The sequence below is a fragment of the Bacteroidia bacterium genome (assembly GCA_026932145.1).
Lineage (GTDB): Bacteria > Bacteroidota > Bacteroidia > J057 > JAIXKT01 > JAIXKT01.
Genome location: JAIXKT010000019.1, coordinates 1 through 53,052, shown reverse-complemented (window position 1 = coordinate 53,052; position 53,052 = coordinate 1). Strand labels below are relative to the sequence as shown.

General features: G+C 49.2%; 44 protein-coding genes, 1 other RNA gene and 1 pseudogene. 17 read left to right on the top strand and 29 right to left on the bottom strand.

Annotated elements, in window-relative coordinates; all coding sequences use genetic code 11:
* The first annotated feature begins 316 nt into the window (after positions 1-316).
* A complete protein-coding gene (locus LC115_05180; protein ID MCZ2356073.1) occupies positions 317-799 on the top strand; it encodes a GAF domain-containing protein in 483 nt (160 codons plus the stop codon).
* Positions 800-1,574: 775 nt separating this feature from the next.
* Here the strand turns inward: LC115_05180 and LC115_05175 are convergent.
* A complete protein-coding gene (locus tag LC115_05175; GenBank protein ID MCZ2356072.1) occupies positions 1,575-1,796 on the bottom strand; it encodes a hypothetical protein in 222 nt (73 codons plus the stop codon).
* A 106-nt stretch (positions 1,797-1,902) separates the two neighbouring features.
* Here LC115_05175 and LC115_05170 point away from each other — a divergent pair, with 106 nt between their 5' ends.
* Positions 1,903-3,228 (top strand): MBOAT family protein, encoded by a 1,326-nt coding sequence (locus tag LC115_05170; GenBank protein ID MCZ2356071.1) that lies wholly within the window; start codon positions 1,903-1,905, stop codon positions 3,226-3,228.
* A gap of 5 nt (positions 3,229-3,233) precedes the next feature.
* Positions 3,234-4,262, top strand: coding sequence for a hypothetical protein (locus tag LC115_05165; protein ID MCZ2356070.1), 1,029 nt, complete (start codon positions 3,234-3,236; stop codon positions 4,260-4,262).
* Positions 4,263-4,338: 76 nt separating this feature from the next.
* Here the strand turns inward: LC115_05165 and rnpB are convergent.
* The 4 genes and pseudogenes from rnpB to LC115_05145 form a co-directional block, all read right to left on the bottom strand.
* Positions 4,339-4,738, bottom strand: an RNA gene (rnpB, locus tag LC115_05160) — RNase P RNA component class A.
* A gap of 106 nt (positions 4,739-4,844) precedes the next feature.
* A pseudogene (locus LC115_05155) lies at positions 4,845-5,090 on the bottom strand (Txe/YoeB family addiction module toxin).
* Positions 5,091-5,110: 20 nt separating this feature from the next.
* Positions 5,111-5,344 carry a type II toxin-antitoxin system Phd/YefM family antitoxin gene (locus LC115_05150; GenBank protein MCZ2356069.1) on the bottom strand — a complete coding sequence of 78 codons (234 nt, stop codon included), beginning with the start codon at positions 5,342-5,344 and terminating at the stop codon, positions 5,111-5,113.
* A 148-nt stretch (positions 5,345-5,492) separates the two neighbouring features.
* Complete coding sequence (locus LC115_05145; GenBank protein MCZ2356068.1) at positions 5,493-6,890, bottom strand: phosphoglucomutase/phosphomannomutase family protein; 1,398 nt, start codon at positions 6,888-6,890, stop codon at positions 5,493-5,495.
* Between the two features lie 92 nt (positions 6,891-6,982).
* On the opposite strand from LC115_05145, the gene LC115_05140 reads away from it, so the two are divergent.
* Positions 6,983-8,287 (top strand): DNA photolyase family protein, encoded by a 1,305-nt coding sequence (locus LC115_05140; GenBank protein MCZ2356067.1) that lies wholly within the window; start codon positions 6,983-6,985, stop codon positions 8,285-8,287.
* A gap of 32 nt (positions 8,288-8,319) precedes the next feature.
* Complete coding sequence (locus tag LC115_05135; GenBank protein ID MCZ2356066.1) at positions 8,320-8,748, top strand: hypothetical protein; 429 nt, start codon at positions 8,320-8,322, stop codon at positions 8,746-8,748.
* A gap of 402 nt (positions 8,749-9,150) precedes the next feature.
* Here the strand turns inward: LC115_05135 and ftcD are convergent, their stop codons facing one another.
* On the bottom strand, positions 9,151-10,833 hold the full coding sequence (ftcD, locus tag LC115_05130) for a glutamate formimidoyltransferase (GenBank protein MCZ2356065.1): 1,683 nt from the start codon (positions 10,831-10,833) through the stop codon (positions 9,151-9,153).
* Between the two features lie 139 nt (positions 10,834-10,972).
* Here ftcD and LC115_05125 point away from each other — a divergent pair, with 139 nt between their 5' ends.
* On the top strand, positions 10,973-11,608 hold the full coding sequence (locus tag LC115_05125) for a DUF47 family protein (protein MCZ2356064.1): 636 nt from the start codon (positions 10,973-10,975) through the stop codon (positions 11,606-11,608).
* 16 nt (positions 11,609-11,624) lie between these two features.
* Positions 11,625-12,827, top strand: coding sequence for an inorganic phosphate transporter (locus LC115_05120; protein ID MCZ2356063.1), 1,203 nt, complete (start codon positions 11,625-11,627; stop codon positions 12,825-12,827).
* 47 nt (positions 12,828-12,874) lie between these two features.
* Here LC115_05120 and LC115_05115 read toward each other — a convergent pair whose 3' ends face one another.
* From LC115_05115 to LC115_05045, 15 genes are all read right to left on the bottom strand, one after another.
* Positions 12,875-14,017: a porin gene (locus tag LC115_05115; GenBank protein MCZ2356062.1), complete on the bottom strand. Its 1,143-nt coding sequence runs from the start codon at positions 14,015-14,017 to the stop codon at positions 12,875-12,877.
* Between the two features lie 40 nt (positions 14,018-14,057).
* Positions 14,058-15,710, bottom strand: a complete 1,653-nt coding sequence (locus tag LC115_05110; GenBank protein ID MCZ2356061.1) for a tetratricopeptide repeat protein — start codon at positions 15,708-15,710, stop codon at positions 14,058-14,060.
* Positions 15,711-15,743: 33 nt separating this feature from the next.
* Positions 15,744-16,529, bottom strand: coding sequence for a DUF4625 domain-containing protein (locus tag LC115_05105; GenBank protein ID MCZ2356060.1), 786 nt, complete (start codon positions 16,527-16,529; stop codon positions 15,744-15,746).
* Between the two features lie 134 nt (positions 16,530-16,663).
* The gene (locus LC115_05100) at positions 16,664-17,419 is read right to left on the bottom strand and encodes a menaquinone biosynthesis protein (GenBank protein MCZ2356059.1); all 756 of its coding nucleotides are present in this window, start codon (positions 17,417-17,419) and stop codon (positions 16,664-16,666) included.
* Entirely contained in the window at positions 17,416-18,036 is a 621-nt protein-coding gene (locus tag LC115_05095; protein ID MCZ2356058.1) for a histidine phosphatase family protein, read from the bottom strand. The genes LC115_05100 and LC115_05095 overlap by 4 nt, the downstream gene beginning before the upstream one ends.
* On the bottom strand, positions 18,036-19,208 hold the full coding sequence (gene mqnE, locus LC115_05090) for an aminofutalosine synthase MqnE (GenBank protein MCZ2356057.1): 1,173 nt from the start codon (positions 19,206-19,208) through the stop codon (positions 18,036-18,038). Before mqnE ends, LC115_05095 begins: the two co-directional genes overlap by 1 nt.
* 62 nt (positions 19,209-19,270) lie before the next feature.
* Positions 19,271-20,386: a DegT/DnrJ/EryC1/StrS family aminotransferase gene (locus tag LC115_05085; GenBank protein ID MCZ2356056.1), complete on the bottom strand. Its 1,116-nt coding sequence runs from the start codon at positions 20,384-20,386 to the stop codon at positions 19,271-19,273.
* Positions 20,383-21,348, bottom strand: a complete 966-nt coding sequence (locus LC115_05080) for a glycosyltransferase family 2 protein (GenBank protein MCZ2356055.1) — start codon at positions 21,346-21,348, stop codon at positions 20,383-20,385. Before LC115_05080 ends, LC115_05085 begins: the two co-directional genes overlap by 4 nt.
* Positions 21,345-22,076 carry a class I SAM-dependent methyltransferase gene (locus tag LC115_05075; protein ID MCZ2356054.1) on the bottom strand — a complete coding sequence of 244 codons (732 nt, stop codon included), beginning with the start codon at positions 22,074-22,076 and terminating at the stop codon, positions 21,345-21,347. Before LC115_05075 ends, LC115_05080 begins: the two co-directional genes overlap by 4 nt.
* Positions 22,073-23,443, bottom strand: a complete 1,371-nt coding sequence (locus LC115_05070) for a hypothetical protein (protein ID MCZ2356053.1) — start codon at positions 23,441-23,443, stop codon at positions 22,073-22,075. The genes LC115_05075 and LC115_05070 overlap by 4 nt, the downstream gene beginning before the upstream one ends.
* A 34-nt stretch (positions 23,444-23,477) precedes the next feature.
* A complete protein-coding gene (locus tag LC115_05065) occupies positions 23,478-24,230 on the bottom strand; it encodes a class I SAM-dependent methyltransferase (GenBank protein MCZ2356052.1) in 753 nt (250 codons plus the stop codon).
* On the bottom strand, positions 24,220-25,101 hold the full coding sequence (locus tag LC115_05060; GenBank protein ID MCZ2356051.1) for a GNAT family N-acetyltransferase: 882 nt from the start codon (positions 25,099-25,101) through the stop codon (positions 24,220-24,222). Before LC115_05060 ends, LC115_05065 begins: the two co-directional genes overlap by 11 nt.
* A 107-nt stretch (positions 25,102-25,208) precedes the next feature.
* On the bottom strand, positions 25,209-25,691 hold the full coding sequence (nuoB, locus tag LC115_05055) for an NADH-quinone oxidoreductase subunit NuoB (protein ID MCZ2356050.1): 483 nt from the start codon (positions 25,689-25,691) through the stop codon (positions 25,209-25,211).
* 48 nt (positions 25,692-25,739) lie between these two features.
* Positions 25,740-26,093 carry an NADH-quinone oxidoreductase subunit A gene (locus LC115_05050; GenBank protein ID MCZ2356049.1) on the bottom strand — a complete coding sequence of 118 codons (354 nt, stop codon included), beginning with the start codon at positions 26,091-26,093 and terminating at the stop codon, positions 25,740-25,742.
* Between the two features lie 36 nt (positions 26,094-26,129).
* Entirely contained in the window at positions 26,130-26,783 is a 654-nt protein-coding gene (locus tag LC115_05045; GenBank protein MCZ2356048.1) for a 16S rRNA (guanine(527)-N(7))-methyltransferase RsmG, read from the bottom strand.
* Between the two features lie 168 nt (positions 26,784-26,951).
* On the opposite strand from LC115_05045, the gene LC115_05040 reads away from it, so the two are divergent.
* On the top strand, positions 26,952-30,836 hold the full coding sequence (locus LC115_05040; protein ID MCZ2356047.1) for a GEVED domain-containing protein: 3,885 nt from the start codon (positions 26,952-26,954) through the stop codon (positions 30,834-30,836).
* A gap of 198 nt (positions 30,837-31,034) precedes the next feature.
* On the opposite strand, the gene def is transcribed toward LC115_05040, so the two are convergent.
* Genes def through LC115_05025 form a run of 3 tightly spaced genes read right to left on the bottom strand, consistent with a single transcriptional unit; the run spans position 31,035 to position 33,232 of the window.
* Positions 31,035-31,604, bottom strand: coding sequence for a peptide deformylase (gene def, locus LC115_05035; GenBank protein MCZ2356046.1), 570 nt, complete (start codon positions 31,602-31,604; stop codon positions 31,035-31,037).
* On the bottom strand, positions 31,601-32,014 hold the full coding sequence (gene ruvX / locus LC115_05030) for a Holliday junction resolvase RuvX (protein ID MCZ2356045.1): 414 nt from the start codon (positions 32,012-32,014) through the stop codon (positions 31,601-31,603). The genes def and ruvX overlap by 4 nt, the downstream gene beginning before the upstream one ends.
* 9 nt (positions 32,015-32,023) lie before the next feature.
* Positions 32,024-33,232 carry a HAMP domain-containing histidine kinase gene (locus LC115_05025; GenBank protein ID MCZ2356044.1) on the bottom strand — a complete coding sequence of 403 codons (1,209 nt, stop codon included), beginning with the start codon at positions 33,230-33,232 and terminating at the stop codon, positions 32,024-32,026.
* Between the two features lie 126 nt (positions 33,233-33,358).
* Here LC115_05025 and hemA point away from each other — a divergent pair, with 126 nt between their 5' ends.
* On the top strand, positions 33,359-34,675 hold the full coding sequence (gene hemA, locus LC115_05020; protein ID MCZ2356043.1) for a glutamyl-tRNA reductase: 1,317 nt from the start codon (positions 33,359-33,361) through the stop codon (positions 34,673-34,675).
* A 45-nt stretch (positions 34,676-34,720) separates the two neighbouring features.
* On the opposite strand, the gene bioD is transcribed toward hemA, so the two are convergent.
* Both bioD and LC115_05010 read right to left on the bottom strand, forming a co-directional pair.
* A complete protein-coding gene (gene bioD, locus LC115_05015; GenBank protein ID MCZ2356042.1) occupies positions 34,721-35,347 on the bottom strand; it encodes a dethiobiotin synthase in 627 nt (208 codons plus the stop codon).
* A 26-nt stretch (positions 35,348-35,373) separates the two neighbouring features.
* On the bottom strand, positions 35,374-36,189 hold the full coding sequence (locus tag LC115_05010; protein ID MCZ2356041.1) for a hypothetical protein: 816 nt from the start codon (positions 36,187-36,189) through the stop codon (positions 35,374-35,376).
* Between the two features lie 112 nt (positions 36,190-36,301).
* Between LC115_05010 and LC115_05005 the strand changes: the two genes are divergently transcribed.
* The 3 genes from LC115_05005 to LC115_04995 all read left to right on the top strand — a co-directional run bounded on the left by LC115_05005 (position 36,302) and on the right by LC115_04995 (position 41,023).
* Complete coding sequence (locus LC115_05005) at positions 36,302-37,570, top strand: competence/damage-inducible protein A (GenBank protein ID MCZ2356040.1); 1,269 nt, start codon at positions 36,302-36,304, stop codon at positions 37,568-37,570.
* A 58-nt stretch (positions 37,571-37,628) separates the two neighbouring features.
* A complete protein-coding gene (locus LC115_05000; protein MCZ2356039.1) occupies positions 37,629-38,990 on the top strand; it encodes a 2-oxo acid dehydrogenase subunit E2 in 1,362 nt (453 codons plus the stop codon).
* A 128-nt stretch (positions 38,991-39,118) separates the two neighbouring features.
* Complete coding sequence (locus tag LC115_04995) at positions 39,119-41,023, top strand: T9SS type A sorting domain-containing protein (protein ID MCZ2356038.1); 1,905 nt, start codon at positions 39,119-39,121, stop codon at positions 41,021-41,023.
* A 134-nt stretch (positions 41,024-41,157) separates the two neighbouring features.
* Here the strand turns inward: LC115_04995 and LC115_04990 are convergent, their stop codons facing one another.
* Positions 41,158-43,107 carry a hypothetical protein gene (locus LC115_04990; GenBank protein ID MCZ2356037.1) on the bottom strand — a complete coding sequence of 650 codons (1,950 nt, stop codon included), beginning with the start codon at positions 43,105-43,107 and terminating at the stop codon, positions 41,158-41,160.
* A gap of 297 nt (positions 43,108-43,404) precedes the next feature.
* Here LC115_04990 and LC115_04985 point away from each other — a divergent pair, with 297 nt between their 5' ends.
* The gene (locus LC115_04985) at positions 43,405-43,863 is read left to right on the top strand and encodes a hypothetical protein (GenBank protein MCZ2356036.1); all 459 of its coding nucleotides are present in this window, start codon (positions 43,405-43,407) and stop codon (positions 43,861-43,863) included.
* Positions 43,864-43,878: 15 nt separating this feature from the next.
* On the opposite strand, the gene LC115_04980 is transcribed toward LC115_04985, so the two are convergent.
* Together LC115_04980 and LC115_04975 are read right to left on the bottom strand one after the other, a co-directional pair.
* Positions 43,879-44,721: an MBL fold metallo-hydrolase gene (locus LC115_04980; GenBank protein ID MCZ2356035.1), complete on the bottom strand. Its 843-nt coding sequence runs from the start codon at positions 44,719-44,721 to the stop codon at positions 43,879-43,881.
* Positions 44,722-44,792: 71 nt separating this feature from the next.
* On the bottom strand, positions 44,793-46,625 hold the full coding sequence (locus tag LC115_04975) for a tetratricopeptide repeat protein (GenBank protein MCZ2356034.1): 1,833 nt from the start codon (positions 46,623-46,625) through the stop codon (positions 44,793-44,795).
* Positions 46,626-46,701: 76 nt separating this feature from the next.
* Between LC115_04975 and LC115_04970 the strand changes: the two genes are divergently transcribed.
* The 4 genes from LC115_04970 to LC115_04955 form a co-directional block, all read left to right on the top strand.
* Entirely contained in the window at positions 46,702-48,129 is a 1,428-nt protein-coding gene (locus LC115_04970; protein MCZ2356033.1) for a Mur ligase domain-containing protein, read from the top strand.
* Positions 48,130-48,194: 65 nt separating this feature from the next.
* On the top strand, positions 48,195-48,380 hold the full coding sequence (gene rpmG, locus LC115_04965; protein ID MCZ2356032.1) for a 50S ribosomal protein L33: 186 nt from the start codon (positions 48,195-48,197) through the stop codon (positions 48,378-48,380).
* A gap of 9 nt (positions 48,381-48,389) precedes the next feature.
* On the top strand, positions 48,390-48,557 hold the full coding sequence (locus LC115_04960) for a DUF4295 domain-containing protein (protein MCZ2356031.1): 168 nt from the start codon (positions 48,390-48,392) through the stop codon (positions 48,555-48,557).
* A 3,020-nt stretch (positions 48,558-51,577) separates the two neighbouring features.
* Positions 51,578-53,052 (top strand): hypothetical protein (locus tag LC115_04955; protein ID MCZ2356030.1); only part of this gene is annotated, 1,475 nt, incomplete at its 3' end.

Genomic DNA, 53,052 nt, shown 5'->3' with positions numbered 1-53,052 from the left:
CCCCGGATTGGATATACGTCATACCACAGTTTCAGTATGCGTCATACCCCGGATTGGGTATGCGTCATACCCCGATTTCGGTATGCGTCATACCCCGGATTGGATAAACGTCATACCACAGTTTCAGTATGCGTCATACCCCGGATTTGGTATGCGTCATACCCCGATTTCGGTATGCGTCATACCCCGATTTCGGTATGCGTCATACCCCGGATTGGGTATGCGTCATACCCCGGATTTTGTATGCGTCATACCCCGATTTCGGTATGCGTCATACCCCGTTTTCCGTATGCGTCATACTTCTTAACTTTACAACATGTCAGAAGAAATTCGAATCAACCAGTCAGCCACACGCGAAGAAATTTACCGGGAATTGCTCCCTCAGGCAAAGGCCTTATTATCCCCTGAACCGGATGAAATTGCCCGGATGGCCAACCTGACCGCAATCCTGCATGAGATTCCCGGATTTTTCTGGGTCGGGTTTTACTTCGTGAAAGGGAATGAGCTGGTGCTCGGACCATTCCAGGGGCCGGTAGCCTGTTCCCGGTTTAGCATAGAAAAAGGTGTGTGCGGGGCAGCCGTACGGGAAAACCGAACTCAGATTGTGCCGGATGTGGATGCATTTCCCGGTCATATCGCCTGCAGCAGTTTATCCCGGTCGGAGATTGTCCTGCCCATAAGGGATGCATCTGGAAAAGTGCGGGCGGTATTGGATATTGACAGTATCAGGCTGGATGATTTTTCAGAGGTGGATGAGCAGTATTTGATGCATTTTTTGGAATTAGTGAAGCTGAATTGAGACTCAGGTGAAAGGATTTGAAATATTCATCTGTACCTTACCTGGCCGGGCTCCCATTTTAATTCTTTTTTGAAAAATATCCTTCAGCAACCCGGCTGAATTTGAAGTGAATTTTCGTTCGGAAGTTATGAGTGCAAAATGGGTGGATTCGATTACAAATCACGAATTTTAAAATTCCTTTCTATCCCACTCTGATAAAATTCCAAATTTGACTATTTGGAGTTTGGACAACCGCGGAGGCCCAAGCACACACACACCAGACCATTGACTTTCCCAATATTTATGAGTGGAGGTTACTGGTAATTTATCGAATCAGGATATAATTAAAAAAATTAATTTCATGGTTATGTCGATTGCCGCGTTGGAAAGAGTTGACCCTGGTACCGAGCCATGCACCATTACTGCGTTAAGTACCAGAGCGTAACCTCAGAATATCCCGTCGAAACAAACGAACCCCGGGTACATGTCAAATGGAAGGGTCAGGAAAATCATCTGTTAAGCCAGACAAATCATTCGCCTATTGGATACTTATCCTAAAATCGAGTAGGTTACCCCGCTCATTTGGGAGTTTCAGCTTGCAGCGCATCGCCAACCTGAAGCCTGGTCAAAGAGTAGAGATTGGTTCGGAACCAGTCATTGAGTGCATACCCTCTTCCTCCCAGGCATATAACCCATCTTAAATGTCAACATCCAAAGGCGTTAGTGCATAAATTGTTATATTTGTTGGCAGGAGGAAGCTAGCCCCCCCAATCAGGTTTCAATAAAAGTAGAAGTTTTATTCAGGAAATCGGAATGAGATTGCTGAATGGAATGAACCGGTTAGGGGAGCAAATGATTCTGACCTTTCGGAAATTGCCTGTTCGGGTAAATATTCGGATCCATTGAGGATGGAATGAATGCTCCAACCTTCCCGATGAGAATGGGTCGTGTGCCTTCCATCCCCTGAAGAAGTGAGAAGTACTTCAGTTGGTTGAAAAGAAATTATTATGCTGTTCAATTCGTTACAGTTTTTATTCTACTTTGTACTGGTCACCGTACTGTACTATGGTTTGCCTCATCGTTTTCGATGGGCCATGCTATTAGTAGCCAGCTGCTATTTTTATATGGCATTTGTTCCGGAATATATTCTGATATTGGCCGGGACAATCGTGATTGATTATTTTGCTGCTTTCTGGATACAGGGAACTACCGGGAAGCATAAAAAGATAGCACTTGCAACCAGCATTGTAGCCAATGTGGGCATTCTGGGAGTTTTTAAATATTACAATTTTGGACTGGAAAACCTGAACGAATTATTAGGGTTTTTGAATATTCAAAGTGATATTCCCTATCTGGAAATGATCTTACCCATTGGGTTATCCTTCCATACCTTTCAGGCCATGAGCTATACCATTGAGGTATATTATGGGCGACAAAAGCCTGAGCGACATTTTGGATTGTATGCTCTGTATGTCATGTTTTACCCGCAGCTGGTTGCTGGCCCGATTGAACGCCCTCAGAATATTCTGCCCCAATTACACGAAAAGAAGGCATTAATAAACTCGAATGTAACCAGTGGCCTGAAATTAATGGCCTGGGGATTATTTAAAAAAGTCGTTGTCAGTGATCGGCTGGATTCTGTTACCTCATTGGTATTTAATTCACCTCAGAATTTCTCCAATTGGGAAATGGTTGTGGCAGCCATTTTTTTTACCTATCAACTGTATTGCGATTTTTCAGGGTATTCAGACATTGCCCGAGGGTCTGCCCGGGTGATGGGTTTTGACCTGATGGTGAATTTTAATTTTCCTTTTTATTCCCAGTCAGTAAAAGAATTATGGACACGCTGGCATATTTCCCTCAATACCTGGTTTCGCGATTATGTCTACATTCCATTGGGAGGTAATCGGGTTTCTCAATCCAGAGCCTATTTTAATATACTGTTTGTTTTTATACTTTCCGGAATTTGGCATGGGGCCGGATGGGGATTTATCTTTTTTGGTCTGATCAATGGCATTGCCATCATGTTGTCCCGATTCGTTCGGCCGATTTTCACGAAAATTCTTGAATTTGTACCCTTACCCGGAAATCTAAGATCCAATTTTGCATCTGGCTTTTTCATGTTGGGAACCTTTCTGATTCTGACACTTTCCTTCATACCCTTTCGGTGTGTGGAATTGGGCAGAACGATGGTTTTTATGAATAGTATGTTGGATTGGAATGATTCCTCCGGTACGATTCGAATGACGGGGTATACCGGATTGGTTGCCTGTTTTTTCGCAATTCTTGTGTTGGACGTTTTGCAGATAGCCTATGTCCGCAAGGTTTATCACAATACATTCATGAAACTTCCCTTCTGGGCTCGTGCCATTGCCTATAATTTATTTATTCTGGTAATTATTGGCTTTGGTGTTTTTGAGGAAGTGCCGTTTTATTATTTTCAGTTTTAAATAGTATGAAGCAGCAATCGCCTCTACTTACACTTTTTAGTAAAATATTAATCGCAGGTAGTCTGATGATTATTATTTTACTTTCTTTTTTGGTTTCTGATCCCTTTCGCATCCTGAGAAAATATGATTCCTATTCCTATTCTCCTGTTGTGCTCAACCGGGATTATGTATCGGTAGAATATTTCCTGGATAATTATCAGGAGAATTCCTATAATTCCTTTATTCTCGGAAATTCCCAGACGCTGGGTATTCTAACCACAGACTGGAAACCGCATCTTCCTGCCAATGCAAAACCTTATCATTTTGATGCATCCGGTGAGAGTCTGTATGGCATTTATGCAAAATTGAAATTATTAAATGATAAGGGCGTAGATATTAACAATGCTATTTTGTTTATCCGGGAGGATAATTTGTATGAGACCGGGGAATCCGGAGAGGGTCACATTTTTATCAAACATCCTGCGATTTCCCAAAGACCTTCCTATAGGTTTTACCTTCCATTTTTCAGGGTTTATTTTCAGAAGTTTTTCTTTTTAAAATATCTGGACAGGGTTATCAGTGGGGTCTATAAGCCCTATATGAAAGGCTTTCTGGAGAATCGAAAGGTAGTGTACACGCCGGTGAATAATGATTTAATTCTGGAGGATATGGAATATTACATTACCCATTCCCCCGATTCTTTTTATGCGGCGAATCAGGCATTGTTTTCGAAACGCGACACTTTACGACCAGATACAGGATATAAGCTGACTGGCTACGCGCAAATCACCCAGCTGATGGATATTCGTAAAATTCTGGATCAGCATGCCACTGATTACCGGATTGTCATTCCTCCCTCTTATAATTGTCTTGTCGTGAATCCGGAGAACCTGCGCATGTTGCAGGCGATTTTTGGCAGGGACAGGGTGTATGATTTTTCCGGGTTAAATGATTTTTCCAGAGACCAGACCGGGTTTTATGATTTGGTTCATTTTCGCCCGGAAGTAGGAAAACGAATGCTGGAAAAGATGTACCCGCCTGAGAGGCAGGAATAGTCTGGCTCTCAGGCAGGAAGATTTTTTTCGCTACGATTTATTTTTAGATAGTCCTTTTGGGACTAATCGAATTCAAAAAAGCAACAGGCCTGTAAGCCGGGTTCTGTCTGCACAAGTGCAGGGTCATCATTTATCTGGGCCGACTGTTGCCAGGCGGCTCTAGCGGCCTACCCTTCCCGGCGCACTTCCGAAGAAGATTGTATAACGAGCCGCTATACGGGTTGCCCCGCCGGGATTTATTTGGCCTTTCAACGCCTGAGGTTTACCTGCCCGCCGGTCGCCCGGACAAGCCGTGAGCTCTTACCTCACGATTTCACCCTTACCCCACCCGAAAGCAGGGCGGTATCCTTTCTGTGGCACTTTCTGTTCCCTGGTTTTTACAAACCAAAGACCTTCCCGTTAGGAAGCAGGCTGCTCTGTGTTGCCCGGACTTTCCTCCCCCGCCCGAGAGCGGCAGCGATGACCCGGCCTGTTGCGATTACAAAGGTAGGGAATTATGTTTGTGGAGGTATGAGTTATGAATTATGAGTTAGGGTCTCACCACTAAATGTTACCCAAGCGGAGATGGCGTCAATCGTAATGTTAACGACGGCTATAGATGTATAATTCATGTCCAGGCATCTGATAGACCAGTTTATGGTCTCTGTTAATTCGGTGGGACCAAAGTCCTGAGAGTTCATATTTCAATGGTTCAGGTTAACCTATTACTGAATATGGATTTCTTTGAATGTCCGGAATAAGAGAATGGATTTTTCTAACTTTTTGCTTGTCCTCTTTTTGCCATGAGAGGTAATCTTTCCCTGCGATATCCAAGGAAATAATTTTCAATCTGAATCTGGAAGTTTATACTATGAGAATTTACGCGATTTCATTTGCCTGATGGATTCATACAATCGGTCAGCATTGGATTTGGATTTCAACAGGTGCAGGGTTTCGGGGATAGAATTATACTCTTCCAATGAAATCAGCACGGGCCCTTTCCCTGAACCTCTTTTGATGATGAATGTTTCATGATTTTCTTCCACTTCATCGAAGTATTGTTTTAAGTGAGTGTGAAATTCGGTAAAATTGACAACCTGCATAAAGAATGATTTATTGAGTACAATGAAAAGTACTTAAAGGCATTATTTCCCAACTGGGTATTGTTGAGTCCTTTAGGTTTGCCATTTCCCCAAAAGCACAACAGCACCCTGAGTGGGGTGCTGTTGCGATTTGAAATTTGTGTCGTGTTTAATTTAAGATGGCCGCTTTGGTAGCATCCAGAATGGCAAAACTTTCTTCCCGCGTGGGCGCCTCGGCATATACCCGTAACACGGGCTCAGTGCCAGATGCACGAATCATTACCCAGGAGTTCTCATCAAAAATGAATTTGTGCCCGTCCAGGTCCCGCACTTCTTTCACCGTATATTTACCAAACTGTTTGTACTGTCCTTCCTGGCATGCTTTCACAATGGCTTCTTTCTGATCCTGACGGATGTGCAGGTCATACCGTTGCACAGAGAAAGCTCCAACGAGGGCATATACCTCCTCAATCAGCTGAGTCAGTGTTTTTCCGGTTTTGGCCATGAATTCAAACAGCATCAGACCGATAAATATTCCATCCCGTTCCGGAACATGACCGGTAACGGATATGCCACCTGATTCTTCTCCTCCGGCCAGTACATTCTCATTCACCATGATTTCACAAATGTATTTGAAACCGATTTTGGTGCGCTCAAAGGGGAGATTATACAGGGCGCAAATCTTTTCCAGTTTGGCACAGGCCGAAAAGGATACCACCACTTTGCCACTCAGTTTTTTATAATGGTGCAGATAATGAACCAGCAGTAATAGAATATGGTGTGAATCCACGAAGTTGCCATTCTCATCATACAGACCTATACGGTCGGCATCTCCGTCTGTTACCAGACCTACTGACAGTTTTTCCGCCTTGATCAGAGCAGCAAACTCTCCCAGGTTTTTCTCAATCGGCTCCGGGGGAACACCATGGAAGGTGGGGTTTACCTCACAATGCAACAGGCTTGCATCCGGAAACAATTTCCGCATTACATTCTGCCCGGCTCCATACATAGCATCATATCCAATCTTCATCCCACTATTGCGAATGGCATTCAGATCAAACGATTCCTTCATGTGGTTGATGTACAATGCTTCGGCATCGTAGTATTCGATTTTCTTTTCCGCTACCAGTTCTGCAAAGCGGTTTTCCAATTTTACAGAATGATCCGGAATGAGGGCTTCCACTTCAGCCACCATGGAAGGAAAGGAAGGGCCTCCAAAGTGACCTTTCAGTTTAAAGCCGGAATATTCCGGTGGGTTATGCGAAGCGGTGATGATGATACCAGCGCTCAGCTGTTTGCGCACGGTAGCGAGGGATATCATCGGGGTGCTGGAAAATCCGGGGGTGATGAATACTTTTACCCCGTTCTGAGCCAGAATATTGGCTGTGGTTTCGGCAAATAATTTCCCATTAAAGCGACAATCATAGCCAACGATGGCAGATGGGTTGGGGTATTTTTGCTTCAGCCATTCTGCAGTGGCAAATGCCACGCGGCTCAGATTTTCGATGGTGAATGAATCAGCGATAATGGCTCTCCAGCCGTCGGTTCCGAATTTAATTTTTTCCATTTCTCTAGATTAACTAGCGAAATTAAGAAAAGATTGGCTGTAGGGGAGGGTTTTTGGGGCAACTTTTCCATCCCGGATTTTGTTTGTCTGGCATGTCTGTAAACTGTTTTTGGTTTCGCCGGGATTTGCGTTTGGCGGACAACAAGGGCCTTGAGGCCGCCCTGCGCTCCGGAGGAGAGGTGCTCCCGGTGTTCATTTTCGATACCACCATTCTCAAAAAACTCCGGGACAAGTCGGATCGGCGGGTTTGGTTTATTTACCAGGCTCTGGTTTCTCTGGATGCACAACTGAAATCCTGGGGTTCTGGTCTGTTGGTAGAATACGGAGAGCCAGAAGCGGTATGGAAAAAGATTGTCCAACAATATCGCCCGGAAGCCGTGTACACCAACCGGGATTATGAACCGTATGCCCGGGAACGGGATGAGCGGGTAGGGAAATGGCTGGCATCCAAAGGGATTGCCTTTCATGATTTCAAAGACCAGGTGATTTTGGAGCCTTCGGAGGTGCTTAAGGACAATGGTACACCTTATACAGTATTTACACCCTACAAAAAGCGATGGCTGAGTGCATTTTCAAAGTCCATGCTGGCCCCTGCCCAATCGGATAAACCGGAAGGCCCGTGGTATTCCGGCGATATTCCCGAACTGATGCCCTATTCCCGACTGGGTTTTTCGCCTCCGCAGGACCAGGATTTTCCCGAAAGAAAAATTCCCCTGAAAATCATTGAGCGATATGACCAGACCCGGGATTTTCCGGCTGTTGCTGGTACCTCCCGACTGAGCGTGCACCTTCGTTTTGGCACGCTGAGCATTCGGAAAGCGGTGGAAATGGCACTACGGCTGAACGACACCTGGCTGAGTGAGCTCATCTGGCGGGAATTCTACATGATGATTCTCTGGCATTTTCCCCGGGTGGTAGGTCACGCTTTCCGACCGGAATATGACCGGATTGCGTGGAGAAATTCTGAAGCCGATTTCAAGGCCTGGTGCGAAGGGCGTACCGGATATCCGATTGTTGATGCCGGGATGCGGGAACTGGCCCGGACGGGATTTATGCATAACCGGGTGCGCATGATTACTGCCTCCTTTCTCACCAAACATTTGCTGATTGACTGGAGGTGGGGCGAGGCCTGGTTTGCCGAAAAATTGCTTGATTTCGACCTTTCTGCCAATAATGGAGGCTGGCAGTGGTCGGCAGGATGCGGTTGTGATGCGGCTCCGTATTTTCGGGTATTCAGTCCCGATGCCCAAACGGCCAAATTCGACGCCAAAGCCGAATATATCCGGAAATGGGTGCCTGAATGGGGTACTGCGGCTTACCCTCCGCCCATCGTGGACCATGCCCTGGCACGGAAAAGGGCCATAGAAGTTTATCAGGCTGCGTTGAAAAATGAATGAAATCCCCTACATTTACGGTATATTGGGTATCTATGAAAAATTTTGACGAGAAGTTGCTTAAAATAATCGAAAAGCGAAATCAGCTGGCCGAGTTGAGCTACAACGACAAAAAATACGATAAAATAGAGGATCAATTGCATGACCTCGAAGACGAGTTTTCCGATGAATACGGTGAGCAGATGGAGGACATTATCCGCCAGATTCAGCATAAATACAATGCCTGGGCGGAAGTGTTGCACCCAACTGCCTACATTGCCCGGAAATATGTGGAGAAGGTAGATGCCAATGGCAACAAAATCTACTCAGTTACGCGGCACGACGGGGTAGGGATTGAAAACTCGGAAACCGGGGAACTCAAACTGGTCTATGTACCTTTGCCTGCCCGCCTGGTTCTTACCGGCCGCCACGGCGTGCATGAAGTCTGGAACATCCAGAATCCGGAGCAGATTACCCTGATGTGAAAACCCCGCTCTTCCTGATTTGCCTCCTATTGGGTCTGTTACCAATTTTCAATGGGTGCAAAAGCAGCAATCAGGATTGCGATACCCCTGCACAGGTTCGGCACCGCTCCCGCAGCAATGTTAGTCAGGGTGGGGGATCCCGGTTTCGATACGGTCACCGATACAGCAGACGGAAAGGGCCGGAATACCGCCGCTACATACATAAACACTGGTGATACGCACCTTCGGGATTATAGGGATACTGTTAATCTGCAACCTGTTCTTCTCCTGCGGGCCGGGGCCATCGGCCTGTCCGGGTGTGATGAGCACGGGAAACCGAATTCCGAGAAAAGCAGGCCGTCCCAAATACGGCCTGTTTCCTCAAAAGATGCAAAAAGGATTAAAGCCTTCCCGATAAACAGGTCAGCGTAATCCGGATTCTATTTTTTCAATTCCTGCCTGTTTTCTCTCCCTTACCGACTGCATCAGCTGAAGCGCTTTCTCTTTGAGTTCGGCCTTAATGATTTCATCGGAAATGCCACCCAGGTTGATTAATACATTCAGTCCTGCGCCTTCCATGGCTGTACAGGCACACAGCAACCCTACTCCGGCATCGGTAATGGAGTTGGGGTTTCCTTTTTCTATCATGGTTTCGAGCAGGGGGACCGACTGGTAAACGGTTTCCATCACCTGAAGAGGAATCTGAGCAGCGTAAACATTGGCCTGTTCAATTGCCTGTTTCCGCACAGCTTTTTCGGAATCAGTAGATTTAGGCAGGGCAAATGCTTCCATGACTTTGTTGAATGCCCGGGTGTCTTCGTCCATCAGGAAAATGAGTTTTTCACGCAGACGCTGGCATTGGTCGGCTATTTCACTGAAAAAGGCAGTCTGTTCTTCCCATCCCCTTTTTCCGGCAGACAGGTTGGCCGTCATTGCCCCGAGTGCTGCAGCCAATCCTCCACACAATGCGGCTACTGAGCCTCCACCCGGTGCAGGAGATTCAGAGGCAAGCTCTTCTGAAAATGAAGCAACGGTAAGGTCTTTTAATTCTCTTCCCTCTTCCCGCAATTTGTATTCAATGATTTTTTCTTCCGGCACAAAAGGTTTCAGGTCATGCAGGCCCATGCTTTGTACTGCGATTTTAATGAGTTCCTTTTCGGACACACCGAGGGACCGGTTTTGTTTTTGAAGGAAATAGCGTCCGGCTTCGGTAAGGGCAGAGAGGGGAATCAGCCCCACAATTTCAGTTCCGCTCACCCGAAGTCCCCGAGACTGTGCCGACAGACATACTTCTTCAAATGCCTGGTAGAGTGGGGTAACGGAGAGGTTGGTCAGGTTCATGGAAACCTGGGCAAATCCATATTCCGGAATATACCAGCCCACCGCTTTGCATTCTTTCAGTTTTCCCGGGATGCGCACGGGTTCACCGCTTTCATCCAATACCGGTTTTCCGGTGGGTTTTCCATTATCGGTTTTGATTCTTCCGTTTTCCCGCACATCAAAGGCTACAGAATTAGCCAGGCGGACGGAGGCTGTATTGAGGTTGAAATTAACGGCGGCCAGAAATTCCCGAACCCCGATGACGGTTTGCCCGGAGCGGGGATTGAATTCTGCCTTTCCGTAATCCGGCTTCCATTCCGGTTGAAGGATTTTTTTGGGAAAACCCTCGTATTCACCTGAGCGAATGACCGAAAGGCTTTTGCGCTGAGGAGAGGTAGCGGCGTATTCGTAGAGATAAACGGGGATATTTAGTTCCCGGCCTACTCTTTCTGCCAGTTTGTGGGCCAGGGCTACCGCTTCTTCGACCGAAATGCCGGATACCGGAATTAGCGGGCATACATCGGTTGCGCCCATACGGGGATGTGCGCCCTGATGCCGGGTCATGTCAATCAGGCGACCGGCAACCTGAATGGCCTTAAAGGCAGCTTCAATTACCGCCTCCGGTTCTCCGGCAAAAGTGACCACTGTCCGGTGGGTGCTTGCACCCGGGTCAATGTCCAGCAATTTTACCCCGGCAGTCTGACGAATGGGCTCGCAGATCGCTTCTATGATTTTCATGTCCCTGCCTTCTGAGAAGTTGGGAACACATTCCAAAATGCGCTTCATGCCTCAAAATTAGCAGGTTCGGGGAATTGCCAATGCACTGAGTGGAGATGCCCACATCTTAGGGAACACATTCATAATATTTTCTTAACACATCAGATGACTGAATCCGATAATTTTAACCCGGCTTATATTTTTTATCATGGGAATTCTCCAGTTTTTCAATAGCAAAGACAAAACATTTGTGCCGCTGTTTGTTTCAGTAACTCTGAATTTGATTGAGTTATCCGAGTTGCTGAAAAAGATTATTGAAGCGCCTCCGGGTGAGCGGGAAGAACTGGCCCGCCAGGCTCAGACCCTGGATGCCAAGGGTGAAAAAATGTTGCGGTCTATTATCAAGGAGCTGGGAAAGAATTTCATTACGCCATTTGACCGGGAGGATATTCACGATCTGGAAACAGCCATTGGCTCTTCCCAGGATTTTATTCATGGATCTCTGAAGCGTATTTACCTGTATCAGGTCATGGCCATGGACAGTCATTTCGTCGAGCTATGTGACCAGATTATTCTGGGCGTGGCTGAATTGCAAAAAGCCTGTGAACTGCTCATCAGTATGAGCAATGCAGCAGCCATCAAAGCGATTTGTCAGAATATTAAAAAAATCGAACTGGAAGCCGATGGTATTTATGACCGGGCAACGACTTCTTTGTTTCAGCAGGAAAAGGATCCGATTGAGTTGATGAAGAAGAAGGATATATTGGAATCTCTGGAAACAGCTACCGACAAGATTGACGAAGCTGCCAATATCATCCGCTCCATTTTGATCAAATACGCCTGATCCGGTATTCCCTTTTATGTCCCTGCTCCTCGTCATTATATTCCTGGCCCTTGTGTTTGATTACATCAATGGGTTCCACGATGCTGCCAATTCCATAGCAACCATCGTATCTACCAAGGTGCTGACCCCAACGCAGGCCGTGCTGTGGGCTGCGTTCTTCAATTTTATGGCTTTCTTTATTTTTAAGGACCACGGAGTAGCCAATACAATAGCCAAAACGGTTCAGGAGAATTTTATTACCCTGCCCGTGATTTTTTCCGGACTGGTGGCGGCCATTATCTGGAATCTGATGACCTGGGGGTATGGCATTCCCTCTTCTTCTTCTCACACCCTGATCGGAGGATTTGCCGGAGCCGCCCTAACGCATGCCGGGTTTAATTTCGATGCCATTAACGCAGAGCCTGTAATTCGCACAGTCAGTTTCATTGTGCTGGCACCACTCATTGGTATGCTGGTCGCTTATCTGATTTCGGTGTGGTTTATCTTCTCTTTCCGGAAGTCGGTATGGCCCAGCCTGCTTTCCTCTTTTCTGATGGTAGGCGTGACCATTGTGCTCTTCTTGTTTATGGAGACCAATCCGGCCGTCATCGAATCTCATTTTGAAAGCCCCTTTCTACAGGTGCTCTTTTACGAGAAGAATTTTAAGTGGGTATTGCTGGCAATCATTCTGTACACCCTGGGTATTTTTACGCTGTTCCTAAATCGGATGAATCATGCCCGTGCCAACGAATGGTTCCGGAAATTGCAGCTCGTTTCCTCCGCTGCCTTTAGTCTGGGTCATGGGGGAAATGATGCCCAAAAAGTGATGGGAATTATTACGGTTGCCCTGATTGCAGCCGGAGATATCAGCAGTTTTGAGGAAATGCCCGTCTGGGTACCCCTTGCCTGTTATGGGGCCATTGCAGCCGGAACCATGAGTGGCGGGTGGAAAATCGTGAAAACGATGGGTACCAAAATTACCAAGGTAACTCCGTTTGAAGGGGTGGCCGCGGAGGCCGCAGGAGCCGTTACCCTGTTTCTTTCCGAGAATTTAAAGATCCCCGTCAGCACCACCCACACCATTACTGGTTCCATTATAGGGGTAGGAGCTACGAAAAGGCTGAGTGCTGTTCGCTGGGGGGTTACCACCCAGTTGTTTTGGGCCTGGGTAATGACCATCCCCATTTCAGCTTTGCTCGCTGCAGGTACTTTTTTCCTGGTCTCTTTATTTCTGGGTTAATCCCGGGCTTTCTCCAGGCGGGAATTTACTCCAGGCATGGTGAATGACTAAAGGCGGCAGCAAAAGCTGAAGGTCAGGCGATTTCGCGTGAGGATAGATTCCGGGCGGTAATGGCTCTGGGCATACAAAAACGGTCTGTATTCCAGACGGAAAAGAATCCCTCGCTGATATTCATAATCCCAGTTGGCAGAGAAACTGACAATTCGGGTGCCGGAAGGATTCACCCACACGATCTGAGAAGGGTCATGATACCCTTCAGCCCTCACAGCCACCCGCATATTCTCCCGAAAAGCATACCGTGAAATGACAACGGGTGCATAAAAGGATCTCCAGCCGGTCCCGGTTATGCGGTGAATGCCATAATCCACCCCGGATATTAGTTGCCAACGCCCGGAGCCATGCCATTGAACATACAGATTATGGTACACGCGTTCTTCCCGGGCCCAGGTGGCAGTTGAATTGCCTGAGACAGGTCTTGGCGCAAGCCCGACATACGAACTGCTATTGATCAGCCAACCTTTTCCCGGGGCATAAGTCACTTGGTGCCCTCCCCCTTCCAGGGCAGGTTGTGGATTGTCCTTCACCATTTTTTGCCATCCATTCAGCGCAAGCAGGGAAAGCACCCATTTTTTATCCGGATTTTGCCAGGTCAGTTTTACGCCCTGTTCATAGTAGGGAGAGTTGTCCGCCACAATGGAGCGGGAGAGGTTTAAGTTGTCGGCTCCGATCGGGGTTTCAAATCCAATGTGGGAAGGGAAGAGTCCCACCTCTGCCCACCAGTGCCGCCGAGGGGAAAGGCGCAGGGCAACGCTTGCTTCATACAGGTTTCGAAGTCCAACGGGTTCTCCGGCCAGATTGGCCATGGGGTAATTTCCAGCCATGATTCCGAATCGGGCCCGGAGGCCGGGTTTATTCCAGGCAGCCTGTAGAAGGGCTAAGTTCAGCGCGAATTCCTGGTTTCGGTAATGGGAAACCAGGTGAGACGGCCAGGAACCATTGGTCGAAATCGACTTGTTTTCCCAGGCATAATATGTTTCAAGAAAGCCAGAAAGAGCCAGGCCTTTGGGCAACGAGTCCTGTTGACCTGGGAGAATGGCGGGCGTCAGCAGCAGAAAGGAAAAGCACCATCCTGCGATGATGTTTTGGATGCTTTTTCCGGAGGGGATGTTCATGCCGATGCGAATATACACAATCCTGTACAGGCATTTGTCCGGAGCATCTCCGGACAAATCAAGGGCAACCCTTAATCACGATCTGCTGAATCATGGAGATGTAATACGAGGCATTGGGTGCCTTCTTGGGCTCGTTGAGTACATCCAGGGTTAAAGCCTTCCGGAATACTGTGAGGGCATCGCAAAATTTCTCCATCCGATACAGGGTAATGCCCAGGTATTCGGCCAGTTCCGCATTGGTGGGATCCAGTTGAAATGCTTTCTCCAGATCCTGACGCGCTTTCACCATTTCTCTTTTTTTCAACCAGACTTTTCCGCGCACAAAATACGCAGTCCTTGTGGCAGCCTCTGAACCTCCGGGTACCGTCAGTGCCTTATTCAGGTACACCAGGGCCTGGTCATACTGGTCCAGCAAATAGTAATACTCGGAAAGGGAAACGAGGGGCATCATTTCTTCCGGGCAAAGCGAGATGGCTCTTTCAATATCGGCCAGGGCTTTGTCCATGGTCCGTATGTTCAGATAGGTAAATCCCCGGTTATTGTAAAGCAGACAATTGGATGAGTCACGCGCAATACCTTTGGAAAAGGTGATGATGGCTTCCTTGTATTTGCCCAGCTGGTCGTAGCAGTACCCGTAATTGAGCCAGCCTTCCTTCAAGGTTGGATTCAGGCGCATGGTTTGTTCATAGGCCGTAATGGCATCCCGGTAATTTCCCTGCAGGGTCTGCAGTTCCCCGATACACAAAAAAGTACGGTAATCTCTGGGGTTAATCGTGGCTGCCCGGGTGTAATCGGTTAGGGCATCCCGGTACTTTTTCATGTCCACACGCACCATGCCCCGGTACAGGTAGTTTTCGTGAATGACTTTTTGGTTGCGCGTGGCATAGGACAGGTCCTGGGAAATCTGATATTCGTAATACTGAATGGCACGGGAATACAACCTGTCTGCTTCCTCGAATGCCCCATGCACAAACATCAGATCTGCCAGTGCAGAATTATGAATAGGGTCGCTCAGGTTGAGGTTTTTTAATCGGGGAATGAGGCTTGCGGATTCCGCATCCTTGCCGAGTTGATACAGGCACCAGGCTTTTCTGGCAAGATATTCAACCCGGTCAGGTTCAAGTTTCAGGAGCAACTGCAAATCGGTAAGGCAGGTATTCCAGTCTTCTTTTGCCAGGGAGATGCCGGACCTTTCCCATAAATTATCCGGATTGGCCGGGTCAAACCGAATGGCCTGTTGCAGGTCTTCGTATGCTGCCTCCGTTTGCCCCAGCGCTAGGTGGGCTCTGGCGCGTATCCTCCAGGCAAGGGACAAACTGTCGAAAGCCTGAATGGACTGACCTGCGAGGCGCACCGACATTTTGTACTCCGCCACGAGATAGGCCTTTTGAGCGAGCATGGCATAAGGCCAGGCCGGATTGATGGTGCGCTTGGGGAAATTCAGGGCTGCATGGAAATCAGTTTCTGCCTGCATGAAATGCCCCTTGCTCAGGTATGCCTGTCCCCGGAAATAATGCGCCCAGTCATCCTCCAGACTGTCAATCTGGCGGGTGTATAATTGTATCCGGATTTCAGGGTCTTTGACCGAAGCTTCCCACTTACGATACAGGGTATTCCGCGATGTATCGGGCAAAATGCCCTGGGCATGCAATGTCACTGCCATCAGCCCTGCCCATAACCCAATAATGATTCGAACGAAAATCCTCAGCACTCAGTCCCGGAAAAAAATGATAGACTGCAGCTGTCAGGGAACAATGTTGAACCGGATGACTTTCAATCCGGTATTATTCATTAAATCCCTGGCAATGAGTTTGAACGTGTATTTCCCGGTGTCGGGGAAAAACAGGGTCTGCTCATAGTAGTACCGGTTGGTAGAACCCTGTGCCATTAAATTTACTTCGGTAGGCAGCAGGGGTAATTTTTTCTCTGTACGATTGTTGTAGGCATCGGACCGAATGAGGGTAAGGCGGTCGTTATCCTCAATGGTGTCCAATACCGTAAAGGCATTATTGGCAAGGGCACTCAGGCTGAGGGTACGGTCAGCATCCGGACCGGTATTGTTATCGGTGAAGGTGGGGTCCAGCATGTCGTTGGTATTGTAGATGTTAATATCAACGGTTACGGAATCGGCCTCCTGGTCTTTGGCATCGGTACAGAAGATGGTCATACGGTAAGGGCCAGCCAGTGCATTCTGGGCAACAGGAATAATCTGGGTTACTTCCGCACTGCGGGTTCCGTCAGCTTTATAGCTTTGAATAAAATACCAGGGAGTCGCATGAACATTCGATTCGTTCCGCTTCTGGTCAAATTCAATTTTTACCCGATAAGATTTCACACTCCGGTTATCCGTCAGGGTTGCCTTGAATTGAATCTGCTGCCCATTGGAATAAGTGGCATTGGAACTCACCGGTGATACGGCATTGATGACCGGTTTTTCCTTGTCCTCTTTGAGATTGAGTCCCGGGTTGTCCTTTTTACAGGAAACCAAAGCCCAGGAGAAAAGGCTCAGCATTACAATGGCGTATTTCATTATCTGATTCATGTGAAGAATGCATTCCAATACAGATATAAAGTTAGGAATTTTAGTCTGTATGGCCAAAAAATCCCATACAATGGAGCCATGGGCGGTAAAAAGCAGGGTTTGGCCGGAAGGGATACGCCCCTTTACAAAACAGGGAGGGCAATCCGGGCGCCTTCGGTCAGGTATCGTTGAATGGCTTCCTGCTTGGCGCTGTCGAGGGTATAACTCAGGGACTGCGTGTAGTAATGGTACGCCTGTTCCGGAGTCATGCCAAATTCCGGCCCGGAAAGATCTGCCACCTGTCGGAGCGCCTGCATCCCCAATCCAAATGCCCGGTCAATCCGGTTGATCTGATCTTGGCTTAACCCTTTGTACACCCACACGGCGAACACAAACGGCAACCCGCTGTAGGCTTTCCATTCTGCTGCCAGGTCATATACATATCGGAAGGATTTCCTTGCCTGTACAGCCTTGTCCCCAATAATCACATAGGCAGTGCCAGCCTCCGGGTTTTCCCAGGCACCATCCCGGGCGGGAATAATGCGGGCCTTATTTTTCCAGTGGTTTTGGAGCAGCACGGCAGAGAGCAGATTAGAGGTGCGGGAATGCTGGTCCTGAACGAGCGTGTGTATCTGATGAATTTCCTCCTGGGCACAGATAAAAACGGAATCCACCTGCCCATCAGCCCCGATGCACCAGTTGGGTAGAATACCGTCGTACTTCAGTTCCGGAAGGGTGGCTACCGGTACGAGGGCGAGGTCAGCCTCCTCCCGGGCAAAGGCGGTAGCACAGGCTGAGGGAACACGGGTTTCAATTTCCATATCTCCCGGCTGAAATATCTGCTCCAGGCCAAACAGAAAAGGACGGGTGTTGAGGTAGGAAACAGCACAGATTCTCATGCCGGAATGGGGGTTAAATGGTTCAGGCAGTTGATTCGGTCAAAAAACCAGGCAGTGCCCGGACTTCTCAAAATATTCAGGCCGGTATTGTCATGGGGAAACCAGTTCATTCGGGTAATGCCATATCCCGAAAAGCCGCTGAGCAAAATGCGCAGGGTGCGCCCGTGGGTGCAAATCAGGATGTTTCCATCGGGGTGCGCATTCAGTATATCCTGAATCGCTGAAGCCGCACGGTTCCATACCTGAAGCGGGCTTTCCCCACCCGGAAATGCCAGGTGAATCTGACCCTCTGACCATAAATCATTCATTTCCATAAACCGGGCATGGCTTTCTTCATTAAAGGGTTTGCCCTCCAATTCCCCCCAGCCCATTTCATTCAGGCCGGGATGGGCCACAATGTTTCTTCCGGCATCTTCAAATGCAGAAAGGGTTTGGCGGGTACGCTGCAGCCCACTGCAATACACAGCGTCGAAAGGCTGATGCTTCCAGGCTTCGTAAAAACGACGGCCCTGTTCATATCCGGTGGCATTCAGGCTGGAGTCAATGCCCCCGCCCTGCACTACTTTGTTTAAATTAAAATCGGTTTCGCCGTGCCTGATTAAAAACAATGTGGCCATCAGCTGAGAACCGGAATGTCCACAGTAGCGGTGAAATCTTTATCCCCGTAATCGTTGATAATGTTGTAGAGGGTGTCCCGCTCAATGGGTCTGAATCCCGCATCCCGCACGAGCTGAATCAACTCAGGCGTACTCATGGCAGGATTTTTTTCTTCGGAACCGGCCATGGAGTAGATTTTGGTGGAATCATCGATCGTTCCGTCAATATCATCCACACCAAAGGATAGGGAAATTTGCGTGGTGTCCCGGCCTATCATGGGCCAGTAAGCCTTGAGGTGTGCAATATTGTCCAGGTATATGCGGGAAACAGCGTAATTCTTGAGGTCTTCAATCATATTGACCTCCCGGATATGGGAGAGGTCGCTGTTTTCATTGCGGAATTTGAGTGGGATAAAAGTATTGAATCCTCCGGTGCGGTCCTGCAGGTTGCGCAGCTGTTCCATGTGGTGAACCCGATGATCATACTGCTCGATGTGCCCATACAGAATGGTGCAATTGGAGGGTATGCCCAGGTTGTGAGCCGCCTCGTGAATTTGCAGCCAGTTATCCGTGGATGCCTTGGTATCACAAATCTGAGTGCGGATATCGGGATGGAAAATTTCTGCTCCGCCACCCGGCAAAGAATCCAGTCCGTATTCCCTCAGGGCTTTCAGGCCTTCCTCTATGCTCATGCGGCTTCGGGCAAACATTACTTTCAGCTCGACCGCAGTAAAGCCTTTTACATGAATATCCGGGCGAATGGCCTTGATGCGCCGAATCATTTCTCCGTAATAGTCCACGCCCCGCTTCGGGTGAACGCCTCCCACAATGTGCACCTCAGTGATGGGCTGACCATCATACCGGCGAACCTGTTCTTCTATTTCCTCCAGCGTGAATTCCCAGCCTCCCTCTTCATCGGGGCGACGGGCAAAAGCACAGAAGGAACAGGTGTAAATGCAAATATTGGTGGGTTCAATATGGAAGTTGCGGTTGAAATAAGTATTCAGACCATGACGACGAATGCGTACCGAATGAGCCAGCTCTCCCAGAAATCCAAGATTGTTGCACTCGAAAAGGGTTAACGCTTCCTCGTTGGTAATGCGCTCCTGCTGGTACACCTTATCCGCAATCCGGATGAGTTCGGGGGATAGGGAATTCCGGAAACTGCCGGAAAGGCCTTTGAATTCTGTCATGCCACAAATTTAAGCAATAACTTTCAGCCGAAATTGAAAGTTCCCCGGGAGGTAAACGGAAATCAGGAAACAAACCGGTTCATAACCTCCATCACCCGGTCCTGAGCGGCATCAGATAAGCCCGGATACAGGGGGATGCTCAGGGTTTCCCGATGAATCTGCTCGCTCACCGGATAGGATTTTTTGGGGAAAAGGGACGAATAAGCAGGCTGCAGGTGTGGTGGTACCGGGTAATGAATGACTGTGCCAATTTCATTTTCCTTCATGAATCGGATCAGTGCGTCCCGCTCAGGAGTCTGGATCTGGAAAATATGCCAAACATGCATTTCGGGGCTTACCGGCCGGTTGGGAAGTTTAATCAGGGGATTTCGGATTCCGTCGAGGTAGCGATTGGCCAGTCTTTGTCTTTCCCGGGTCCAGGATTCGAGCCAGGGCAGTTTGACCAGGAGAAGTGCGGCCTGAAGTTCATCCAGGCGGGAATTGAAGCCTGGGTACAGATTGTGGTATTTTTCTTCGGAGCCATAATTGCCCAGGGTCCGGATGAGGTGAATCAGTTCGATATCCGGGGAGCAGACAGCGCCGGCATCTCCAAGGGCTCCCAGATTTTTTCCGGGGTAGAAGCTGAATGCAGTGGCATCTCCCCAGGCTCCACAGGGAATCCCATCCAAAATGGCTCCGTGGGACTGGGCAGCATCTGCCAGTACGAGTATCTGATTTTCCCGGGCAAATGATATCAGGTCCTGCATGGGTGCCATCTGACCATACAGGTGAACCGGAATCATGGCTTTCACTGCAGGGCTCAGGTATTTGCGGCAGCCTTCTGCTGTTAGCAGGCAGGTAATCGGGTCGGGCTCTACCGGAATGATTTCCAATCCGGCCTGTGTAACAGCCAGCCAGGTAGCAATGTAGGTATTGGATGGCACCAGCACCTGATCTCCGGGTTTGAGTTTTCCCTGAATTTTCCAGGCATCCAGGGTGAGGCGCAGCGCATCCAGTCCGTTGGCTACCCCAACTGTGGCGGCCACCTGGTTGACTTCAGACCATGCCCGCTCGAATTGGGTTACCTGTTTCCCCAGAATAAACCATCCCGAATGCAATACCTCCCGAAAAGCGCTTTCAATGGCTTCCTGCACAGGCAGGTGCATGCCCTTTAAATCCAGATAAGGAATGGGTTTCATGAATGGTTCTCGGAGCGCTTTGGGGATTGAATGGTTTCTGCAATAATGTAGTTGGGCCGGCTGCGGGATGCGTCCAGCGTTCTCCAGATATATTCTCCCAAAATACCAATGCCAATCATTTGGAAACTGGATACGAGCAGGAGAATAACCATCATACTGGTCCATCCGTCAATGGGTATCCATCCCATATATTTGCCCACCAGTACCACCAGGGCATATAACAGGGCTATGGCGCCGAGCGTGAGGCCCAGGATGGAAATCAGGCGAACGGGGAAAAAGGAAAAAGCCACAAAGGAATCCACGAGAGATTTTATCTTTTTGCCCAGGGTATAAGAACTTTTTCCGATCTCCCTTTTTTTCCGGACATAGGGGATGCTTACAAAATCATAACCCAGCCAGATGAGTAAATAGGGGAGGAAAGAATTTTTGTCCTGTATTTGCACGATGTGCTCCCGCACCTTCCGGTCAAAGAGCACAAAGTCAAATCCTCCGTGTGGCAATTTGGAAAGGGCAAACCTCCGAATCAGGGAGTGGGAAATGCCGGAGATGAATTTCTGCAGCCAGGGTTCCTCCCGGTTGGACCGGTTGGCCACCACGAGGGGGAGCCCTTTCTGCCAGTAATCAAACATTTTGGGGAATAGCTCAATCGGGTCCTGCAGGTCAGCTGATATGATAATGGAGCAGTCGCCCTGGGCAATTTCCATTCCCGCATAGGTTGCATTGGTGGACCCGAAGTTGCGGGTAAAACGGATGATTTTTACTTTTTCCGGATATTGTGCCTGAAAGGTTTTGAGGGCTTCCCAGGTTTGATCCGGAGAGCCATCATCAATCAGGATATATTCAAACTGCGCCCTGCCTTCCAGCAGTTTTTCATTTTCAATCAGCCTGGCCCCGGTTACGGGAATATTGGCTTCGTTGCGGAAGCAGGGGATGATGACGGAAATAAGCGGGAGTGAATTCATTCGGGCAGGGAGGCAATAATGCCGATATTGGCCAGCCATTCTGCGGGCATTTCGGCGGATATTTCATTGAGTGCCCGAATGAGTTCGGCGCTGTAGGTTTTCATCATGGAGTTGGGCAGCACCTTCAGGAAAAAACCAGTTTGTTCCTGAGGCAAAAGACCTGCAGCGCGTATGTCGGCTTTCAGTGTGTCCAGACTATACACACGCTGATGCCCTACCAGCAGATCCCGGCTACCCAATGTATCCAGGGCGGGTTGCAACCCCATGCGTACCGCCAGCCTCCGGTGAATGGATTCTTTATTCGGAACAATGAGGATAATTTTTCCCCGGGGGGTGAGCCAGGTTTTCATCCTGCCGAGCAGCGCTACCGGGTCATCCACATGCTCCAGCACATGGGTTGCCAGTATCACATCTACAGGCTCCGCCGGCTGGAAGTCCTCAAATAATTCATGATGCACACCGGCTTCCGGAAATAAGCGCTTCGCTGCTTCCACCAGTGTCAGGGCTCCTTCCACAATGGAGAAGCGCAGGCTACGGCGGTGCAGTTCGGCGCTGAACAGTCCATCCCCATAGCCCATTTCCAGCACGCGGTCTTCCGGTTGAATGTGGCGAAATACCCATTGGAAGGAATACTCCTGACAGGCGCCCTCGATGTGTTTGTCTTCCAGCACATCGGTCTGGTGGTATTCCCGGGCTGTTTTGTCGAGTTCGGATTTGGAAAGGCTCATAAGCGATACGGCATTTGTAATCCCTGAATGATCTGATCATTCAAAGATACGGAAGTAATTTCGGCTGCGCTTCCGGCAAGCAGAATTCCTGGAAAAAGGGCCTCTGCTTCCTGCTTTAATTTTCGGAACAGCGCCAGGTTGTCAAACACAGGCTCCACAAAGGCTGGTACAGGCCCCAGATTCCCCAGCCATTCCATTTCTCCTCCGGGCCGAAGCCATCCCATTCGCTCCAGCAGGCTTCGCATCTCACTTTCATTTGGGGGACTCCCGGACCATTCTCCTGTTATCAGATGCGGACCTCCCGAACTTCCGGCGCAACAGGTCTGATCGGTCAGGCGGAACAGGCTCACCGCCGGATCGGGAATATTCACAACCGATACTTCCCTGATCAATGCGGTTTCCGGAATGCGCACTCCGGTGAATCCGATTTTTCCTCGGGAAAATGAAGGGCTTTCTTTTCCTGCCCATTGCAGTAAACTTTGAATATCCCCTGCGTAAATCAGATGTTGGCAATGATAGCGGGATTCAGGAGTATCGATGATCCAGGCTCCATTTTGGGGTTGAATGGAAACGGGGTATTCCCGGGAAATAATTTCTTTCAATCCGGCCTCGGCTCTTTCCATCCAGGCTCCGAAGCGTTCCCTTGCCGGGTAGCCAAACTCAGTCGGAGGAAGGCGGTAATCCGGGTTTTCCAGAAATTGAATCAGGGTTTCCGGATAAAACAAAGGTGCCCAGGCCTGACGGTGATAGAGCGCTGGCACAGTGCCTCCATCTGTTCCGGCGATTTTTCTGAGCCAGGGGGTAATGAGGTGCTCCTGCAGTTCCTGTGGATGATTGGCCCTTGCTACATGAGCATAATCCGTTTCCAGAAAACGGGCCGGTTCAGCATGTTTATTCCCTGCATGAAGTGGGTTATAGGTCAGCAGATGTTGCAGTTCCCCTATCCATCGGCTCCGTGTTTCCCTGGGCAGGGAGTGCAGGTAATCGGGGGCATTGGCAATCAGTAAATCCGGGAACAGGTGGTCTCCCACCAGCATGTGGGGTAGGGGTACGCTGCGAATATGGATCCGATGCTCCAGCCATTGCTGAATAAGGGGCAGAAATCGGGTGGCATCGTAGCGAACGGCGGGATTATAAGTGGAGATGTCTTCGGATAATCCGGATTTGAGCGAAGTAAATTCCAGCAGGTTCATGCCTGCATCCAGTAGGGTATTGCCAAGTGCGATACCCCGAAAAATGCTGCCGGCAGGACTCTTGCCCAATAACCAGAGAATATCTGCATGGGAGGCTGAAAGGGTGTCCACTGCTACGAGTGCGGCTGGTTGGGAACCAATACAAATAATATCTTTTTTTATTGTATGTTTCATATAATATATAAATGTTTAGTTATTGTGCTTGGATTCATTGGCTTCCGGGATTGGCTATGGGTTGCAGCTCCATAAAAATTTCCGCACCGGCATCGGGCATTTCCGGACTTACCCGGTACAGGCCTTCCAGCAGGGTATCCGTCAAAATTCCCGCATCCATCCAGGTTTGCATCTGGGCATGGGTGAAGGGTTTGATGAAGGCGGTCTCCTGTCGGAGAATTCTGTAGCCACACTGTTCAGCCAGAGATTGTAAGGTAGCCGGTGTAAATACCCTTGCCTGCTGAAAGAGGTGATTGAAATCAGACAGGGTGTCGGGGCTGGGAATAAGGCCCATGTGCACGGCCAGTCTTCTGTGCACGGAAAGCGCGTTGGGCACATTGATGAAGATCCGTGTCTGAGGATGTGCCCAATGGTGAAGGCTTTTTAGGGCTGATGCCGGATCCTGCAGTTCATGCAGCAGGCTGTTGAGCAGGATGATGTCGAAAGGAGCGTGGGGAAATGCAGGATTACTTTCGAGTGTGGCGGTAATCAAATCCACGGAGGGATGGTGCTGCATTTGCTCGTGGATGCGGGAGGCAAATTCTGTGGCAGGTTCCAGCAGGGAAAGCCAGCGCCAGTGCTGTATCCAGTCGAATGCAGGGGAGATGCCACACCCAATTTCCAGGATTGATAACTGCCGGGTATCCCCCAGCCATTCCACAGTTTTTTTTCTGCGGTAACGAATCATCACCGGCTCAAATGGCTGGCGCAGGTATTCGTTGCTATAAGCATCCAGGTTACGCGTCATGAGCGGGAGGATGGTACACCATTGAAAATTTGAGTGAGGGGAAGGCACCCAGATTTTGTTTGTATCGGATGAGTCCTTCGTTGGGCTGATTGTGGAGGCTGGCGGTGCCCAGATCCAGAAAATGAATTCCGGCCAGCACGGCTTTCTCATAGAGGCAGGCAGCCAGGAAGGTTACCGGACTCAGGTGATCCGTTCCGGGAGCATGTCCCCAGTACACCACCTGCCAAACCGAGGAAAGGGGTTGAAGCACAAATGCAGCGGCCACTGGTCTGGATTCATCGGAAAGGGAAAACCAGGCACATTTTCCCGGGAAGGTATCCAACATAAATTGTATTTCATCGGGGCTCATGGAAAGGGTAGCGCCTTTTTCGGCCCGGTTTTGCTCGAGCAGGGTATAGAGGGTGCGCCACTCCTGCTGTTTTCGGAAAACCAGTCCGGCTGCCTGCGCTCTCCGGAGCCGTTTTCGGTTGCCCCGGTCCAGCAGAAATTCAAGGGGACCATCCGTAATGCGAATCAGAAAAGAAGGTTCGCAGGATTGAAGGGAAAACCCAAGGGTACCCAGGTAGTGCAGATAAGCCCAGGCCTTTCTTTCCAGTATGGCCAGGGGAGGGGTGAGGGTATGGATGGGCTGTTTTAGTCTGGCCAGGGCATCAGGTTTCAAAGCAGGGGGCAGGATGCCATAACTCCCCATTCCCGGATGGAAGTATCCTTCGGATTTTGCCAGCAGGGAAGCACCAGCGTCCCAGCCAGGCTGGTCTGACCTGAGGTAAACCGATTGTGGGAAACGAGGGGCATGGCGGTCATAAAACGCCGGGCTGTCGAAAATGCAATTCGGGGAAAGGGGGAAAGGATATAAAGGGGAGGTGCCCATCTGGTATCGGGAGCAAATTTGGCATAAAATCCCATTCTGGCACCACGATAAAAAAAATCGGGCCGGCATATAACCGACCCGATCTTAACACTATGAGTACAAAAATCTTAATCCTGAAGGATGGAGTGCTCTTTAATAATTTGCTGCTGAATGGTTTGCAGGGCGTGCAATACGGTTTCAGGTCTGGGCGGGCAACCGGGGATGTACACATCCACGGGCAGGAAGGTGTCAATGCCCTGCACAACGCCATACACCCGGTGCATTCCTCCGGAGGAGGCGCAGGCACCCATGGCGATACACCATTTTGGGTCAGGCATCTGGTCCCATACTCTTTTTACGGAGTGAGCCATTTTATAGGAGCACCAGCCGGCAACAATCATCAGATCTGCCTGACGGGGGGAGAATCGAAACACTTCACTGCCGAAGCGGGAAGCATCGAATTTTGGTCCGGCAAAGGCCATCATTTCAATGGCACAGCAGGCTAACCCCATCGGCATGGGCCAGAGGGCATTGGCCCGGGCCCAGTTGGTTAAGGCATCAACGGTAGTGGTCAGAAATCCATTTTGGGCGAGCGCCTTTTCAATTCCCATATTATCGTTTTAATCTGAATCAGTTGAACAACAAAACTAAACGCAAAATCAATCCCATTTCAGGCCACCTTTTTTGAGCAGGTAAATGAAACCCACAAAAAGGATGATCACGAATGTGAGCATTTCCACAAACCCAAACACACCCAGTTCTTTGTATTGGGTAGCCCAGGGGTACATAAAGACCAATTCGATATCGAAGAGGATAAAGAACATGGCTACGAGGTAAAACTTCACGGAGAACCGGTCGCGGGCTGTGCCTACCGGATCCATCCCACTTTCGTAAGGAGCGGCTTTAATCCGGTTGGGGCGCAACGGGCCAGCCAGCGCAGAAAGATTGGTCAGGAGTAAACCCAGAAACAAGGCCAGACCGATGAGGATAATTAAAGGGATGTATTCTTCCATGAAATATTGAATTCGGGGATACGAGCTACAAATTTATCAGGGAAGCGGGATATGTACAAGGAATTTAGTTTCAAAAAACGGTTCTGTGAACAAGTCGCCAATTGGGGTGAGGGTAAATTTCTTGCGGGTTACCTTTAATTCCTGGCCCAGATCCCCTTTCGGATCCCCTCCTTTGAGGTACAGAATACCCCTGGCGGGAAAAGGGGAAGGCTGGGGTGGGGCGTTCTTTTTAATCAGATGCCGGGTTTGGGCAATAAACGGTTCCATTCGGGTTACTGCTCTGGAAATCAGGTAGTCAGCCTGAGCAGTATAGTCTTCCGAGCGGGAAACCACACCCCGGGCATTGGGGATTCCGGCAGCCTGAATAACGGCTTCCACGACCTGGATTTTTTTTCGGATGGAGTCCAGCAGGATGAACTCGCAATGCGGAAAAGCCAGGGCCAGGGGGATTCCGGGAAATCCACCTCCGGTGCCCACATCCACAAACAGGCTGCCGGGAGGGAAGGTGAATTTTCGGGCAATTGCCAGGCTGTGCAAAATGTGGCGCTCCTCCAGAAATTCCATATCCTTGCGGGAAATCACATTGATGGCGGCATTCATTTCGGTCCAGGTTTGTGCCGCGGTTTGCATTCCGGTAAAAAAGCTTTCCGGAAATTCAGGGAAATATTTTTTCAGAAGGGGAAAATCCATAATTCTTGTGGACAAAAGTACCCGAAAGACCGTTCAAAAGGATAATTTTTCCATTTACCCGGGTCTGTTGTTGGTCATAGGCGGAGAAATGACTATTTTTACCTGTTGAAGTCCGGAGACTCGTCCGGTCGGAGATAGTTAGTTAGTTTCGAAATGTTCGTCGTTCACATGAGAAGATCTGTAATTCAATTTTTGCCTGCATTGCTCTTGATGGTTTTTGCCCTTATTCCTGTCAACAGGATGATGGCTCAGTGTCAGGGCGGTTCAGCCTATAATACCATACCCATTAATATTACCACCACATGGACGGCTTATAACGACATTTGGGGCGGAGAGTATCTTCGTTTCAACGCCACGGCAGGCGTAGTGTATGAGTTCTCCCTTTGTTCCACCGATGGAGGCGCCAACACTTTTGATACTGAAATTTCCCTGAACAGCGATGCCGGTGTGTACCTGGGTGTCTATAACGACAATGCCACCGGGTGTGGAACGGCGTCCAAATTTTCCTGGGCCTGCCCGACAACCGGTGTTTACCGGATACTGGTATCCCAGCCCTCCTGTACTTCCAACAGTACCAATGGAACCCATATTGCCGTTCGGGAAGTGCCCTGTTCAACCCCGGCGGTGGGCGGTACTGCCACAACCTCGCGTACAGCCATTGTTTCCAACGATTCTATCGTATTCCGACTGACAGGCCACACGGGCACCATTGACTGGGAATACTACTTCAATACACTGCCCTGGAACTCCAGTGGATCCAGTGCCGCTACTGTAAACTTCTTTGTTACAGCTCAAAGTGCGAGCACGATGTATGCAAGAGCCCGACTGGTAAACGGTGGATGTGTGGCTTACTCCAATACTATTCAGGCAACTGTAGCCTGTGCTGTTCCCTTCAACGAAACTTGTAACCTTACACTCGACTATATCAGCAATGTTACAGTCAATACCCTGAATAATAATTCGACCTATAACAACAATACTGCTTATCAGTACTTCCCCAATGCCACCACGACCCTATGTAAAGGCTCGGTGTACAATATCAGCATTAGTTCTGTCGGGCTTGCCCAGGGGCGGTCTGCGTGGATTGATTACAACAACAACGGAAGCTTTGATGATGCCGGTGAGAATATTCTCGCACCCACAGCACCTTCCGCACTGGCCTCTTCCGGAAACTTTACAGTTCCCATGGGGGCTGTTACCGGTTCGGTGAAAATGCGGGTTGTTTCGGTTGCGGGCATTACCCCCAATGCGCTGACCTGTGCCGCTACCTATTATCCCAATAATACAAACACCACGGATGGAGGAGAATGGGAAGAGTACACCATTACCCTGGCGGATGCCCCCACCTCTGTGGCCGGTAGCAATCAGACCATTTGCAGTAGCACTGCTACAATGGCCGCCAATAACCCGACTGCCGGAACAGGTGCCTGGAGTGTAGTAACCGGAAGTGGAACCTTCGGCAGTACCAATCAATATAATACCACTGTTACCGGGATTGCCCAGGGTACGAATGTGTACCGATGGACGGTGTCCACCACGGCATGTGGGACGGCAACCTCGAGTGTGACCATCCTCAATAATAGTCCTTCCACCGCTCTGGCCGGCTCCAATGCCACTACTTGTGTGCCTTCCATTCCGAATATGAGTGCAACCGCACCCGTGATTGGCACAGGAGCCTGGTCTGTGGTTTCCGGAAGTGGAACCTTCACCAATCCCACAATTGCCACCACAGCGGTAACCGGTGTAGGGGCGGGCGTAAATGTGTATATGTGGACCACCACCAATGGTTCCTGCACCAGTACCTCCACGGTAACCATCACCTACGGTCCGCCCAGTGCTGCCGTGGCCGGCTCTAACCAGACCATCTGTAGCCCCAATGCCATACTAGCCGGTAACTCTCCTTCCATCGGTACAGGCAACTGGTCAGTGGTAACCGGCGGCGGTTTGTTTACTGATGCGACCAACCCGGGAACCAGTGTCTCCAATATCGGGCCGGGTAGCAACACATTCCGCTGGACCGTTAGCAATAACTGTGGATCCAATACTTCCGATGTTACAATCCAGAACGACGGACCCAGTCCGGCAGTGGCGGGTGCAAGTCAGACCATCTGCTACAATGATAGTACCCAGATGCTGGCCAACACCCCTTCTGTAGGTACGGGAACCTGGTCCCTGATTTCCGGGAATGGCAATATTGTTAATCCTTCCAGCCCAACGACTGACATCACCAACATGACAGTGGGTCCGAATGTTTTCCGCTGGACCACCACCAACCTGAGTTGTACCTCCACCAGTGATGTAACCATTCTGGTGGATTCCTCCTCGGTTAATGCCAATGCAGGTCTGGATATTTTCACCTGTAACACTTCTACTGCTCTTGGGGCTGTCAATCCCTCTCCCGGTACTGGTACCTGGGGTGTGGTAGTTGGAACCGGAAGTTTCAGTAACGCCAATTCCCCTTCTGCCACTGTATCCGGGTTAAGTTCTGGTCTGAACCAGTTTACCTGGAGCGTCACCAACGGTGGCTGTACCGATGTGGATACCCTTAATGTTAATATCGAAACACCCCCATCTGGTGTGAGTGCCGGAATGGATCAGAATATTTGTCCCCAAAATGCCCTGCTCTCTGCCAGCAGTCCCGGAACAGGCACCGGTACCTGGTCTGTTGTTTCAGGCTCTGGTTCTTTTGTGAATCCTTCAGATCCGAATACTACGGTTAACGGACTGGCTCTGGGTGCCAACACCCTGCTCTGGACTGTGACCAATTCCTGCGGTACCGGTACAGATGAGGTGATTATTTCTGTGGGTCAATACGGCGTGCCTTACTATGCAGGTCCAGACCAGTCTGTATGTGTGGATACGGCTGTGCTTAATGCCGTTCCTGCGCCCACTGGCGCTACCAGTATCTGGTCTGTGAGTTCAGGTGCTGCCACCTTCTCCAGTCAGACCAGTGCCAATCCACAGGTGACGGCACTTGGACCCGGTCAGAATAAACTGGTTTGGACAGTATTCTATGGAGTATGTGTGTTGAGTGATACGGTTAATATCGATTATCTGCAGCCGGCTACGCTGGCTGACGCAGGTGTGGATTTCCAGGTTTGTACACCCGGGTTTAACCTCGCCGGCAATGTGCCCACTGTGGGGAATGGCAGCTGGTTGCTCGTTTCAGGAACCGGAAATATTGTGAACCCGACCTCGCCAACGGCCACTGTTCAGAATGTGGGAAATGGCCCCAATGTGTTCAGATGGTACATTACCAATGGTACCTGTTATTCCTCCTATGATGAGGTGACTGTTACCCGCACATTGCCTCCTACACCTGCGGTAGCCGGTGCGGATTACACCACTTGTAATGTAGTGGAAGTCATGGCTGGAAATACACCCATTATCGGGACAGGTCAGTGGAATGTGGTTTATGGCCCGGTATCCCTGGTCAATCCGCATCAGCCATTTGCTCAGGTTACCGGCATCGTGCTCGGCGACAGTGTGGTGCTTACCTGGTCTATCACCAATGGTGGTTGTACCTCTATTGATACCATTACCATTAATACCACACTTCCGGCAACAGCCGCCTTTACGCCCACGATTAGTGGTGTGAATGTTCAGTTTGCCAATCAGTCCACTCAGGCCTTCGCCTATAACTGGAACTTTGGGGATGGGACCACCAGCACCCAGGCCAATCCTTCTCATACCTATTTGGCTTACGGTACTTACAATGTTCGCCTTATCGCCTACAATACCTGTAAGAATGATACCACCTTTCAGGTTGTGACCATAGGTTCGGTCAGTGCAGAAGATGACCTGAAGGCGACTCGTCTGGATTTGTACCCCAATCCGGCTTCTGAGGTGATTTATTTCACCCTGGGTTCCACAGAGTCGGTTGGTCTTTCTGCTGAGGTTACCGATGCAACTGGAAGAATCATGCCACTGAATGTAGTGGAGACAGGTAGTGGTAATTACAGTGTACAAACTGCTCAACTTCCTGCCGGCTATTATATACTGCGTGTTTCTGCCGGAGGAAAAACTTACCACGGCAGGTTTATTCGGCAGTAGTTAATATTTTTACAGACAGAATAAAAAAAGCCACTGTTTTCCAGTGGCTTTTTTTATGGATGTAAATATGCATGCGGGGAACCTCATGCATGTATTGCCGCAAGCCGGGGTTTGCCGCAAAGGAATGATTGCAAATATTTCTGTTGATGATGTCCTTTTTTCAGGAACTTCCCTTAAAAATGGGTTGGTTCCGGGAATTTATTTTTTGGGTTGCATCCGGGTAGGGTAAGAAGCCGAAGAAAGTCCTTTCAGAATCTTGTTCAATTTCCCTCTCAGCAACTGCTTCCGGAGCCCGGTGACATAATCGGTGAATAAAACCCCTTCAATATGGTCGTATTCATGCTGGATAATCCGAGCTTTTATACCGGAGTAAGATTCGGTTTTTTCCTGCCAGTTTTCATCCAGATACCGGATGGTGAGGGTTTCGGGTCTCCATACTTCTTCCCGGATGGCAGGAATGCTCAGGCAGCCTTCTTCAAATGCCCACTCTTCCCCTGTTTCCTCCAGGATAACCGGGTTGATGAATACCTTTTTGAAATCCCGGGTGTCTTCTCCTCCTTCTTCCGATTCATCCATGGGGCTGCCGTCCACAATGAAGAGGCGGATGGCTTTACCAACCTGAGGCGCGGCAAGCCCAACTCCGGATGCATTGTACATGGTTTCGAACATATCCGCCAGTAATTTTTCCAAACCGGGATAATCTTTGGGGAGATTTTGGGCTTTTTCCCGCAACACCGGGGAGCCGTACAGGTAAACAGGCAGAATCATGAGGTGTATTGCATATAGTCCTGAAGAATCAATACTGCGCTAACGGCATTGATCAGTTTTTTTTCTTTTTTCTTTTTGTCTTTGACACCCGCCATAGCGAGGGCCTGGGCCGCAATGCGGGAAGTAAACCTTTCGTCGTACAGGTCAATCATTACTTCCGGAAAACGAGTCTTCAGTTCTGCTGCCAGTTTGTGAACCGCTGCGGTACTGTGCGTGTCCTCGAGATCCGTTTTTCTGGGTAAACCGATTACAATGCAACCTACCGGACCTTCTGTTATTTTTTGGGACAGCGTGGCAATCAAAGCCGGCGTATCTACGGATCCTATGGCTGTGGCAATCATTCGGCCGGGGTCTGTCCAGGCTAAACCGGTTCTTTTGGCACCGTAATCAATCGCTAAAATCCTGGACATGGGGTAAAATTACGCATTTTTGGGCAGGATAATGCGGAAAGTAGTCCCCTTGCCGGGCTCGGTATGGTGCACCATGATTTTCCCTTTGAAGAAACCTTCGATGATTCGTTTGGACAGGCTCAATCCCAGTCCCCATCCTCTTTTTTTGGTGGTAAAGCCGGTATCAAATATCCGGTTGGCATGCTTGGGCGAAATACCTTTCCCGTTATCTTCCACTTCTATCAGCACATCTCCTTTTTTTCCCGTGAATAATCGTATCTGAATTTTCCCGTGCTCATCAGGCAAAGCGTCGAGTGCATTTTTGACCAGATTCTCAATTACCCAGGCAAAAAGATTGGCATCGAGGGGCACAGTGACCGTTTCGTCGAGGGAAGAGTGATAGGAAACTTCGGCTTTACGGGGAAGTCTTTTCTTTACATATTCTACCGCAGCTGCCAGGAGAATGGCAGGAGATTCAGGATGCAGGTCGGGAGCGGAGCCAATACGGGAAAAGCGCTCGGCAATATTTTGCAGGCGCACAATGTCCTGCTCCAGTTCGCCTAAATATAATTTTCGGTCTTCGGGGTTTAGTTCTTCCAGGCGGAGCAGTTCCACCCAGGCAATCATTCCGGAGATAGGTGTGCCCAATTGGTGCGCTGTTTCCCGGGCCATCCCTACCCAGATTTTATTTTGCTCGGAGCGCTTGGCCAGTGCATATCCGATAAATACAAACAGGATGAAAACCCCGATGACCAGCAACTGAACATAAGGATACCAGCGCAACTGTTTCAGGAGCCAGGATTCGGAGTAATACACATACAGCGTGACGGGCATAGGGTCCTGAGAAGATCCCAGTCGGATGGGCACTGGAGGAATGCCGGATTCCTTCATCTCCTGCAATGCCACCTGCAGGGCTTTGTCTTTTTTTTCTCCGGTAACCAGTGAGTCCAGAATGTTGCGGTGCTCCAGGATATTGCCATCGGAATCGGCAAAAATGACCGGAACCGATTCATTGCCTTTGAGAATGTTTTCCAGAATGAAGTTCAGTTCGCAACTTTCATCTTCCAGGCTGCCAATGAATTCCTGCGCCCGGGCCAGTAATTCCACCCTTCGCTCTTCCTCAATGGCAAGGCGGGAAACCAGGAAGTTGGAGTATAACAGGCTCAGCATCACCAGCCCGAGCCCGGTTAATACCACCATCCAGATCCAGCCCGACCGCAACAAATCTTTCAAACCCATTTCCGAAATTAAGAAGTTTATGCGTTGATTCCGTTTTAGAAATATGAAAAATCTTCTCTGCCGCAAGGGTTGGGATGATAAATATCATTCCTTTCGTGTTAAAGGGAATCTAACTTTGCTCTGTAATTGAAATTCTACCCTGCGGATTGTATCTTTGCATCGCAATTGAAAATGGATCTCTCGCTTAAAACAGTCAGTTTATCTCACCATAAAGCCCCGGTCGAAATCCGGGAGTTGATTTACATCCGTCCTGCGGCGATTCGGGATTTAATGCTTTCCCTGAAGGATATTTTCAATACATCTGAACTGCTCGTTTTGTCCACCTGCAACCGGACCGAAGTTTACTATGTATCCGAATCGGATCTTTCTTCCGGAATCATTGCCCGATTGCTGTGTGAAAAGGGTTTGTCTCAGGTGGATCAATACCTGCCTTATTTTGATATTCTGGATGGGGAGCAGGCGCTTCAGCACCTGTTTGAAGTGGCTATGGGTCTTCGTTCCGGTATCATCGGTGACATTCAGATTACCCATCAGGTGAAGGAGGCTTATTCTATTAGTCATGAGCTGAATCTGGCAGGGCCCGTTTTACATCGTTTGCTGCATACTATTTTTCACGCCGGCAAGCGGGTGCAGAGCGAAACCGGTTATCGGGATGGGGCTGCCTCTGTAAGCTATGCTGCAGTGGAAACAGCTGAAATATCTGTCGGAGATCCGGAATCTGCACGGGTACTGGTAGTAGGGCTCGGGGAAATGGGTGCTGATGTGGCGCGCAACCTGAGGTATTCTTCTTTCCGCCAGGTGCACCTGATGAATCGCACCATTGAAAAGGCTCACGAACTTTCTGCTGAAACAGGCTTTCCGGTTATTCCCTTCGATCAGTTGGAGTCGGTACTGTCTCAGTTTGATGTGGTATTCTCGGCCGTATCCGGAATGGATTGCCTGATTACGCGCCCATTACTCGAGCGGGATGAAAGGCATGCGCACCGATATTTCTTTGATCTTTCCGTCCCCCGTTCCATAGCGGCTGATGCCGAGGAAGTAGCCGGGGTCATTGTTTTTAATATTGATGAAATTCAGTCCCGGGCATCCGAGGTGCTGGAAAGAAGGCTTCAGTTTGTGCCTGCTGTGCAGCAGATAATCCGGGAAGAGATGGGTGGATTTAAGGACTGGTCGCGTGAACTCAGTATTTCACCTACCATTCACCTGCTGAAGGACGCTTTGGAAAATCTCCGCAAGGAGGAAATCTCCCGGTACCTGAAAAACCTGAATGAAAAGGAACTTGAAGCCGTGGAGGAAGTCACCCGAAGCCTGATGCAAAAGGTGATGAAACTTCCGGTGCTCAACCTGAAAGAGGCCTGCCGCCGGGGAGATGCCGATTCGCTCATCGAGGCTTTGCACACCATTTTCAACCTGGATAAGTCCCGGGTGAAAACGGAGAAGTAATTTCTATCCCCAAAATTCCATTCGTATTCTGACAGGGAAAAAGACTTATTCCCCGTCCCAGTTCATATACCGGGAAAAGGCGTTCTGAACCCAATGAGGCTGGGGATTCTCTTCCTGTGGAACTCTGCCCAAAACCCGTATACCGGTCAGACCCACAATAACCCGCTCGGATTCCGGATTGTGTTCTCCATTGAATACAATGCCCTTGATGGGGATATTCCGGCTGCGGAGTGCTTCTATGGAAAGCAGGGTGTGGTTGATGGAGCCCAGGTAAAACCGGGAAACCAATACCACTGGGATATTCCACTTCATCATCAGGTCTCGGTAGGTTTCCCTTTCGTTAATGGGCACCAGTACCCCTCCAGCTCCTTCCACCACGAGGGGGAGATTTCCCGGCTCGGGAAGTATGATATCCTGGATGCTGAGGTGAATACCTTCCTTCCGTGCTGCGGCATGCGGGGATTCCGGAGCCTGAAGGATTTTAAATTCAGGAAGAAAAAAATGTTCCAGTCTGCCGGTCAATCTTTTCACCGTTTCTGTATCGGTTTCAGGGTCTCTCCCTGCCTGAACGGGTTTCCAGTAAATGGCATTAAGGCCACAAGTCAAAATAGATGAAATAACAGTTTTGCCTACACCCGTTCCGATACCGGTAACGAAAATGCGTTCCTGCATAATCTGGAAAGAATTGGAGTAGGTGACTATTCTATGCGCACCAGTTGGAAATCCTTGCTTCCGGAGCTGGTGTTGTAGTAAAATAGGGCGTAAGCCGATTTGGGCTTGAGCTCTATGCCTGATTTGGAGAGCAGCACCGTAGTGGAATCCCGGCCCATCACGAATAAATCATACACCCGGTTGGCTTTGAGTTCGTAGAAAGGGGTTTGCTCGGCGAAGTTGCAGTTGTTCTGGAAAATAGAATCCACCCCAAATACGCAGGTGTCGCCGGAAACACGGGGCGAGCGAAATTTTATCATCAGATCCCGGGTCATATCGTAGGCATTGGCGTGATAAAAGCGAATGGCTGCGGTGGAATCGGTGAAAGAGTAGGTATCGGCAGTTTGACGCACAATGAAAGTCTGGGCACTGTCAATAATCCAGGCGGTTTGTTTTTTCTCTCCTTCCAGTTTGACCACCTGTTTTTTCATGAGCTCCACCCAGGTCTGATTCAGGTTGGCAGAAAGATACAGGAGACCGGTTCCGTTGGAGTCCACCTTCACGCCGGCTTCTATCAGGTTGGCATAGCCCTGGGAGGGCCATCCTCCGGGGAACTGAAGATTACGGGCTATGATGGCAGAGGAGTTATAGGTTTCGTATTTGATGTCGAGGGAAGGATTGTGATTGCCGGATCCGGGAGGATGAGGGTAAGAAGCGGCAGTATTAATGATTTTCAGGTATGCGCGTGTCTGCTCTTCAGGCGGGACGATGGGGTAGGTCCGGCGACCTTCCCGGCAGGCATAAAATATTCCGGACACAACGAGAAGAGACAGGAGAACTCCGAAAGTGACTTTGTTGAACATAATCGTGCGAATACGGACGGATTAAAGGGTGAATTTACGCAAATTCTGTCTTTTTTCCAAATCTCCCGGACAAATACGGGAACCATTTGCCCCTGTCCTGTATTTTTAGGCCATGGTTACTGTTGCCTTATTGCCCATAGGCGAGGAATTACTTTCCGGCGCCGTTACAGATACAAACTCCTCCTGGATTGCTGCCCGGCTGAAAAGTTGCGGATTTCAGGTACGGTACAAGCATACAACCGGAGATGTGTCAGCAGATATTTTGCAGAGTCTGGAAAGCCTGACAGCCCGCGCCAGTATTGTCATCATGACCGGAGGGCTGGGGCCTACCCGGGATGATGTGACCAAAAGAGTGTTGCTGCAGTGGAGTGGATCGGAATGGGTGCGGGATGAGGCTACCTATGCCCGCATTCGAAAGTATATGGAGGCCCGGGGTCGCACCGTAAATGAACTCAATGCCACCCAGGCAGATGTGCCATCCCGTGCCCGAGTCTTGCCCAATTATCAGGGAACTGCACCGGGCTTGTGGCTGGAAAAAGATGGAAAAATCGTGATTTCCCTGCCCGGTGTACCCTATGAAATGAAAGCCCTGATGGATCAGCAGGTTTTGCCCCTTTTACAGCAGCGTTTTGAGACGCCCGTAGTACTGGAAAAGATCCTGCACACCGGAGGCATTCCAGAGTCAGAGCTGGCGCTTCAATTGAAGTCATTTGAAGAGCAGTTGCCCGAAGGCATTCAGATAGCTTATTTACCTGAACCCGGTCTTGTGAAGGTGAAACTGACCCTTTCCTCACTCAGGGAAAACCAGGCAGTGGCAGAGCAATTCTTACAGGACCAGGCAGAGCGGGCAGCCCGGATTATCGGGCCGGAGGTATATGCACGGGATCAGGAAACCCTGGAGGAAGAGATTTTCCAATTGCTGAAGGCAGGGGGAAAAACAATTGCCTTTGCCGAGAGTTGTACAGGTGGTGCCATCAGCGCCCGTCTGGTGCAGGTGCCCGGTATTTCAGCCGTACTGAAGGGGAGCGTGGTGTCGTATTCCAATGAGGTCAAAATGGCGCTGCTGGGAGTTCTTCCCGCAACCCTGCAGGCGCATGGGGCAGTATCCAGAGAAACAGCCATGGAAATGGCAGCCGGAGTGCGGAAATTATGTGAGAGTGATTATGCTGTTTCGGTAACGGGAATTGCCGGTCCGGACGGGGGGAGTGAAACCAAACCCGTCGGAACGGTATGGATTGGGGTGGCATCAGAGGGGAAAACCGAGGCATTTCCTTTCCTTTTTGAGCAAAACCGGAGTCGGAACATCCAGCGGGCCACCCTGGCGGCTTTACTGCTGTTACGCAAAAAACACTTGGGCATCTTGGGGGATGCCGCTAATTAATGTAATTTTGGGCGTCATTCCGGAAATGACACATTAATCGCAGCAACCGAATACGAACATGGCAATTGTAGAAATGGTTATGCCCAAAATGGGCGAAAGTATCATGGAAGGCACCATCCTCAAGTGGAATAAGAAAGTTGGGGATGCAATCGATCAGGACGAGTCTGTACTCGAAATCGCTACCGACAAGGTAGATTCTGAAGTGCCAGCTCCGGTTGGTGGAAAAATCACTCAGTTACTGGCAGAAGAAGGTCAGACCGTAGCGGTTGGTACCGTAATCGCACTGATTGAAACTGCTGATGCCGCTGGCGGTGCTACTGTTGCTGCGCCTGCTCCTGCCGCTGTTGTGCCTTCCTCGAACGGGGCTGCGGTTCCTGCTGCGGTTCAGGCTGTCGAGCAGCAAGTGGCACAGGCCGTCGCTATTTTGGATAAGCCTGCATCCGGAAGATTTTATTCTCCCCTGGTATTGAATATAGCCCGGGAGGAAAAAATATCCATGGACGAACTGGACCGAGTACCGGGAACAGGATCTGAAGGCCGGGTAACCAAGAAAGATATTCTGGCATATATTCAAAGCAGAGGCGCTGCGCCTGCACCAGCTGCTATTCCAGTAGCCGCACCAGCATCGGCCTCCAAACCGGTATCTGCTCCGGCCTCCTCCAGTGGAGGTAACCTCATTGAAATCAAGCCTAAATCCTATAGTTTCTCCGGGGAAATGGAGATTGTGGAGATGGACCGTATGCGCAAGATTATTGCCGAGAATATGGTCTATTCCAAGCATGTTTCTCCTCATGTTACTTCCTTCGTAGAGGCGGATGTGACCAACCTCGTGCTCTGGCGGGAGCGTAACAAAAAAGAGTTTGAGAAGAAATACGGAGAAAAACTCACCTTCACCCCCATGATTATGGAGGCACTGGTGAAAGCCATCCGGGAATTGCCCAATATCAACATCTCTGTTGAGGGTACCAATATCCTCTACAAGAAAAATATCAATATCGGAATGGCAGTTGCCCTTCCCTCCGGAAATCTGATTGTACCGGTAATCAAAAATGCCGATCGCCTGAACCTGACGGGTCTGGCGGCAGCGGTGAACGATTTTGCCAACCGGGCACGGATTAACAAACTTAGTCCCGATGATTTGTCGGATGGCACTTATACGCTGACCAATGTGGGTACCTTTGGGAATGTGATGGGTACCCCGGTCATTTTACAGCCTCAGGTGGCCATTATGGCAGCCGGGGCCATCCGAAAAAAACCTGCGGTTATTGAAACTCCAGCGGGAGACACCATCGGTATCCGTCAGTTTATGTTCCTGTCTCACTCTTACGATCACCGGGTGGTAGATGGCATGCTGGGCGGAACCTTTGTTCGCAAAGTAGCCGATTACCTGGAGTCCTGGGATTTGAACCGGGAAGTATAATTATTGCGTAATCTGACAATCCATTTGTCCGGGATATTTTCGGATTATTCCCATCCTGGTAGTGGAATTGACGGGTTATTTTATTAACTTTGGCTTCACATCAATCATTTCAAACAACAATCATTATCATGAAAAAAGTTTTATCCTTCCTCACTCTTGCAGTTATGCTTGGGGTACGGGTAATGGCACAAACCAGCGGTGGTCCGGATACCTACGGCTATGTCTGGAGAAACAGCAATGACCCCAACGGCCCAGCGTACAATTGGGTTGAAATTGCCGGCTTGCCCAACACCGTTACTGTTACCGGCCTTGCCGATGACAATGTAGTGGGTCCTTTTGCAATTGGCTTTAATTTCCCTTACTACTGGCTGGACGCCACTCAGGTATGGATTGGTTCCAATGGCTATATTGGCTTTTCTTCCATCGCCAATATCGCTTCCACCTCCATCGGTTTCCCCGGTATTCCCACCGCTTTCCCCATTAATCAGAATCACTTCCTCGCTCCGATGATGTGTGACCTGAACTTTGCAGATTCAGTTGGCCAGGTAGCTCCCGGTAATCCCGGTCGTGTGTACCTGTACACCAGTGCTGCACAGGATAGCTTTGTCATCACTTACGAAAGTGTTCCTTTCTATTCCAATTCTGCTTACGCAGGAACCAATACCTTCCAGGTAATCCTGTCCAAAGCTGATTCCTCCATCACCTTCCAGTACAAAGCTCAGAATGGTGTATGGGATGATGGATACGATGGTGTAACCAATCCGTTGGTGGTAGGTATTGAGAATGTAACCGGACAAATTGGTCTTCAGGTTTCAAACAATACCTATCCTACTCCGAACACAGCTGTTAAATTCTACTATCCTGCCACAGTGACCTATCAGGTAACCGATGTTCAGGCTGATGCCAACTTCAATTCTGAAAATGGTGGAATTTTTGCTGCTCTGAATTCTCCCATGACCCCGATGACCATTGTGAAGAATGTGGGTAATCAGGCCATCTCCGGTACTGTACAGTGTACTACTTCTGTGTTTCCGGCCGGAAGCCTTACTCCGGTTACCGGCTCTACTCTGAACACTACCTATACAGCAGGTCTGGCAGTAGGTCAGGAAGTTCAGGTTTCTCAGTCCAGCACTTACACGCCCACTGCTACTGGTTCTTTCTTCCTCAGAGGTCAGCTTTCCCTTACGGGCGATGCCACCACTGGAAACAACCGTGCTGAAACCGAAATGAATGTTGTGGACCTTGCCCAGGCCAGCGTTAAGTTGTCCTACGACCGTTTTGTCGATACATTCGATCAGACCCTGCACAGCATTTCCGGTTTCGGAAGCGGTAATGGTATCGGTATTTATTTCGAGCCACCCCTTTACGGTTCTCAGATTGATTCCGTTGAAATGTTTGTGATCACTACCTCTGTACCCAGTGATTTCACCATCAACATGTACAAGAATGATGGCGCTCCCGGTGCTGGTACCAATTTGGGTACTGTAACCATTGCTGCTGCCAATCTTCCTGCCAACGCCGTTGTTCGGGTTCCTGTTCCGGTTACTCCTGCTATTCAGCTGAATGCCGGTGAAGGTGTTTATGTTTCTTTCGTTCAGGGTGGTGACTCTACCTACCTGGTTACGGACCTTCAGCCTCCCTTCTCTTACCGTTCTTATGAAGTTCTGTTTGGAAACTGGGCTTCTCATCGTAGCCGTTCCACTGAGGATCCTGTTATTCGTCTGATTACTTCCAGCTACCGCGTTTCTAATGATGCTCAGGTAAATGGCAATGTTTCGGGTCTGGGTCAGAACTATCCGAACCCCGCTGCCAACACTACCCGCATTGAGTTTGAACTGGCCACTGGCGGAAATGCTGAGTTCTCTGTTTCCAATATTCATGGCCAGGTTGTTGAAACCCGGTCTTTGGAAAGCCTGAATTCCGGTACTCATTCTTTGGATCTTGATTTGACTAACTACGCTTCCGGTATCTATTTCTACACATTGAAATCCGGAAATGGTAAAATGACGCGTAAAATGACTGTGGCTCACTAAGCCTGGTTGTTTCGTAAATCAAAAAGGCCACCTGCGAAGGTGGCCTTTTTGATTGGGGTGATTTTGTCCGGAGTTTCTCCGGAATTTTTGTCCGGAGCTTCTCCGGAATTTTTGTCCGGAGCCTCTCCGGAATTTTATTTGTTCAGATCTAGCAACCGGCTCCTTTTATCCGTCAGGATTATCTGGCCGGGCTCATAATTCAAGCGCCCCCCCTTTTGTACCATAATTCTGGCATCCTTTTCCAAAATTAAACTCGCTCCAGCCTCCAGCGTGAGCGAACACCTGTCCTGAATCCATAAGCGACTTCCGCCTTTTAATACCAGCCTGCTGCCTTTCTTTAACACCAGATGCCCACCCGGAAAGGTGTCCTGCATCCGTACAAAGGTTTCAGACGAACAAACAGTCAGCTGCTTCCCCTTTTCCAGAATCACACTGTCCCGAATTTCAATATTCCCCGACCACCGCACACTCTGACTAATCCCAAAACGATCCGACCGATACGACAGCGTAATCGTGCTATCCGTTTGACCCAGGACCTGAATTTCGATTCCATTTATGCGACTGACCAGGTCTCTTAACCGATTGCCATTGCTGGCAGTGGATGGGTTGGTGGCGATTCCAAACTTATTTCGCCCATATTCTGCCCGGAACCCATCGCCCCCATCCCCGAGATAATGAATAATCTCAGCTTCCCCGTCCGTATCGACCATAAACACCGGCACTCCGGAAAGATCCGTTCGGTCCAGCTTTCGGTTTCCGTCTTTGTCCAGATGCAATACATCCCGATCTCCATAGCCCAGGAGTGGATTTGCATTTTTTCGCGCCAGTTTCCAGTGCCGACCACAGCATCGGGTATCGGTTTGCTCCAACGCACTGTAATCATACCTGCCATCTGCCTCCTCCACATCCAGATGATGGGGTCCGGTTTTTCCTGTCTGATGCAGAATGAACAACGCCGGACCTCCCTTGTCCACCTGGTCAAATTTTCCCCGGTTGGCATGATATTCCAGCCAGAACCATTCCTCCTGGGTGTAGGGGAGCGCAATGCGAACTGCCGCCCCGGTGGTGACGAAATCTCCCAGCGTAATGACAGCCGACGGCAAACTATCCGGTTGAATGTCCAGGTTGGGATATGCCCAGCCCAGCCAGTATCTGTCCCAACTGTTCACGGCAATTGAACTGCTGCCACTCGCCGATGCCAGTCCCCATCCCCCATGTGTACCCAGGTCGGGGCCTCCCGTGCGGTCATTCGTGGCTGAGTAGTGATGCAGAGTCAGAAAGTGAGCCGTTTCATGTTTCAGGGTTTTCATGGTTTCGGCCGGGTCACCTGTACCCCCTCCATTTACAATCAATCCCGACATTAAACCACCCCCATGCACAAACAGGGAATCCCGAACCCACTCCACTCCTCCCTGCAATCCGGCTATGCCCCCTCCCGATCCCAGCCAGGCACACTTCGGGTCAATGGCCGGAGGCGTGGTTCGGAAAATAATTCCCATATGATCCACCATCCGGTCCGCTTTTTTCTGCCATTTCCCGGCCTCCCTTCCCCAATTGTCATACTTTTTCCAGTCCACCTTTCCGGAGGCATTCATTTTCCGGATGATTTCCTGAGTGGTTGCCGCATACCCTCCTTTGGTGTGATACCACTGAATAGCGGAATCCAGCACGATGATGTCGGGGTAAATATCTCCGTAAAAAATAAACCTACCGAGAGAGGCCTCCCGGAAATAATTGGAAATACTAAAATCCGGCATCTGGGCAGGATTGGCGGCCAACCAGTTTCGGGCATAATCCGGTGCTTTTTTTCGGGAAACGGGCCAGTCCGGAATCCCGGAATCAGGCTCCTCCCCATCCCGGAATCGGACAAACACATACAAGACCCGAAGGGTATCAAAGGCAGGTAAATTGTTTCCTTTGGAGGAATCCACTGGAGGAATTCTTCCCTGGTGAAATTGAAATGACGGGTTTTGCGCCAGCCCTTTTCCCGGGACAGCTACCTGAACCGCCCACAGGCAAAGCGACAAAAGCCAAAGTATCCGGTGTGCCGGAAGAAATGGATGCATGGTTTTGAAATTAAGCATTAAACGAATGAAACCCGAATTGGATGGTGTACTCCTCCCGCGTGGGGTATTTTGTAGTTTTGTCGGCACATGTGGATTTTTACCCCTTTTGCTCGTAATCCAGGCCTTTTCATTCGGTCATTTTTCCTCTTCCTCCTGATTCCGGGGGGGACTCAAACCCTCTCTGCCCAACGCGATACCCTTTGGGCAGTCCGGTTTCCCTACAGTAAAGGTTATCGCCAGACTTTCACCGGAATACGCATTCGCCCGATGGATACATCCTTTTATCCCGTGAAAATTCATTTTTACCAGGAAATTGTGGAGGATACTGTATATGGTAACAGCCGCTGGTTCCGGTTTAATACTTATTCTGAAGTGGGCCCCCTGCCTCAGAAAGGATACTATTATCAGGCTGTTTCCCAAAAGGGGGAGTATAAATGGTATTCTGGTCCGGAATGGAATTACCTGCTGATTCCCGCAATCCTGTACAAAGGACTTTGGTGGGAATCCCGTCAGGCGGGACAAAAATACCGGCATAGTGTGGTCAAGACCGATACGCTCATCAGTACGGAATTTGGTAGCCACCGATGTTTTGTGATTAAAAGCGAAGTTCGGAACGCCTATTTTGAGGGTAAAAAACACCGCATTTCTACCTGGGACTTTTACGATACCACTTTGGGGAAAGTAAAATCTGCCACCATTGTCTGGCAGGGTCGAAGGGGAAAGCAGGTTTTCCGGGAGGAAATGGAATTAACGGAATTGGGTATCGGGAAATAAACCCGAATAAGAGTCCTACAAGTCGGACAGTTTGAAAATGTCACCCGGCCCAAATGCACCTCTTTCATTCTGAATGACAGTGGAAAGTTCATTCACCGGATCGTGCTCATAGAAAATAACCAATCCTTCTGCCACTGCCTGGTGCAGGAACACTGCTCTTTCTTCCAAAGTCAGGAGGGGCCGCACATCATAACCCATCACATAGGGAAGGGGCAGGTGGCCGGTGGTTGGAAACAGGTCGGCTGCAAAAAGGATTTCCCTGCCTTTATAGGTAATCTGGGGTAATTGCTGGGCTTCTGTATGCCCGTTGACCACCCTCAATTTCAAAAAAGGAAACAACTGGGATTCGCCCTCCAGCAGGTTGAGTTGCCCGGAGGCTGTCAGCGGTTCGATATTGTCTTTCAGGAAAGATGCTTTTTCTCTTGGGTTGGGATTTTGGGCCCAGTGCAGGTGACTTTTTTGGACATGGTATCGGGCATTTCGGAAAACCGGTTCTGCCTTAACCCCCGGTTCTTTCCATTGGGTGGAACCCCCGCAATGATCAAAATGGAGATGCGTGAGCACCATGTCGGTAATGTCATCAGTGGAATACCCAAGGGTATTCAGGGATTTTTGAAGGGTGGTATCCTGGTCTATTGCATAATTGGAGGCAAATTTTGCATCGTATTTATTGCCGATTCCATTGTCAATGAGTATCAGGTGCTGGTCGGCTTCAATCAGCAGGCAGCGGGCGGCCATATCAATCCGGTTGTTTTCGTCGGCCGGATTGGTTTTGTTCCAGAGGAGTTTGGGCACCACGCCAAACATGGCGCCTCCGTCCAGTTTGAATCTGCCTGTTTCGATGCTGTGAAGTTTCATACTGCAATGTTACAAAAAGGGGGCACACGAGGCAATTGCGTGGGCTACCAGTCCGGAGCGTCTCCGGACAATTAATTACCGGGTAGCATTAACGCCCGGTTTTTTCGGGTCTCCTCTGCCGCCTGTGCATCTCCTCTTTCCTCGTGCAGGCGGATGGCACTTGAAAAATCCTGTCTCGCCCCGGCGGTATCGCCCAGTGCTACTCTGGACAGTGCCCGGTTGTTGAAGGCCTGCGCATTCCGTGCATCCAGTTCAATAGCCCGGGTAAATGCAGTATTGGCCTTCTCGGGCTGGCGGGTCATTCCGTAAATATTCCCCAGATTGGTCCAGGCTTCGGCATAATCAGGTTTGAGCCGCACCGCCTCCCGGTAATCTGCTTCGGCCTCCTCCAGTTTGCCCATTGTGGCATAGGAGTTTCCCCGGTTGTACCAGGCCAGGTAAAAATCAGGTTTCAGCTGCAGGCTTGCTGTGAAATCCCGCACCGCTGCTTCGGCATTTCCCATGGCTGCCAGGGAGGTTCCCCGGTTATACAGAGCCTCCTGGTACTGAGGATACATTTTCAGGGCCTGATCAAAATCGGTTAAAGCCTCCGCATACCGCTTCTGATCGTGCAGGGTAATGGCCCGGTTGTTATAGGCCACAAAATACCCGGTAGGGTACACGGAAATCATATTATTCCACAGGGTCAGACTGTCCTTCCAGACCGGTATGCGTGTGGCGGTGGCATAAGCAAAACCTCCGGCCAGCACCAGTCCGGCAAGGGTAATCGTTTGGGCTGATCTCCATTTTTCCGGAATCAGAAACACCCCAAAAACCACCAGCCCGGTCAAGGCCAGGTACATATATCGGTCGGCATACAGCGCTTCTCCTACAGGCAGCAGTTGCAGTACCGGAGCCAGGGAAATGAGGAAAAACAACAAGCCCCACCAGGCAGGAGCAGGCAGGTTTTTTCTCCGGATCCAAACCAGCAATAATCCAGCAAGGGTTAGCCCGGCACCCAGCCACAGTAACCAGTCTGACGGGGGAGGGTAGGGGTAAAAGCAGGAAAGCCGGATGGGTAAAATGGTTTTGCCCGTATAGGCAGCCAGGGCAAAGAGGGCATAGACCGGCCGGAGGAAAAGGGCGGCCTGATCCATTCCTTTAATGGAATCGGAGGACTGCTGGGCAAGAATCGCCACGACACCAACTCCGAGCGAGAGGAGAAAAATGATTCCCGGAACCACCCATTCTTTTCGGTCACTTATTTTTCCCCATAACCAGATGTTCAGAATCATCAGGGGGCCAAGGGTTACGGCCATTCCTTTGGATAAGGCGGAAAGCAGGAAAAGGGGCACAACCAAACCAGCATACAGGTTGATGGATATCCGTTTATTCAGCCACAGGCTCTGCACCCATAGGGCGGACAGGAAGAAAAAGCTGTACAGCACATCTTTACGCTCACTCACCCAGGCCACACTTTCCACTTTCAGGGGGTGAAGGGCAAACAGGGCAGCGAAAAGAAACGCAAAAGGCCTGATTCCGCCCGGAGCCTGCCGGAGAAAAAGGAACATCATCAGGGAATTCAGTATATGCAGCACCAGACTGGTGAGATGCCAGGAATAGACCCGGTCTTTTCCCCACAATGAATCGGCATGCAGGCTCAGGGTAGTCAGGGGGTGGTAGTTCCCCATGACAAATTCAGAAAAATGCGCTTTGGCCGAAGGAAAGGGGAGAGAAAGCAATTCGTTTTTGGTAAGGTAGCCGTCATCGTCCCAGTTGGTGAGTCCGTTCTTCAGTGCGCCCTGCCAGGTGAAAAAAGTAATGGCAGCGAGCAGGAGCATTTGAAACCAGGTGTGTTGCCAGATGGAGTATGGTGCATTCCGGGTGGTGGCTGTAGCAGGATTCCGGTCAGAAGCTTTTTTCATCGGGAGTGAAAATTACGAAGAAAAGGTGTGATGCACGACCGGGTGCGCTTTGGCATAAATACACTCTGTGTTATATATGAAAGCATTTCTGGGAAATTTAGCCTATGTTTGCATAGACAAACTGAGAATGCGAATTCATCTGATTGCCATAGGGGGAAGTGCCATGCATAATCTGGCGCTTGCATTGCATCAAATGGGCCACCAGGTGACCGGCTCGGATGATGAGATATTCGAGCCTTCCCGGAGTCGTCTGGAAAAGGCTGGTATTCTTCCGGCATCCTTTGGGTGGTTTCCGGAAAAAATTACCCCGGATATTGACATCGTTATTGTGGGGATGCATGCCCGGGAGGATAATCCGGAATTACTTCGGACTGCCGAGTTGAAAATAAAGGCTGTCTCCTACCCACAGTTTATATACGAGCATTCGGTAAATAAACACCGGATTGTGATTTGTGGCAGTCATGGCAAAACAACCATTACCTCCATGATTATGCATGCCATGCGGGCTGCCGGGCGCAAATTCGATTATCTTGTAGGGGCTCAGGTGGAAGGTTTTGATACCATGGTGCGTCTTTCCGAAGATGCCCCCACCATTATTGTGGAAGGGGATGAATATCTGGCTGCGCCCATTCAGAAGGTGCCGAAATTCCTGGTCTATCAGCCACATCTGGTGGTGCTGAGCGGAATCGCCTGGGATCATATTAATGTATTTCCCACAGAGGCTCAGTATGTAGATCAGTTTGCCTTGTTGTTGCGCAATCTGGATAAAGCGGGAATGGTGATTTACAACGAGGAAGATCCTGCCGTGCGGAATCTGGTCCGCCGCAATACCCGGCCCGAGTTACATTACCTGTATCCCTACACTACGCCACCCATGCGGAAAAAAGGCCTGGCATACGAGGTGAAAATCGAGGGCCACAAGGCAAACCTTCCCCTGATTGGGCGACATAACTACTCCAATCTCTCTGCAGCCTGGCAGGTGATGAAACTCCTGGCCATGGATGCTCCTTCTTTTTTACACCACATGGCCAATTTCCGTGGGGCCGCTTACCGCCTGCAAAAGGTGTATGAAGATGAAAATACAGTGGTGATCAAGGACTTTGCCCACTCTCCGAGTAAGGTGAAAGCCTCGGTTGCTGCAGTGGCGGAGTTTTACGACAAGAAAAATGTGATTGCCTGCCTGGAGTTGCATACTTTCAGCAGTCTGAACAAGGAATTCCTGCGCCAGTATCGCAAAACCCTGAAGCTGATTCGGAAAAAAATCGTTTTTGTGAACGAGCATACCCTCAAAATGAAAAACATGCTGCCCATTACCCGGGAAGAAATTATTCAGGCTTTTGAGGACAAGGACATTCAGTTTGTGACCACAAAAGAGGAGTTAATCAAGACCCTGGGCGTGCTCAAAGGCATACGGAATGTGTTTTTGATGATGTCATCGGGTAATTTTGGGAATCTGGATCTGATGCAGATTGGACAAAAAAACGGGGGGAAATCAAAATCCTGATATTTTTCTTGGCAGATTTACGGGAAAGTATTACTTTTGCGTTCCTGATTTAACTATTCTGAGAAATGGCAAAGAGTAAAGGCAATCGCATCCAGGTGATTCTCGAGTGTACCGAGCATAAAGAGTCCGGCCAGCCCGGCACTTCCCGTTATATCACCACAAAAAACAGAAAAAACACTCCGGAAAGGATTGAATTGAAAAAATACAATCCTATCCTGAGAAAAGTAACGGTTCATAAAGAAATTAAATAATAACAGACCATGGCAAAGAAAGTAGTTGCAACCCTGAAAGATAAATCCAAGCAGGCCGCTTTGACCAAAGTGATTCGCGCCATCAAGAATGATAAATCCGGTGCGTATTCCTTCAAGGAAGACATCGTTCCCTCTGATCAGGTGGCGGATTTGATTGCTGGTAAACTGGATCGTTAATCGTCCTTTTTCCGAAGATTGATATTGAAAAGCTGTCCTTAATGGGCAGCTTTTTTTGTTTTGTATAGAATTGGGATGCCTTTGGGTGTCGCATGAGTTTTAGGGGAGATTCTTTCATAGTGAAGGGATTTTTTACCCAATTGTTTCCCTTAGTTCTGGCATTCGAAGCGTGATTGGATTTTCCTTTATTGTGTTTTCCAGTCAATAATATTCGGATACCAAAAGACAAAATTGAAGCAAAATGAGTCGATTTGGCTCAGGTAACAGAAGGAGAAAATGTCTGACTTTTTATGGGCCATTTTGGGTAAAAAAACGGTGGGGTATTTTACTGAATGATGGGGTTCAGAATGCAGACCCGTGGTGTGCCAGAATAAGTTAGGAAACAATTTCAATCAGCAGAACTGGCAAAATCCATGAAAATCTGAGTGGATGTTTACTTTTTTTTAAAGTTTTTTCCGAAAAAATATAGAATAAATTCGAGGGGGAAATCGAGGGGTAGTGGTTAAACAAATAGGGTTAATTTTAATTTGAAATATGAATAATATCCTTTTTTATTTGATAATATGTTATTAATCAATTAAATATACAATTTTTAACGAAAAAGACCAGGTTGCTCAATTGGAAGAAGAAGGGTGCATTTTATGGTAAATTACACTATTTGAATTATTTATACGCCTTCCAGAGCCTGTAGAATTAATCCTTGTGTGGAAAACAAACTGAGTGATTTTGTAGTTTTGTAGAGTAAATCAAAACGAAAGAGGGAAAAATCCCTTGCACAGACTTACGAAATAAGCGCTTAGAATGTGCTTAGCCTTTTTTGGATGTTTTATTTGAGATTGGGCCAAATCATTGGTTTCAGTTTGTGTAAGGATTTATGCCTTTGGGTCAAAATGAAAATGATTGTAATGAAAATTCAGTACGGTTATAGAATGAAACTCAACTCAGTTACTCCCAAGGTTATGAAACAGTATAACTCAACTTTATCTCTCCAACCAATGGTAGCTAACTACCAAAGGATAATTGCCAGATTCAATATTCACAGGTTCTTTCAAGCCGCATTCATTTTTTTGCTGCTGCTGGCTAGCAATTACAGTTATGGACAGGTGTACCTTAATCTGAACGGTGTGGATTTTGAATTTCGTACAGCTAATCGCACCTTGGTTGTTGACAATGGAAGTTCAGGAAGGTCACCCGGATCTGTTTTCCGATACAATAATGTGTTCTCACAGGGTGGAACCACTGTTCATGCGTTATTGAGGATTGATTCCATGGTGAACACGGCCGCATCCGGTCTGGTGGTGGATGAGGATGTTCAGAATGGATATCCTGAGCGATTTAATCCAATCATCGGGAACAATAATAATTCCGGAGGGTATGTTCGCTTTACATTCTCCTTCTGGGATCAGAATAACGACAGTGTTTACGCCATGAATTTTTATATCACCGGCGTGGATATTGATGGCAATAGTAGCTCAAAGAGGGAGTATTGGACTCTGAATAATTTCTCAACTTACTCTGTAGATAATGGCACTCAGTTGGTGGTTACAAACAATTGGAGGGGGCAAAACGGATTTACCCAGTTCTTGGGTAGAACGAGCTCGCTTAACGGGATCACCTTTGATAATACCGCTTCATTTATTGCGGAATACATTTCTTCTGTTCATAGCTTTTCCGTTTATGCTGGTACCACCTATAATAGCGAAGGAGAGAATGATGATCGTTTTTTCTCGCTTCAGGTAGGTACAGAGGGGGGGATCTTTGTCAGCCCGGTGATTCCTCCCATCAATAATGTGATAGAGGCTTCACAGTCCATTGTTTCTGGGACTGCTCCTCAGCTGTTTGATAGTCCTGCCCCTCAGGGGGGCTATGGAACCTTTACCATTCAATGGCAGGTGAGTACCGATGGAGGAACTGGCTGGTCCAATATTTCCGGTGCCACCAATGAAGACTACCAGGAAGGAACCTTAACGGCCACAAGATACTACAGAAGGCGGGTTACTTCAGGTAACCTTCCGACGAGCACTTCAAATACTATTTCCGTTTTTCCGGTTGTGATTCCCAATGTGGCCACCAATACAGGTCCGGTTTGTCAGGGGGCAAGCTTTCAGCTAAGTACAGAAAGTTTATCGGGTGCCAGTTTCTTTTGGAATGGGCCCAATGGGTACACCAGTTCCAGTCGGAACCCAACCCGTTCATCCTCCACACCCGCTATGTCCGGTGTGTATACCCTTTCTGTAACACTCAATGGCGCAACCAAAATTGTGACAACAAATGTTACAGTTTATGGAAACATAGGCAATAACACAATTGCTTCGGCTCAGACCATTCCCTCTGGTGATAGTCCTTCCCTTTTTGTTGGATCAACCCCCTCTGGTGGTGATGGTAATTATACCTACTCATGGCAACGAAGTACCAATACAGGTGCCACCTGGACCAATATTTCTGGCGCCAATTCAAGGGATTTTCAGAATGGTGCTGTTACCACTACTACCTATTTTCGCCGGGTGGTTAGTTCAACTACTTGTACTGCCAGTACCTCTGCTAATATTCATGTAAACCCTGTCAGCATTCCGAACACTGCTTCTAACACAAGTCCTGTTTGTCAGGGTACCGATTTTCAACTCTCAACTGAAACCTTGTCGAGTGCGACCTTTTTATGGCAGGGTCCCGGCGGGTTTACCAGTTCGACCAGAAATCCCACCCGTTCATCCACGACCCCTGCAATGTCCGGGGTATATACGCTCACGATTACCCGATTTGGGGCCACCAAAGTATTAACCACCACCGTCACCGTTTACGGAACTATTGGCAACAATACGATAGGATCCTCCCAGTCCATTTTGTCCGGCAATACGCCGTCGCAATTTACAGGCGCTACTCCAAGCGGTGGGGATGGTAGTTATACTTATTCCTGGCAGCAAAGCACGAATGCTGGTTCCACCTGGACGGTTGTATCCGGAGCTACGGCCATCAACTATCAGGCAGGGGCCATCTCCGCCACTACCTATTTCCGTCGGGTGGTGAGTTCGGCTTCCTGTACAGCAAGTACATCTTCCAATATCTCAGTATTACCTGTAGTTATTCCTAATACAGCCTCCAACAATGGTCCAGTCTGCCAAGGAAATACCTTGCAGTTGAGTACCCAGAATCTCTCAGGAGCAACTTTCTTATGGCAAGGTCCCGGAGGGTACACCAGTTCAACTCAGAGCCCAACGAGAAGTTCCGTTACTCCTTCCATGGCCGGCGTATATTCCTTAAGTGTTACTTTGAATGCGGTAACCATCACGACGACCACCACGGTTACAATTCAGGGCGCGATTGGCAACAATACGATAGGAAACTCTCAGTCTATATTATCCGGCAATACGCCTGCTCAATTTACAGGCGCTACGCCAAGCGGTGGGAATGGTAGTTATACTTATTCCTGGCAGCAGAGTACCAATGCCGGTTCCACCTGGACGGTTGTATCCGGAGCTACGGCCATCAACTATCAGGCAGGGGCCATCTCCGCCACTACCTATTTCCGTCGGGTGGTGAGTTCGGCTTCCTGTACAGCAAGTACATCTTCCAATATCTCAGTATTACCTGTAGTTATTCCTAATACAGCCTCCAACAATGGTCCAGTCTGCCAAGGAAATACCTTGCAGTTGAGTACCCAGAATCTCTCAGGAGCAACTTTCTTATGGCAAGGTCCCGGAGGGTACACCAGTTCAACTCAGAGCCCAACGAGAAGTTCCGTTACTCCTTCCATGGCCGGCGTATATTCCTTAAGTGTTACTTTGAATGCGGTAACCATCACGACGACCACCACGGTTACAATTCAGGGCGCGATTGGCAACAATACCATAGGATCCTCCCAGTCCATATTATCTGGGGGCACTCCTGCTCAATTTACAGGTGCTACTCCGAGCGGTGGGAATGGTAGTTATTCCTATTCCTGGCAGCAAAGCACGAATGCTGGTTCCACCTGGACGGTTGTATCCGGAGCAACGGCCACCAACTATCAGGCAGGGACCATCTCCGCAACTACTTATTTCCGTCGGGTGGTGAGTTCGGCTTCCTGTACTGCCAGCACCTCTGGTAATATTTCCGTATTGTCTTTGGCTTACACCATCACGGCCAGCAACAACGGTCCGATTTACGAAGGCCAGACGCTGAACCTGTCCGCCAATCCGAGCAATCCGGGTGGTACTTACAGCTGGGTTGGCCCGAATGGCTATACTGGTACAGGTCAGTATCCGACCATTCCGAATGCTACTTTGGCTGCCGGAGGTGTTTATACTGTAACTCAGTCTATTGACAACATCACGATTTCTGCCACTACTACTCCGGTTGTACTGCAGGTACTGGGTCCGAATGTGATTACGAGCAGCCAGACCATCCTGAGCGGCACTACTCCTGCCGGGTTCACTGGAACAGTGATGACTGGGGGAACAGGCTCTTATACTTATCAGTGGGAGCGCAGTACGAATGGAGGTTCCACCTGGACAACGGT

Excerpts from the sequence above, each read along its gene's own strand:
- LC115_05180 (MCZ2356073.1), top strand. The coding sequence starts at position 317 with ATGTCAGAAGAAATTCGAATCAACCAGTCAGCCACACGCGAAGAAATT.
- LC115_05170 (MCZ2356071.1), top strand. The coding sequence starts at position 1,903 with ATGGCATTTGTTCCGGAATATATTCTGATATTGGCCGGGACAATCGTG.
- LC115_05165 (MCZ2356070.1), top strand. The coding sequence starts at position 3,234 with ATGAAGCAGCAATCGCCTCTACTTACACTTTTTAGTAAAATATTAATC.
- LC115_05150 (MCZ2356069.1), bottom strand. The coding sequence starts at position 5,344 with ATGCAGGTTGTCAATTTTACCGAATTTCACACTCACTTAAAACAATAC.
- LC115_05145 (MCZ2356068.1), bottom strand. The coding sequence starts at position 6,890 with ATGGAAAAAATTAAATTCGGAACCGACGGCTGGAGAGCCATTATCGCT.
- LC115_05140 (MCZ2356067.1), top strand. The coding sequence starts at position 6,983 with ATGTCTGTAAACTGTTTTTGGTTTCGCCGGGATTTGCGTTTGGCGGAC.
- LC115_05135 (MCZ2356066.1), top strand. The coding sequence starts at position 8,320 with ATGAAAAATTTTGACGAGAAGTTGCTTAAAATAATCGAAAAGCGAAAT.
- ftcD (MCZ2356065.1), bottom strand. The coding sequence starts at position 10,833 with ATGAAGCGCATTTTGGAATGTGTTCCCAACTTCTCAGAAGGCAGGGAC.
- LC115_05125 (MCZ2356064.1), top strand. The coding sequence starts at position 10,973 with ATGGGAATTCTCCAGTTTTTCAATAGCAAAGACAAAACATTTGTGCCG.
- LC115_05120 (MCZ2356063.1), top strand. The coding sequence starts at position 11,625 with ATGTCCCTGCTCCTCGTCATTATATTCCTGGCCCTTGTGTTTGATTAC.
- LC115_05105 (MCZ2356060.1), bottom strand. The coding sequence starts at position 16,529 with ATGAAATACGCCATTGTAATGCTGAGCCTTTTCTCCTGGGCTTTGGTT.
- LC115_05100 (MCZ2356059.1), bottom strand. The coding sequence starts at position 17,419 with ATGAGAATCTGTGCTGTTTCCTACCTCAACACCCGTCCTTTTCTGTTT.
- LC115_05095 (MCZ2356058.1), bottom strand. The coding sequence starts at position 18,036 with ATGGCCACATTGTTTTTAATCAGGCACGGCGAAACCGATTTTAATTTA.
- mqnE (MCZ2356057.1), bottom strand. The coding sequence starts at position 19,208 with ATGACAGAATTCAAAGGCCTTTCCGGCAGTTTCCGGAATTCCCTATCC.
- LC115_05085 (MCZ2356056.1), bottom strand. The coding sequence starts at position 20,386 with ATGAAACCCATTCCTTATCTGGATTTAAAGGGCATGCACCTGCCTGTG.
- LC115_05080 (MCZ2356055.1), bottom strand. The coding sequence starts at position 21,348 with ATGAATTCACTCCCGCTTATTTCCGTCATCATCCCCTGCTTCCGCAAC.
- LC115_05075 (MCZ2356054.1), bottom strand. The coding sequence starts at position 22,076 with ATGAGCCTTTCCAAATCCGAACTCGACAAAACAGCCCGGGAATACCAC.
- LC115_05070 (MCZ2356053.1), bottom strand. The coding sequence starts at position 23,443 with ATGAAACATACAATAAAAAAAGATATTATTTGTATTGGTTCCCAACCA.
- LC115_05065 (MCZ2356052.1), bottom strand. The coding sequence starts at position 24,230 with ATGACGCGTAACCTGGATGCTTATAGCAACGAATACCTGCGCCAGCCA.
- LC115_05060 (MCZ2356051.1), bottom strand. The coding sequence starts at position 25,101 with ATGGGCACCTCCCCTTTATATCCTTTCCCCCTTTCCCCGAATTGCATT.
- nuoB (MCZ2356050.1), bottom strand. The coding sequence starts at position 25,691 with ATGGGAATTGAAAAGGCGCTCGCCCAAAATGGATTTCTGACCACTACC.
- LC115_05050 (MCZ2356049.1), bottom strand. The coding sequence starts at position 26,093 with ATGGAAGAATACATCCCTTTAATTATCCTCATCGGTCTGGCCTTGTTT.
- LC115_05045 (MCZ2356048.1), bottom strand. The coding sequence starts at position 26,783 with ATGGATTTTCCCCTTCTGAAAAAATATTTCCCTGAATTTCCGGAAAGC.
- LC115_05040 (MCZ2356047.1), top strand. The coding sequence starts at position 26,952 with ATGAGAAGATCTGTAATTCAATTTTTGCCTGCATTGCTCTTGATGGTT.
- def (MCZ2356046.1), bottom strand. The coding sequence starts at position 31,604 with ATGATTCTGCCTGTTTACCTGTACGGCTCCCCGGTGTTGCGGGAAAAA.
- ruvX (MCZ2356045.1), bottom strand. The coding sequence starts at position 32,014 with ATGTCCAGGATTTTAGCGATTGATTACGGTGCCAAAAGAACCGGTTTA.
- LC115_05025 (MCZ2356044.1), bottom strand. The coding sequence starts at position 33,232 with ATGGGTTTGAAAGATTTGTTGCGGTCGGGCTGGATCTGGATGGTGGTA.
- bioD (MCZ2356042.1), bottom strand. The coding sequence starts at position 35,347 with ATGCAGGAACGCATTTTCGTTACCGGTATCGGAACGGGTGTAGGCAAA.
- LC115_05010 (MCZ2356041.1), bottom strand. The coding sequence starts at position 36,189 with ATGTTCAACAAAGTCACTTTCGGAGTTCTCCTGTCTCTTCTCGTTGTG.
- LC115_05005 (MCZ2356040.1), top strand. The coding sequence starts at position 36,302 with ATGGTTACTGTTGCCTTATTGCCCATAGGCGAGGAATTACTTTCCGGC.
- LC115_05000 (MCZ2356039.1), top strand. The coding sequence starts at position 37,629 with ATGGCAATTGTAGAAATGGTTATGCCCAAAATGGGCGAAAGTATCATG.
- LC115_04995 (MCZ2356038.1), top strand. The coding sequence starts at position 39,119 with ATGAAAAAAGTTTTATCCTTCCTCACTCTTGCAGTTATGCTTGGGGTA.
- LC115_04990 (MCZ2356037.1), bottom strand. The coding sequence starts at position 43,107 with ATGCTTAATTTCAAAACCATGCATCCATTTCTTCCGGCACACCGGATA.
- LC115_04980 (MCZ2356035.1), bottom strand. The coding sequence starts at position 44,721 with ATGAAACTTCACAGCATCGAAACAGGCAGATTCAAACTGGACGGAGGC.
- LC115_04975 (MCZ2356034.1), bottom strand. The coding sequence starts at position 46,625 with ATGAAAAAAGCTTCTGACCGGAATCCTGCTACAGCCACCACCCGGAAT.
- LC115_04970 (MCZ2356033.1), top strand. The coding sequence starts at position 46,702 with ATGAAAGCATTTCTGGGAAATTTAGCCTATGTTTGCATAGACAAACTG.
- rpmG (MCZ2356032.1), top strand. The coding sequence starts at position 48,195 with ATGGCAAAGAGTAAAGGCAATCGCATCCAGGTGATTCTCGAGTGTACC.
- LC115_04960 (MCZ2356031.1), top strand. The coding sequence starts at position 48,390 with ATGGCAAAGAAAGTAGTTGCAACCCTGAAAGATAAATCCAAGCAGGCC.